The organism is Phyllobacterium zundukense, from assembly GCF_002764115.1.
In the GTDB taxonomy this organism is placed as follows: domain Bacteria; phylum Pseudomonadota; class Alphaproteobacteria; order Rhizobiales; family Rhizobiaceae; genus Phyllobacterium; species Phyllobacterium zundukense.
This window is the reverse complement of the sequence record NZ_CP017940.1, coordinates 532,501-589,665: the sequence shown is the minus strand read 5'-3', so window position 1 is coordinate 589,665 and position 57,165 is coordinate 532,501. Positions and strand designations below refer to the sequence as shown.

At 55.7% G+C, this 57,165-nt stretch carries 52 protein-coding genes, 4 tRNA genes and 2 rRNA genes; 26 read left to right on the top strand and 32 right to left on the bottom strand.

Going from position 1 to position 57,165, the window contains the following annotated elements:
- Positions 1-380: 380 nt before the first annotated feature.
- Positions 381-1,424, top strand: coding sequence for a threonine aldolase family protein (locus BLM14_RS02950; protein WP_099998015.1), 1,044 nt, complete (start codon positions 381-383; stop codon positions 1,422-1,424).
- A gap of 51 nt (positions 1,425-1,475) precedes the next feature.
- Here BLM14_RS02950 and BLM14_RS02945 read toward each other — a convergent pair whose 3' ends face one another.
- Positions 1,476-1,946, bottom strand: coding sequence for an Hsp20 family protein (locus tag BLM14_RS02945; RefSeq protein ID WP_099998014.1), 471 nt, complete (start codon positions 1,944-1,946; stop codon positions 1,476-1,478).
- A gap of 296 nt (positions 1,947-2,242) precedes the next feature.
- Here BLM14_RS02945 and BLM14_RS02940 point away from each other — a divergent pair, with 296 nt between their 5' ends.
- A complete protein-coding gene (locus tag BLM14_RS02940; protein ID WP_099998013.1) occupies positions 2,243-2,674 on the top strand; it encodes a hypothetical protein in 432 nt (143 codons plus the stop codon).
- Between the two features lie 207 nt (positions 2,675-2,881).
- Entirely contained in the window at positions 2,882-3,835 is a 954-nt protein-coding gene (locus BLM14_RS02935) for an alpha/beta fold hydrolase (RefSeq protein WP_099998012.1), read from the top strand.
- Between the two features lie 9 nt (positions 3,836-3,844).
- On the opposite strand, the gene hisN is transcribed toward BLM14_RS02935, so the two are convergent.
- A complete protein-coding gene (hisN, locus tag BLM14_RS02930; RefSeq protein WP_099998011.1) occupies positions 3,845-4,618 on the bottom strand; it encodes a histidinol-phosphatase in 774 nt (257 codons plus the stop codon).
- A 245-nt stretch (positions 4,619-4,863) separates the two neighbouring features.
- Positions 4,864-5,754, bottom strand: a complete 891-nt coding sequence (locus BLM14_RS02925; protein WP_099998010.1) for an N-formylglutamate amidohydrolase — start codon at positions 5,752-5,754, stop codon at positions 4,864-4,866.
- 293 nt (positions 5,755-6,047) lie between these two features.
- On the opposite strand from BLM14_RS02925, the gene cpdR reads away from it, so the two are divergent.
- The 9 genes from cpdR (at position 6,048) to BLM14_RS02865 (ending at position 12,796) form a co-directional block, all read left to right on the top strand.
- On the top strand, positions 6,048-6,410 hold the full coding sequence (gene cpdR, locus BLM14_RS02920; protein WP_008124673.1) for a cell cycle two-component system response regulator CpdR: 363 nt from the start codon (positions 6,048-6,050) through the stop codon (positions 6,408-6,410).
- 102 nt (positions 6,411-6,512) lie between these two features.
- A tRNA-Val gene (locus tag BLM14_RS02915) sits at positions 6,513-6,587 on the top strand.
- A 476-nt stretch (positions 6,588-7,063) separates the two neighbouring features.
- Positions 7,064-7,387 carry a hypothetical protein gene (locus BLM14_RS02905; protein WP_099998009.1) on the top strand — a complete coding sequence of 108 codons (324 nt, stop codon included), beginning with the start codon at positions 7,064-7,066 and terminating at the stop codon, positions 7,385-7,387.
- A 4-nt stretch (positions 7,388-7,391) separates the two neighbouring features.
- Complete coding sequence (locus BLM14_RS02900) at positions 7,392-7,715, top strand: hypothetical protein (RefSeq protein ID WP_099998008.1); 324 nt, start codon at positions 7,392-7,394, stop codon at positions 7,713-7,715.
- 56 nt (positions 7,716-7,771) lie between these two features.
- Positions 7,772-8,350 carry a hypothetical protein gene (locus BLM14_RS30845; RefSeq protein ID WP_133123983.1) on the top strand — a complete coding sequence of 193 codons (579 nt, stop codon included), beginning with the start codon at positions 7,772-7,774 and terminating at the stop codon, positions 8,348-8,350.
- Positions 8,351-8,680: 330 nt separating this feature from the next.
- Positions 8,681-9,271: a hypothetical protein gene (locus BLM14_RS02890; protein WP_099998006.1), complete on the top strand. Its 591-nt coding sequence runs from the start codon at positions 8,681-8,683 to the stop codon at positions 9,269-9,271.
- 12 nt (positions 9,272-9,283) lie between these two features.
- A complete protein-coding gene (locus BLM14_RS02885; RefSeq protein ID WP_237143444.1) occupies positions 9,284-10,108 on the top strand; it encodes a membrane-anchored protein in 825 nt (274 codons plus the stop codon).
- A 379-nt stretch (positions 10,109-10,487) separates the two neighbouring features.
- A complete protein-coding gene (locus tag BLM14_RS02875) occupies positions 10,488-11,711 on the top strand; it encodes a tyrosine-type recombinase/integrase (protein WP_108724321.1) in 1,224 nt (407 codons plus the stop codon).
- Between the two features lie 611 nt (positions 11,712-12,322).
- Positions 12,323-12,796: a MarR family winged helix-turn-helix transcriptional regulator gene (locus BLM14_RS02865; protein WP_237143443.1), complete on the top strand. Its 474-nt coding sequence runs from the start codon at positions 12,323-12,325 to the stop codon at positions 12,794-12,796.
- Positions 12,797-12,979: 183 nt separating this feature from the next.
- Here the strand turns inward: BLM14_RS02865 and BLM14_RS02860 are convergent, their stop codons facing one another.
- From BLM14_RS02860 to BLM14_RS02850, 3 genes are all read right to left on the bottom strand, one after another.
- Entirely contained in the window at positions 12,980-14,215 is a 1,236-nt protein-coding gene (locus BLM14_RS02860) for an epoxide hydrolase family protein (RefSeq protein ID WP_100000997.1), read from the bottom strand.
- Positions 14,216-14,593: 378 nt separating this feature from the next.
- Positions 14,594-15,673, bottom strand: a complete 1,080-nt coding sequence (locus BLM14_RS02855; protein WP_099998004.1) for a DUF3095 family protein — start codon at positions 15,671-15,673, stop codon at positions 14,594-14,596.
- Positions 15,674-15,809: 136 nt separating this feature from the next.
- Positions 15,810-16,205, bottom strand: a complete 396-nt coding sequence (locus BLM14_RS02850; protein WP_099998003.1) for an Ohr family peroxiredoxin — start codon at positions 16,203-16,205, stop codon at positions 15,810-15,812.
- A 454-nt stretch (positions 16,206-16,659) separates the two neighbouring features.
- Between BLM14_RS02850 and gnd the strand changes: the two genes are divergently transcribed.
- Complete coding sequence (gene gnd, locus BLM14_RS02845) at positions 16,660-17,688, top strand: phosphogluconate dehydrogenase (NAD(+)-dependent, decarboxylating) (protein ID WP_099998002.1); 1,029 nt, start codon at positions 16,660-16,662, stop codon at positions 17,686-17,688.
- A 58-nt stretch (positions 17,689-17,746) separates the two neighbouring features.
- On the opposite strand, the gene BLM14_RS02840 is transcribed toward gnd, so the two are convergent.
- Positions 17,747-18,751 carry an aldo/keto reductase gene (locus tag BLM14_RS02840; RefSeq protein ID WP_099998001.1) on the bottom strand — a complete coding sequence of 335 codons (1,005 nt, stop codon included), beginning with the start codon at positions 18,749-18,751 and terminating at the stop codon, positions 17,747-17,749.
- Between the two features lie 114 nt (positions 18,752-18,865).
- On the opposite strand from BLM14_RS02840, the gene BLM14_RS02835 reads away from it, so the two are divergent.
- The 3 genes from BLM14_RS02835 to BLM14_RS02825 all read left to right on the top strand — a co-directional run bounded on the left by BLM14_RS02835 (position 18,866) and on the right by BLM14_RS02825 (position 21,791).
- A complete protein-coding gene (locus tag BLM14_RS02835) occupies positions 18,866-19,828 on the top strand; it encodes a LysR family transcriptional regulator (protein ID WP_099998000.1) in 963 nt (320 codons plus the stop codon).
- Positions 19,829-19,903: 75 nt separating this feature from the next.
- Positions 19,904-21,193: an Hsp70 family protein gene (locus BLM14_RS02830; protein ID WP_099997999.1), complete on the top strand. Its 1,290-nt coding sequence runs from the start codon at positions 19,904-19,906 to the stop codon at positions 21,191-21,193.
- Positions 21,194-21,308: 115 nt separating this feature from the next.
- Positions 21,309-21,791 (top strand): MaoC family dehydratase, encoded by a 483-nt coding sequence (locus BLM14_RS02825; RefSeq protein ID WP_099997998.1) that lies wholly within the window; start codon positions 21,309-21,311, stop codon positions 21,789-21,791.
- A gap of 12 nt (positions 21,792-21,803) precedes the next feature.
- On the opposite strand, the gene BLM14_RS02820 is transcribed toward BLM14_RS02825, so the two are convergent.
- The 5 genes from BLM14_RS02820 to BLM14_RS02800 all read right to left on the bottom strand — a co-directional run bounded on the left by BLM14_RS02820 (position 21,804) and on the right by BLM14_RS02800 (position 28,559).
- Complete coding sequence (locus tag BLM14_RS02820; RefSeq protein WP_099997997.1) at positions 21,804-22,988, bottom strand: alpha/beta hydrolase; 1,185 nt, start codon at positions 22,986-22,988, stop codon at positions 21,804-21,806.
- Between the two features lie 419 nt (positions 22,989-23,407).
- On the bottom strand, positions 23,408-23,947 hold the full coding sequence (locus BLM14_RS02815; protein ID WP_099997996.1) for a sarcosine oxidase subunit gamma: 540 nt from the start codon (positions 23,945-23,947) through the stop codon (positions 23,408-23,410).
- Positions 23,940-26,915, bottom strand: a complete 2,976-nt coding sequence (locus tag BLM14_RS02810; RefSeq protein WP_162293131.1) for a sarcosine oxidase subunit alpha — start codon at positions 26,913-26,915, stop codon at positions 23,940-23,942. The genes BLM14_RS02815 and BLM14_RS02810 overlap by 8 nt, the downstream gene beginning before the upstream one ends.
- Before the next feature lie 4 nt (positions 26,916-26,919).
- On the bottom strand, positions 26,920-27,282 hold the full coding sequence (locus tag BLM14_RS02805; RefSeq protein ID WP_099997995.1) for a sarcosine oxidase subunit delta: 363 nt from the start codon (positions 27,280-27,282) through the stop codon (positions 26,920-26,922).
- A 23-nt stretch (positions 27,283-27,305) separates the two neighbouring features.
- Entirely contained in the window at positions 27,306-28,559 is a 1,254-nt protein-coding gene (locus BLM14_RS02800; protein ID WP_099997994.1) for a sarcosine oxidase subunit beta, read from the bottom strand.
- 394 nt (positions 28,560-28,953) lie between these two features.
- Here BLM14_RS02800 and rpsU point away from each other — a divergent pair, with 394 nt between their 5' ends.
- From rpsU to BLM14_RS02785, 3 genes are all read left to right on the top strand, one after another.
- A complete protein-coding gene (rpsU, locus tag BLM14_RS02795; RefSeq protein ID WP_099997993.1) occupies positions 28,954-29,205 on the top strand; it encodes a 30S ribosomal protein S21 in 252 nt (83 codons plus the stop codon).
- A gap of 147 nt (positions 29,206-29,352) precedes the next feature.
- Entirely contained in the window at positions 29,353-30,207 is an 855-nt protein-coding gene (locus BLM14_RS02790) for a tetratricopeptide repeat protein (protein ID WP_237143510.1), read from the top strand.
- 6 nt (positions 30,208-30,213) lie between these two features.
- The gene (locus BLM14_RS02785; protein ID WP_099997991.1) at positions 30,214-30,813 is read left to right on the top strand and encodes an NAD(P)H-dependent oxidoreductase; all 600 of its coding nucleotides are present in this window, start codon (positions 30,214-30,216) and stop codon (positions 30,811-30,813) included.
- 55 nt (positions 30,814-30,868) lie between these two features.
- Here BLM14_RS02785 and BLM14_RS02780 read toward each other — a convergent pair whose 3' ends face one another.
- The 8 genes from BLM14_RS02780 to BLM14_RS02745 form a co-directional block, all read right to left on the bottom strand.
- Positions 30,869-32,269 carry an NAD(P)(+) transhydrogenase (Re/Si-specific) subunit beta gene (locus BLM14_RS02780; protein WP_099997990.1) on the bottom strand — a complete coding sequence of 467 codons (1,401 nt, stop codon included), beginning with the start codon at positions 32,267-32,269 and terminating at the stop codon, positions 30,869-30,871.
- A 10-nt stretch (positions 32,270-32,279) separates the two neighbouring features.
- Positions 32,280-32,690, bottom strand: coding sequence for an NAD(P) transhydrogenase subunit alpha part 2 (locus BLM14_RS02775; protein ID WP_099997989.1), 411 nt, complete (start codon positions 32,688-32,690; stop codon positions 32,280-32,282).
- Positions 32,690-33,970: a Re/Si-specific NAD(P)(+) transhydrogenase subunit alpha gene (locus BLM14_RS02770; protein WP_100000995.1), complete on the bottom strand. Its 1,281-nt coding sequence runs from the start codon at positions 33,968-33,970 to the stop codon at positions 32,690-32,692. The genes BLM14_RS02775 and BLM14_RS02770 overlap by 1 nt, the downstream gene beginning before the upstream one ends.
- 152 nt (positions 33,971-34,122) lie before the next feature.
- Entirely contained in the window at positions 34,123-34,344 is a 222-nt protein-coding gene (locus tag BLM14_RS02765; RefSeq protein ID WP_099997988.1) for an aa3-type cytochrome c oxidase subunit IV, read from the bottom strand.
- Positions 34,345-34,489: 145 nt separating this feature from the next.
- On the bottom strand, positions 34,490-34,636 hold the full coding sequence (locus BLM14_RS02760) for a DUF3096 domain-containing protein (protein WP_099997987.1): 147 nt from the start codon (positions 34,634-34,636) through the stop codon (positions 34,490-34,492).
- A 94-nt stretch (positions 34,637-34,730) separates the two neighbouring features.
- Positions 34,731-37,037, bottom strand: coding sequence for a putative bifunctional diguanylate cyclase/phosphodiesterase (locus BLM14_RS02755; RefSeq protein WP_133123984.1), 2,307 nt, complete (start codon positions 37,035-37,037; stop codon positions 34,731-34,733).
- 223 nt (positions 37,038-37,260) lie between these two features.
- Complete coding sequence (locus BLM14_RS02750; protein WP_204251982.1) at positions 37,261-37,770, bottom strand: hypothetical protein; 510 nt, start codon at positions 37,768-37,770, stop codon at positions 37,261-37,263.
- On the bottom strand, positions 37,763-38,371 hold the full coding sequence (locus BLM14_RS02745) for a CGNR zinc finger domain-containing protein (protein WP_099997985.1): 609 nt from the start codon (positions 38,369-38,371) through the stop codon (positions 37,763-37,765). Before BLM14_RS02745 ends, BLM14_RS02750 begins: the two co-directional genes overlap by 8 nt.
- A gap of 63 nt (positions 38,372-38,434) precedes the next feature.
- Here BLM14_RS02745 and BLM14_RS02740 point away from each other — a divergent pair, with 63 nt between their 5' ends.
- Positions 38,435-39,334: a branched-chain amino acid ABC transporter permease gene (locus BLM14_RS02740; protein WP_099997984.1), complete on the top strand. Its 900-nt coding sequence runs from the start codon at positions 38,435-38,437 to the stop codon at positions 39,332-39,334.
- Between the two features lie 13 nt (positions 39,335-39,347).
- Here BLM14_RS02740 and BLM14_RS02735 read toward each other — a convergent pair whose 3' ends face one another.
- The gene (locus BLM14_RS02735) at positions 39,348-40,097 is read right to left on the bottom strand and encodes an SDR family NAD(P)-dependent oxidoreductase (RefSeq protein WP_099997983.1); all 750 of its coding nucleotides are present in this window, start codon (positions 40,095-40,097) and stop codon (positions 39,348-39,350) included.
- A 283-nt stretch (positions 40,098-40,380) separates the two neighbouring features.
- Between BLM14_RS02735 and BLM14_RS02730 the strand changes: the two genes are divergently transcribed.
- Both BLM14_RS02730 and BLM14_RS02725 read left to right on the top strand, forming a co-directional pair.
- Entirely contained in the window at positions 40,381-40,965 is a 585-nt protein-coding gene (locus tag BLM14_RS02730) for a TRAP transporter small permease subunit (protein ID WP_099997982.1), read from the top strand.
- Entirely contained in the window at positions 40,958-42,727 is a 1,770-nt protein-coding gene (locus BLM14_RS02725) for a TRAP transporter large permease (protein WP_099997981.1), read from the top strand. The genes BLM14_RS02730 and BLM14_RS02725 overlap by 8 nt, the downstream gene beginning before the upstream one ends.
- 71 nt (positions 42,728-42,798) lie before the next feature.
- On the opposite strand, the gene BLM14_RS02720 is transcribed toward BLM14_RS02725, so the two are convergent.
- On the bottom strand, positions 42,799-43,905 hold the full coding sequence (locus BLM14_RS02720) for a TRAP transporter substrate-binding protein (protein WP_099997980.1): 1,107 nt from the start codon (positions 43,903-43,905) through the stop codon (positions 42,799-42,801).
- A gap of 279 nt (positions 43,906-44,184) precedes the next feature.
- Between BLM14_RS02720 and BLM14_RS02715 the strand changes: the two genes are divergently transcribed.
- Complete coding sequence (locus BLM14_RS02715) at positions 44,185-44,955, top strand: gamma-glutamyl-gamma-aminobutyrate hydrolase family protein (protein ID WP_099997979.1); 771 nt, start codon at positions 44,185-44,187, stop codon at positions 44,953-44,955.
- Here the strand turns inward: BLM14_RS02715 and BLM14_RS02710 are convergent, their stop codons facing one another.
- From BLM14_RS02710 to BLM14_RS02695, 4 genes are all read right to left on the bottom strand, one after another.
- On the bottom strand, positions 44,956-45,405 hold the full coding sequence (locus BLM14_RS02710; RefSeq protein ID WP_099997978.1) for a hypothetical protein: 450 nt from the start codon (positions 45,403-45,405) through the stop codon (positions 44,956-44,958).
- Between the two features lie 114 nt (positions 45,406-45,519).
- Positions 45,520-46,539: a LacI family DNA-binding transcriptional regulator gene (locus BLM14_RS02705; RefSeq protein WP_099997977.1), complete on the bottom strand. Its 1,020-nt coding sequence runs from the start codon at positions 46,537-46,539 to the stop codon at positions 45,520-45,522.
- A 139-nt stretch (positions 46,540-46,678) separates the two neighbouring features.
- Positions 46,679-47,572 carry a DMT family transporter gene (locus BLM14_RS02700; RefSeq protein WP_100000994.1) on the bottom strand — a complete coding sequence of 298 codons (894 nt, stop codon included), beginning with the start codon at positions 47,570-47,572 and terminating at the stop codon, positions 46,679-46,681.
- A gap of 93 nt (positions 47,573-47,665) precedes the next feature.
- Positions 47,666-48,157: a MarR family winged helix-turn-helix transcriptional regulator gene (locus tag BLM14_RS02695; RefSeq protein WP_099997976.1), complete on the bottom strand. Its 492-nt coding sequence runs from the start codon at positions 48,155-48,157 to the stop codon at positions 47,666-47,668.
- 335 nt (positions 48,158-48,492) lie between these two features.
- On the opposite strand from BLM14_RS02695, the gene BLM14_RS02690 reads away from it, so the two are divergent.
- From BLM14_RS02690 to BLM14_RS02680, 3 genes are all read left to right on the top strand, one after another.
- Positions 48,493-49,242: a creatininase family protein gene (locus tag BLM14_RS02690; RefSeq protein ID WP_099997975.1), complete on the top strand. Its 750-nt coding sequence runs from the start codon at positions 48,493-48,495 to the stop codon at positions 49,240-49,242.
- Positions 49,243-49,364: 122 nt separating this feature from the next.
- A complete protein-coding gene (locus BLM14_RS02685; protein WP_418314217.1) occupies positions 49,365-50,453 on the top strand; it encodes a CobW family GTP-binding protein in 1,089 nt (362 codons plus the stop codon).
- The gene (locus tag BLM14_RS02680) at positions 50,453-51,427 is read left to right on the top strand and encodes a WD40 repeat domain-containing protein (protein WP_099997973.1); all 975 of its coding nucleotides are present in this window, start codon (positions 50,453-50,455) and stop codon (positions 51,425-51,427) included. Before BLM14_RS02685 ends, BLM14_RS02680 begins: the two co-directional genes overlap by 1 nt.
- A 41-nt stretch (positions 51,428-51,468) precedes the next feature.
- On the opposite strand, the gene BLM14_RS02675 is transcribed toward BLM14_RS02680, so the two are convergent.
- The 6 genes from BLM14_RS02675 to BLM14_RS02650 form a co-directional block, all read right to left on the bottom strand.
- Entirely contained in the window at positions 51,469-52,374 is a 906-nt protein-coding gene (locus BLM14_RS02675; RefSeq protein ID WP_099997972.1) for an HNH endonuclease, read from the bottom strand.
- 321 nt (positions 52,375-52,695) lie between these two features.
- A tRNA-Met gene (locus BLM14_RS02670) sits at positions 52,696-52,772 on the bottom strand.
- Positions 52,773-52,942: 170 nt separating this feature from the next.
- Positions 52,943-53,057: ribosomal RNA gene (gene rrf, locus BLM14_RS02665) — 5S ribosomal RNA — on the bottom strand.
- A 214-nt stretch (positions 53,058-53,271) separates the two neighbouring features.
- A 23S ribosomal RNA gene (locus BLM14_RS02660) occupies positions 53,272-56,303 on the bottom strand.
- Positions 56,304-56,745: 442 nt separating this feature from the next.
- Positions 56,746-56,821: transfer RNA gene (locus BLM14_RS02655), tRNA-Ala, on the bottom strand.
- A 113-nt stretch (positions 56,822-56,934) separates the two neighbouring features.
- A tRNA-Ile gene (locus BLM14_RS02650) sits at positions 56,935-57,011 on the bottom strand.
- Between the last annotated feature and the right edge of the window lie 154 nt (positions 57,012-57,165).

Here is a 57,165-nt window from a genome sequence, read left to right as displayed (position 1 = left end):
GGAATAGCATAATTCCAGTCCCGCTTTGGTGCGGCATATCTTCCGATTGCAGGCTGCGGTCACCATTATGAGGACGGAAGCAGGCTTGCTTACCATCCTCGTTTTCAGTTCGCGCAAATAGGACAGCAATGCTGTCTTATTGTCGTATGCCAGAATTATTCCAAACAAACAAGATGGAAAAGCAAAAAATATCAGCATTCGGCGAAATATCATTGCGCAAAACGCGCCAAAAGTATCCCGTTAGTTTCGAAACAGGAGGTTTCCGCTAAAAATCGAAGGAAAAACAGATGGTTCCACGTGGACAGGATTTGTCTCTCCCTTTTCACGTGGTGGCGAAAGGCGTATGCCTGTCCGCGTCAGTTCGAAATCCGAGGTCATTGATGCATTTTGCTTCCGATAATTGGGCCGGAGCCCATCCGAAAATTGCCGAAGGTTTGCATAAACACGCAGGCGGATTCGCAAGCGCCTATGGCACGGGTGCCCTGGATAAAGTGATCGAGCAGACGTTCAATGAGATTTTCGAGCGGGAGGTTGCGGTTTTTTTCGTCGCCACCGGGACGGCTGCCAATTCGCTGGCGCAGGCCAGCGTCGCGAAGCCGGGCGGTGTCACCTTCGCCCATCGCGAAGCACACACGATCGCGGACGAAGGCGGAGCGCCCGAATATCTGACTGGTGGTGCAAGGCTGCACCCAGTCGATGGATCGCTGGGATGCATCGAAATCGACAATCTGAGAAAAGCAATCGCTGGATACAACAATGTCCGCGCCGGCCAGCCAATGGCGGTTTCCATCACCCAGTTGACCGAGAGCGGTACGCTCTATGAGCTCAGCGACATCGCAGCCGTCTCCGCCGTGTGCCGTGAAAATGGATTGCCGCTGCACATGGATGGCGCGCGCTTCGCCAATGCACTGGTCTCGCTTGGGTGCTCTCCAGCGGATATGACTTGGCGGCAGGGCGTCGACATCCTTTCCTTCGGTGGCACGAAGAATGGCTGCTGGTGTGCCGAAGCCCTGGTGTTCATGGACCCGGCACGGGCCGCGTCCTTTCCCTTCATTCGTCAGCGGGCAGCGCAGCTCTTTTCAAAGTCACGCTTCATCGCCGCCCAATTCGAAGCCTATTTCGCGGGTGACCTCTGGCTCGATCTGGCACGGCATTCCAACGCCATGGCAAAGCGTCTCGCCGGACATATCGTTGCATCTAGCAAAGTTCGGCTCGGCTGGGAGCCACGCGGCAACGAGGTCTTTGCCATCATGGACAAACCGACTGCGGCACGATTGCGCGAGAGTGGGGCACTCTTCTATGACCAGAACCCGCCACATTCCGAAAGACATCTTATCGGTGAAAATGAAACGCTTGTCCGGCTGGTCACCAGTTTCGCCACATCGCCGGAAGAAATCGATCGCTTTGGCGACCTGATCGCATAAAAAAAAAGCGGCGCTTTCGCGCCGCTTTCTTACACTCGTACGACCAATGGTTTATTTCGCAGCTTTCGCTTCGATCTGCTTGGCTTCATTGTCCGACAAGGACGTCACAGCAATCTTGCGCGGCTTCATCTCTTCCGGAATTTCGCGTTTCAGATCGATGTGCAGCAGGCCGTTTTTCAGGCTCGCACCACTGACTTCAACGAAATCGGCGAGATGGAAACGGCGCTCGAAGGCACGCGAAGCAATCCCTCGGTAAAGCGTTTCGGCATTTTCATCGGACTTCTCGGTACCCTTCTCGCCAGTCACCTTGAGCTGGTTGCGATGGGCTTCGATCTGGATTTCATCCTCCGAGAACCCGGCGACGGCCATGGTGATACGATAGGTGCTCTCACCAGTCCGTTCGATATTGTAGGGCGGATAGGTCTGTGCACCTTCTGGCTGAGCCAGACTATCGAGAATCGTGAAAAGCCGGTCAAAGCCGACGGTTGAACGGTAGAGTGGGGAAAAATCAACGTGACGCATGGTTAAGCCCTCCTTCAGAGCGACAATGTTTGCGTGTTTTGGTTCCTGAACAGACTCCCGTACTGGCAAGTCTCGGTGAACCAGCGACCCCGATATGGCGGCCACAAGAGGTATTTGGTTAGGCCCAGCACCGTTTTCAAGGGTTTTTTGACGGCGGAAACTTTTGTGTGGACCAGGGTGTCGCAGCCCTGTCGATGAACGCAAAATGAACACCATCTTCGGAATACGTTCACCTCGATGCATTTATAACTGCACTCAAGGTTGGAAACGATCCGACATCACAGAGGATAAAGATAATGAAGAAAACCATTCTTGCACTTACCGCCACGGCGCTTCTCGTCACCGGCTTCGCTGCTTCGGCAATGGCTGACGGCCGCTACTACCGGGACGAATCGCCTGTTTATCTCGACAATCGTGGCGATGCTGATGGTTATCTGGTTCAGGATCGCCGTTATGACGGCTACCGCGATGACAGGCGCTATGACCGCCGCAATCGGTTCGGTCCCCGCGACGTCGCCCGCATGCTTGAACGCCGCGGATATCGCGTCCGTGATGTCAATTTCGAACGTGGCCGCTACTTCGTAAGGGCCGCACGCCGCGGCGCACCGGTTCTTGTCGTTGTCTCCCGTGGCGGCGAAATTCTCGAAACCCGCCGCATGGGTGGCGATCGTTATGGCGATCGACGTCAGGGTAGTGGTTTCAGCATCGAAATAAACCCGGCTTACTGAGTACTGAGTTAAAAAAGCCGAAATCGTTGCGGGTGTAACGTCCCTTCCACCCGGAACGTACTGACCGGAAGCTCCCGACAGAGTTTCCGGTCATTCTTTATCTTAGAACGGTTTGCGCTCTAATACTGGTTTGACCTTTGCACCGGTGCATTTTATCAGAAGATGGCGACAATGCACTGAAGCAAGCACGAGGACTGACCAGCCCAAATGATCCGCCCGCTTGTCGATACCGCGTCCAATCCCGTTCCGCATGGCACACGCGTTGATTCTCTCAATCTTTCGGACGGTAAAGAGCTGCGCTATGCGATTACGCCAGCAAGCACTCATCCTGTCCAGGGAACGGTTCTCATCCTGCATGGCCGCAATGAGTGCATCGAAAAATACTTCGAAACGGCTCGTGATATTGCTGCCCGCGGCTTTACGGTGGCGACATTTGATTGGCGCGGCCAAGGCGCATCCAGCCGCCTCTTGCGGGATCCCGCCAAGGGCTTCGTGAAAAGTTTTGACGACTATGCGGCGGATCTCGAACAGCTGTTCGAATCAGTTCTCCTGCCAGATTGTCGTGGTCCCTATTACATTCTGGCGCACTCAGCCGGCGCATTGACCGCGCTGCTGGCAGCGCCGGTCCTCTCCAACCGCGTCCGCCGGATGGTGCTGCTCGCGCCGCTGCTCGATATTAACGGCAGCCGTGCGAGGAAAATGGTAGCCAGCATCGCAGCCACCACATTGCGGTCAACCGGACTGGGCGGAACCTATATGCTGGGGGGGCCGCACGAGATAAAGCCCTTTGCCGTCAACGAAGTGACTTCGGATGCCGCGCGCTATCTGCGCAACTGCGAAATCCTCAAACAGGCGCCAGAGCTCGCCATCGGTGGACCGACGGCAAGCTGGATCGTGGCCGCAGCCAAGGCCATCAAGGAGGTCAACCGCCCGGAATTCATTGAAAAGATCCGGATTCCGATGCTGATCATCGCCGCCGGCGCTGACAGCGTGGTATCGACGCCCGCGATCGAACGCTATGCACTGCAATTGCGGAACACGACATTGCTGACAGTCGATGGTGCCAAGCATGAAATCCTCCAGGAAAAGGATTTCTACCGCGAGCAGTTCTTTGCAACCTTCGACGCCTTCATTCCAGGCACCGGAGGCGAATCGCTCTAGCATTTCAAGTCAGCGGTTGAGCAACTCCAGCGCTCGCGCATGCAGCTCTGGCGTGGCCGCTGCGATGATACTGCCCGCCTTTTCCGCCGGCCCGTCATCCCATGTTGTGATCACCCCGCCGGCCTTTTCAATAATCGGAACGAGCGCGACGATGTCATAAGGGTGGAGCCCCGTTTCGATAACCAGATCGACAAACCCGGCTGCCAGCATGGCGTAGGCGTAACAATCCGTGCCATAGCGCGCGAGCCGGACACTTTGTTCGACCCGGTCATAGGCGGCGCGCTTTTCATCTTTGAACAGCGCCGGCGTAGTCGTAAACAGGGTCGCTTCAGAAAGCTCGTGCGTCTTGCGTGTTTCGAGGCGGCGCGTACCGCCAGGCCCTTCATACCAGGAAGCTTCACCATCACACATGAAAAGCTCATTGGTAAATGGCTGCGCCATGAGCCCCGCTACGGCGTCGCCATCAATTGTCAGACCAGCCAGCGTACCCCAGACCGGGATGCCGGATATGAAAGCCCTGGTGCCGTCGATGGGATCGATGATCCAGACATGCGAGTGATCCAGGTTTTCTCCGCCGAACTCCTCGCCAAGAATGCCATGATCGGGAAAGGCCGCATTGATCAGTCTGCGAATCGCCTTTTCCGCCTCCCTGTCGGCCTCGGTCACCGGATCAAAACCGGTCTGATACTTGTTGTCGATCAGCGAAATATTGCGAAAACGCGACAGTGTTTGTTCAGCTGCAACGCCGGCAATCTGCTTCAAAAACGAAAGTTCTACGACCAAAATAGCTCCTTGCGATTAAAATATTCTCATTCATCTGCCTCGTCGGCTAATTTTTTGCATTTTTTTTAGGCACATAATAATTATGCACAAAAAACCACACAAAATCCTTGACATTTGTGCGACGCAGCATAGATTGGTACATGGACAGGGTGACCTGTCTATGCCCTCCTTGGGCGTTTCCTCCCTAGACTTGGGCCGCGCTTATGCGCGGTCTTTTTTTGTTCAAAGATGGTGCCCAGGGAAGACTATTCGGCCGCCAGCGGCGTATCAAGGAAATGAAAGTCCGGTAGCGAGACCAGATCCGCCAGGAACAGCCCGATATCACGCTGCAGCTGCTCGAAGCCAGGCTTCCTTTCATAGTTATGTTCATTGAGATATAGGCCGCGGTTCACTTCAATCTGCAGGGCGTGGAAGCATTTTAGCGGGCGCCCGTAATGCTCGGTGATATAACCGCCCGCGTAAGGTTTGTTGTGCGCAACCACATAGCCCATTTCCCTGAGGAGATGGATCGCCGCATTTGCAAGTTCCGGCGTACAGCTCGTGCCAAACCGGTCGCCGATAATGAAATCGGGGCGCATGCCGCTTTCAGGAAAGCGGATACCTGTCGGCATTGAATGGCAATCAACCAGCACGCCGTAGCCAAAGCGTTTCCGCGTGGCGACGAGAACGTCCCCGAGAACGGCGTGATAGGGCTTGTAGATATTGTTGATACGGCCCAGCGCTTCATCGAGATGCAGCTTCTGAGCATAGATTTCCTGCCCCTCCCCGACAAGGCGAGGGATCGTTCCAAGCCCGCCGGCGACACGTGCGGAATTTCCGTTGGCATAGGATGGCAAAGGCTCCAGGAACATTTTTGCATCGAGCTCATAGGGCTCGCGGTTCACATCGAGATAGGCCCGCGGGAAATGCGCAACCATCAAGGGCGCCCCAAGCATGACGGCCGCGGCAAACAATTGGTCAACGAAACAGTCTTCCGAGCGCCGGATCGTGTGCGGGTCAAGCTGTGATTGCTTGAGAAAGGCGGCCGGATAGGACTGACCGCTGTGCGGCGAATTGAAAACAAACGGAATGCGTTGATCGGCGGGTTGCCGCAGTTCATAAGGCAGGCTGTCAGGAAAATCGCGCTCGACGGTCATCATTCACTTCAAGGGTTCGCGGCAGGGACAGACGGACAGAAAGTTCTTCACACTCTAGTGCAACTTTCCCTCAGATGGAATTGATCAACCGCCATATGCAGCTAACTTTCTGATGTACACGATCTACTTCCAAAGAGCGTGATCATATGATCGACTGGCTACCTCGACATTTCGATCGTTCGCCCTTATTTTCGGGCAAATCATTCACGCGATCTTTACCAAAAAAGCGTTTTGTATTTAACGACAGGACGCTGGTTTGGGGATGATCGGCGCTAGATAATTCGGACGGGCTGATGAAGAGAATCCTTCTTGCAGAAGATGATAATGATATGCGGCGCTTTCTGGTCAAGGCACTGGAAAAGGCGGGGTACCACGTCACGCATTTCGACAACGGCGCCAGCGCCTATGACCGCTTGCGCGAAGAACCATTCTCGCTGCTTCTGACCGACATCGTGATGCCGGAAATGGATGGCATCGAGTTGGCGCGCCGCGCGTCGGAAATCGATCCTGATCTCAAGATCATGTTCATCACCGGCTTTGCCGCCGTGGCGTTGAATGCCGATTCGAAGGCACCGAAGGATGCGAAAGTGCTTTCCAAGCCTTTCCACCTGCGCGATCTCGTCAACGAAATCGAAAAAATGCTGGTGGCAGCCTAGAACGGCTGCGGCATTCTTTCGTTCTCCCATAGAAAGCCCGATAACTTCTTCTCAACGCTATTGACGGACACAATTCAATGTGGTGTATGCGCCCGGTCAGATGGGCGTGTAGCTCAGCGGGAGAGCACTACGTTGACATCGTAGGGGTCACAGGTTCAATCCCTGTCACGCCCACCATCTGAACCCTAGACACCGTAAGGGTTTTCTCAAAATCTCTGCTTCAAATACATAGTTCCCGCTAGGTTCAATGAACCTGAGGGGTGAAGAAGGCATGTCTGGAAGCTCTTGCGGCTTGAACCAGCGAGAACTTCGTAACGGTTTAAACAGGCGGTGAAGATGACTAAGGCCTTACGGATCACAAAAGCAGAGATTGCCAAAGCAGCCGCGATCGCCCGCGAGTATGGAGTGGCTATAAAGCTCAATACCGACGGTTCAATTTTGGTTTTCCCCGATTTCCACAGACCGACCGGGAGAGGTTGACGATAGCGAGGAAGCTGCTCTTGATCGCGAGTTGGAAGCTTTCAAGCTCAAGCACGGATATGCCTAATGATCGCAGTGGCACCTTTTCACGCCCTGTGGAAAGCGAACATCGAGACCGATGCGCAGTTGACGCGGTTGATCGGCTCTGCGAATTTGCCCTTGGGGGAAAAATCATGGCGATCGATTGGATTACAACGCTGCAGGAGCAAGCTGATTTTGCGACACAAATCGCAGAAGACGTGAACCAGACGCTCGATCTCCCCGATCTCACACCTGGCCAGGCATCCAGGCTTTATCGAACTGTTGAGCAAGGCGCTCAGACCTTCGATCGCATCATCGATGAAATGGAGCAGCACGATCTGGACGTAAGTCTTACTGCGGCAGCCGAGACGATCGCTGACGTGTGGACGAATCTTTCCGTGGCTACTGCGAACAAGGTTCGCGTTTTGCAGGGCTTGGCGCCCATCGAGTTTCCCCGCAGCAAAGACGAGGCGTAAGCGAATGGCCGCCCACCAGGCCGAACCATTCGATATCTACGTTCATTGGCTCCATGATGGCAAGCTCGGCTTTGGGGTGGTGCATTCGAGCGCAGTTTACGATGGAGTCGTGCCGGCGATAGGGGACATACTTGCGGTGAAATGGAACGATGATGGCGAGGACGATGTTCCGCCTCCCCATGATGCATGTCAGGTGGTGGAGCGCTACAACGTTGACAATGACCGGGGTATCTTCTGGCACATCGTCCTAAAGTCGGTCGAACTGCCGCCGGATCGTGCCGAGGCATTGGGCCTTGTACGGGAAGAAGGGTCTACGGCGTTGCGATAGCGTCTTGAGTGTGTAGACTAACGGCTCACCGAACTTTCCACACCCAATGGTATCAAATGACACACAAGAAAAACGTGTTTACTCGGCGCGAACTGCACGAGCTCGTTTGGTCGAAACCGCTTTCAGAGTTGGCACCTATTCTAGGCATTTCGGATCGTGGTTTAGCTAAGATATGCACGCGGCACCTGGTACCAAGCCCTCCCCGCGGCTACTGGGCGAAGCTAGAAGCTGGCCAGCCAGTTAAGATTACGCCACTTCGATCGGTCGGTCACAAACCTTTGGATCGAATTGAAATCATCTCAACATCAACGGATATTTCCGACGCTGCGAGGGCAACGATTCAAATGGAAGCGGCCGCACGGTTACAAGGTATCGACCAAGCAGTACTTCTCTCGCCAAACTCCACACAACCAAAGTTGAAGAGTGTCGGCAACACCATCGGAGCAAGTTTCATCCAGGGTCCAGTGGAAAGTGTTCACAAATCCTTACTTGCCACCGCCAAAGCGTTGCGCAAGGCCAAATCTGATGAATCAGGCGCAGTGCGAGCCACTAGCCTTGGTCAATGCGGGGTCATAGTTCACCAGGACCGGTCGAACGAGCAATCACTTTTCTCCACAATTTGGCAGTTCGACTAGATGAACGAAACCTGCCCATACGTCCAATGGGCGCAAGCATGCAGTAAAGGTCGGATCCGACGATGTGTCGTTCACGCTCTCTGAACGTACCCGGCGAGAGAAGCATGTGCCCACTGCCGAAGAGCGGGCGCTCTATGAGAAGCAGCAGGAAAAAAGGAACCGCGCAGCTGCTCGGCAGGATTGGGGCAGCTTATGGTCTCTCCCCCCATAAAGAGCCTTGAGAAGAAGATGATCGGATATACACCGGTGAGTTGGTATTAGGCATCGAAGGCCGATCATTTTGGTTTGCGAAAGACTTGGGCCGACGGAAAAACGCAAACAGTCGAAAGTATGATCGATAGCATTTTGGATGGTTTGTCGTTGATACTTTCCGGCGAAAAAGCAAGCCGTGAAAAAAGCGAAGAAGACGACCGCCAACGGAGGGATCTTGCGCGACGACGGCAACTGTTAAAGCTTAGACGCGAGCGGGAAGAAAAGCGGCTCGCCTACATGCAAGACCTTATGGACGCCGAACAGGAGGCGACATACATCCGCAACTGGCTCGCGTCTGTTCAAGAGCCCGATGCGTCGTCAGAATATGGACGCATGTTGGCATGGGCGAAAGACAAGCTGCATAACCTGGAAGCGGTCACTGACGCTGCAGTGGTTTGTGCCAAACTGCGGAAAGCGGAGTTGTTTCCGGAAGCCGACGATCTCCATGATCCACTTGGCGACCCTCCTGAAGGGGGTACTCTTATTGGTGATTGGATAGTAGGAACAATGATGACCGAATTTGCTGACTCGACCACACCGGAGCAAATGGCCAGACATTTTGATTGGTCACCTCGGAGAGTCAAAGCGTTGGCCAGTGCACCCGGTTCCGATCGTCTTATCCCCGAGGCATGGGAACAGTTATTGGCAGGATGCGTTGAACGTCCTTAGAGGAGGACGACCATGGTCCAACACAGACGGCTCAACGGATTGAAGCTCGCGTTTCGGAATTTGAAATACAACGTGTATCGCAGAAAACCCCCAACCTTACCGGCACCTCTTCATGGACCGGTATTGATTGTCGGATCTGCTCCGATAGCTAACAAGCCAGTCGGATTTGATGATCGCTTCAGCGTAATTACGATCAACGGTTCACAGATTGTGACCAAGAAATGGGGCATCGCTGTTCCGGATGTCACGTTTATCCAATCGCGGCAATTCGATGGAATGAATATGAATGCGCTTGAGGTCCGTCGCGTGCTCAAGGGAGAGCGGACACGGATGCTCTATGCCCTGCTTTGGCGGGAAGGTCTCGCCAAGTTGAATGAGAGGTTACAAAGCTTCGATTACCAATGTGACCGTGTCCATATCGTAAACCGGTATGAGCGCCTTGCGCTCACAAGAAACCTGGTCGGATCATGTGCAAATGAAATGGATGCCGAAACCAAAGTTTCAAATGGAATCATCGCCGTACTTTTTGCGATTCACAACCAAGCGACGGCAATTATCATTTCCGGTATCAATCCCGATTCAAGAGGTCATGTGTACAACGACGCCAACCTTGTCAGATTGCACGCCAAATTGGATCGGGAAATATTGGTTGACCTGCAGGAAAAAGGCTATCCACTGTACACCGCCGACCCGGAGGTTGCTAAATCAATCGGGTTGCCGCTTTGGGATGAACAGGCACTGGGAACATACAATTCACGCTACCCGTTGCATCATCCAAACCAATCGTCAGGGACCAGGTTTCTATCCGGTAAATCGGCCGGCGGAAGTGGCCTCTGAAACTGCAACGTCCCCTGCCCGATCGAAACCTGATATTATTGCCGCAAAGGAAGCGCCGCTTTTGCTCTGAATGTCGGAGGTGTGATGGTCAATCCTGCCGTCCTCATCGTGGTTGTCGCATTCAGCCGTGCTGATGACGGTAATCTTGTACCGGCATATGATCCGATGCAGTTCAATACCGAAGAAGATGCGACACGTATGGCCCGCTACCTAGCCGGAAATTGCGCTGGCGTCTTGGCATGGAGTCGTGATGCACGGCCTGAGACCGGGCGTATGGACCTCCGACGACTTTGTTTCAATCGGGCGACGTGCCGGAAATGGAATGACCGTGGAACTGTTCGAGGAAATGTAGAACGGCAGTCATCTGAGAGGGTGGTGAATGTACGTTTCGGTCGAGAAGAACTTTATCTTCGTCCACGTCGCCAAGACTGGTGGCCAGGCGTTGAAGCGGGCTTTGCGACCCTATGCCGTGCAGAAAGCCTCCGGCCAATGGCGGAGGCTCCTTTCGCATCTGCCGGTCCCAGAAGGCCCTGACATTCAGTTCGGCCCGCATGCCTCGATTCGCTGGGCAAAGCTAAAGCTGCCGCGCAACTTCTTCGACGGGGCCTTCAAATTCGGGCTGGTTCGCAACCCTTACGACCTCGCCGTCTCCCGATACGCTTTCGTTCGCGGCCAAGGCGACCACCACCGCCACGAGCACGCGCAGACGCAGAGTTTCCTCGATTTCCTTCGCCTGGAGCGCCGTCGAGCGTTGTGGCTCCCGCGCGATCAAAGCTCGATGTTGTGTGATTTCAGCGGTACCCTCGACAAGCAAGGCCGGGCTGTACTTGTAACTATGCTGCACACATGGAAGGCGCTTCAGGAGCGTTTCGGTACAAGGGATGGCGAAAGTATCACCAAAGAGGATTGTCGCGCTCACACAGCAGACAGGCGGCAAACTGGTATAGCTGATGGAACAATCCACACCGAACTAGGCCACCTTCGCACGGTGCTGGTTTGGGCGGAGAAGAATATGTTGATCGGCAAAGCTCCGGAGATCGAGCGGCCATCGAAGCCAGATCCAAAAGACCGCCACCTCACCCGAGAAGAAGCACAACGCATTCTCGAAGCGGCGAAGACCCCTCACCTGAAAACCGCAATCCACCTGATGCTTGGCACAGCAGCGCGGGTAACGGCTATTTTAGAATTGACATGGGATCGTGTGGATTTCGACAGACGTTTGATCTATCTGCGTGACCCTTCAGACAAGGTCAAGCGCAAGGGGCGTGCTATCGTGCCAATAAACGCGACGCTCCTCACGGCGCTCAGAGACGCCAAGGCAGGGGCTTTAACGGAATATGTGGTGGAATGGGCCGGGCAGCCGGTGAAGAGTCTCAAGCGCGGCATCGCGACCGCTGCAAACAATGCCGACGTCAAGGATGTATCCGCGCACGTATTCCGGCATACGGCTGCTGTGTGGATGGCTGAAGCTAGCGTGCCTATGGAAGAAATCAGCCAATATCTTGGACACAGCAATGTCGAGATCACGCGAAGGGTCTATGCCAGGTATTCTCCTGATCATCTTAGGAAAGCAGCTTCTGCCTCGAATTTGGCCTATACGTAGTTCCCTCTGGCACAGGTGAACCTGCAAGCAAGAACACAGGATGAACATGGCTCTGAAAACACCTTCTACGAAGCGCCCTCTTCCACATATTTCCTGATGTTCTGCGGCGAGCCAGTCGTTGACATCGTAGGGGTCACAGGTTCAATCCCTGTCACGCCCACCATCTGACCCTCAAAAATCATTCACTTAGCAACTCGATTTGGCCAACAATCAAGCGCAACTGCGAACTTGCACGCAAGAAGCGTGCGTTGGGCATGTTTTACAGCTGCGCGATAATATTTTCGGTCGCGTGCTTGCAGCCCGATAGGTACTCCGGATCGAAACTTCCGTAGGAATTTGCGGTCCGCTTCTCGTCGTGCCCGACCCATACGTCCCACTGCTCCTGCACCAGACAATTCAACGGGGGTAGAGACCACGCGCGGATTCGGGCAACAGATAAGCGCATCATGGCAAGGTTCTTTACCACAAATTGCCGTCATTGACTTGGAGGGCGCAATGAAGAGCGTTACGTTGATACCTTGCGATTTAATCGGATGCGATTTATATGTATTGCAGAGATTCCTTGAAAGGTTATGCCCATGCCCACCTCCCAAACTGCGAAGAGCCCGGATATGCCCACGCTCTCTTCCCCGCGGACCGACAGCAAGGGCCGAAAGCTTTCGAATTTTCTGTGCTTCGCGATCTACTCGGCAGACCTGGCCTTTGGTCGCGCGTACAAGCCAATCCTGGATGAGCTTGGCCTGACATACACCCAATATATCGCCATGGTGGCCCTCTCCGAGGAGGACGACCAGACCGTTGGGACGCTGGGCGAAAAGCTGTTTCTCGAATCCAACACGCTGACACCCATGCTCAAGAAGCTCGAGTCCCTAGGCTACGTCCGACGTCAACGCGATCCCGCCGACGAAAGGCAGGTCCGGGTGGGCTTGACTCCAGCCGGGCGCCGGCTTCTTGAAACGAATCCAGCCCTGTCGCTGGTCGACGCCACCGGGCTCGGAGAGGAATTTCCAGTAGTGCAGAAGTCCGTGGTGAGACTGCGCGACAACCTCCTGCGTGCCACCCGGGCTGAACCGGGGAAATCATGATTGTGCACCCAGCCATCCGAAGGTCCGCCGGTAAGGTAACGACGCGCCCATGATCGAGCTTCGGCGGCTGCTTTGCGCTGGCGCATGAAACCATGGCAAAGACCGCTGATAAACCCACCAGCAACGGGGCTTGCAAGAAAAGGCGCGCTGGTGAGTTCACATGCGGCAGCCAGGAGCCTATCGCTACTGGCGTAGCGGCCGGAATGCTGCCTTGAGGTCGGCAGAGATGAGCTCCGGCTGTTCCCACGCGGCGAAGTGCCCGCCTTTGTCGTGCTTGTTGTAAAAGATCAGTTTGGGATAGGCTTTGTCTAACCAACTCTTCGGGGCCGCATAGAGTTCGTCCGGAAAGACGCTCACGGCAACCGGGATGGTGACGTTCTTCGGCGCGAAAAAGGCGAACTTGTTCTCCCAATAGAGACGAGCCGAAGAAACCCCCGTATTCGTCAACCAGTAAAGCGTGATGTTGTCGAGGATTTCATCTCGCGTAAGGCCCTCTGGTTTACCGTCAAAGACACGTGCCATAAGCTCGTAACTGCGTATGTCGTGGTCGAGTATCCAGGCAGCGAGGCCCACTGGCGAGTCCGCGATCCCGTACAGCGTCTGCGGACGATTAGCCATCTCCTGGGCGTAGGCCAGGCCTTTTGTATAGAAGAAGGCGAGTTGATCGTAAGCATTCTTCTCTTCGGCCGAGAGGCCTTCCGGGGAAGGAGCCCCGGTGAAAGCCGCCTTGTCAATTTCGGGTGGAACAGCGGCGGGCATATTGGTGTGGATGCCGAGCAATCCAGGAGGCGCCTGTACACCCATCAGCTGGACGACGAGCGCACCCCAGTCGCCGCCCTGGGCGACGTAGCGGGTGTAACCAAGGCGCTTCATCAGTTCCACCCAGGCTTGGGCGATGCGCTCGGGCCCCCAGCCGGCGCTCGCCGGCTTTCCGGAAAAGCCGTAGCCCGGCATCGATGGAATAACGAGGTCGAACGAGTCTTCGGCCTTCCCGCCGTGCGCAGTTGGATCCGTCAGTGACCCGACGAGCTTGATCTCCTCAAGCACCGAGCCTGGCCAACCGTGCGAGACAATCATCGCAAGCGCATTGGGGTTCTTCGAGCGAACGTGGATGAAGTGAATGTCCAGGCCGTCGATGGTCGTCACGAACTGCGGCAAGGCGCTCAGCTGAGCTTCGACCTTACGCCAATCGTAGTCTGTCCCCCAATAGCGTGCGAGTTTTTGGATCATCGCGAGTTGAACGCCCTGCGAGGCATCCGCTTCCTGCTCGGGCCACCTCGTCGCGGCGATGCGTCGGCGGAGATCGTCGAGTTGCTCGTCCGGAACGTCTATTTTGAACGGGCGGATTTCGTCACCGGCGGCCGCCGCAGCCCGACTCTCAGGAATAAAGCTAGCGGCACCGGCCGCTGCAATTCCCATCGCGGCGGTGCTCAAGAACTGGCGCCGGTTCTGATTGATAACTTCGGAACCCGGTCGCGTTGGCGCTGAAGCCGCCGTTGGTAAAGCGAGTGAAGGGCCGCCCGTCAGCCAGGTGGAGCGCCGGTTTGGATTTTCATTATCTGCCATTGTAATGCTCCTGTTGGTCAGGCCAAAACAGAGAGACATGTTCCTGCAGGTGATGTGATATTGTTAAGCTGGTAGCATCTCGAATGCTCTTTGGATGTGGCCGTGCGACGCTGCACGCCGTGATGCTAGCAACAGGATTGAGCGGCGCGAGCGAGCAACGATAGTTCCGGATATGTGAGTGGGGCAAGTACGTAACGGTAACATCCGCTTATATTGCCTTGACGAATGTCTTCAATAAGCCAAAAGCGGTATTTCGAGCGCCGGACTGCCTCTATTGAACGATGACGCTTCAGGAAGTTCACTTGCCTCCAGCATCTCAGCGGCTTTGGCATACCCACCGCCCATTCCGTCCAGGAAATGCAAATGTGAATCCGGCCTTCCCGAAGGCACCAGACAGGTCATGAGCGCATGAGACTGTCGATGCAGTCCGAAGTTGATCTCGCCACGTGCCTTTGCCGCAACAAGCATGGCTTCAACTGTGTTGATTTGTTCACGTGTGCAGTCCAGCGTAAGACGCAAACCATCATCGTATTTGCGGAAATCCGAATTGGAGGCAACCTCCGACCAACTCTTCACATCTACATACTTTTCACCGTCTTTAGGAATGGCGATGCCCTTTGGAACTGGATGAGACTGACGTGGTCCGGCATCAAAGACGGCGAGCACACGCTTGGCCAACGCGGCAAAGATTTCGGGGCTCGTATTTTCATCAGGCTCGACCAGCAGCGATAGAATCTCGCCCTGCTGGCTGGGAAACGGGGTCCACTCACATGTAAGCCCGGTCAAGTCCGGCATCGCGGTATGCTTACCCGGCTTTACCAAGTACCGCCCCTTCTTGATCTGCTGCTCCGCCCATTTGAGTCCACCCCCGGCAAACATCGCATAGGTGACGTTTTCCGAGGCAGCGTACCGGGCAATTCTCACGTCGTATCCATTGGCACGTATTTCGCGCACGGACACCAGCCCAATTCGAAGAGCAAGATTAAGTTCGGTTCTTGCAAAGGTCGCGACCTGTCGCAACACCGAAGTCGCAGTCATGATGCCATGGGGCGGCAATGCAAATGCGGCCCCATCTCCGCGAAACACAAATGGGAAATCGAACGTACCCCAGGCATTGCCAAGAGCGGCGATTATGGACGCACCTGCATAGTTGACGTCTTCATAGCGCCCCGACTTGATCGCTGAAGTCGAGCTAACAACGTCCGTTACCCCGATGAGCCAATCATCGGGCAATGGCTCATACATGGCAGGGTCGAGCACAAGCGAAAACTCACTATATGCTTGACGGGGGTTTGTGTAGCTGTTGGCCATTGAGCGTTCTCCGGATCGGCGTACACCAGCAAATTTGGCTTCACGCCTTGCCAGTGGTGCGCGGGGTCTCCAATGCATCTCGTCCGAGGAGAGTTGGGTCTGCCCGTTCGGAACAGGCAGACCCAAGCGATCTCGCTCAGATGAGGTTGGTCACAACGTCAATGTTGCCGTGCGTGGCCTTGGAATATGGGCAGATGCCGTGTGCCGCATGGAGCAGTTCGCGCGCAATCTCGGGGTCGACGCCCGGCACGCTGACATTGAGGCGCGCGCGCAGGAAGTAGGAGCCGTCATCGACGTTCAGATCGATCTCGGCGTCGACCGCGAGACCCGCTGGAAGCTTGATGCTTCTCTGGCCGGCTGCGGCCTCGATCGCTCCCATGTAACAGGCCGACCAAGCGGCGCCGAAGAGGTTTTCGGCAGCCGGGTGCGGCTGCTTCAGCTTGAGCTCGAGCTGGCCGTCACTGCTGCGTGTTCCGCCATCGCGACCGTTCGTATTGTGAGTCTTACCGGTGAAAAGAACCTTCTCAGTCATAGCGAAATCCTTTCTGCTTGATTTCAATCGTGCCCGATTAATTCGGATGCGATCTAAATAGGGCATAAGGAATGCCTTGTCAATACCGTTGCGATTTAATCGTATGCGATTTATATTTATATCAGGTCACGTGGCACAATTCCCCAATACGCCATGGGTAGAATGGCCCGTACGATGGATCTACAATTCGGATTCCCGGGACAATGAGGGGCATCGAAAGACTGTCGGAAGCGTTATCCCGTATTCGTATCGCCAAGTTTCGCACCATTGTTCGAAAGCGACCATCGCCCACTTCAGCGCGGCAATCGCCGATCCGGATTCTAGATCGGGCATGGATTGCAGTATGGCTTACTTGTGCTCTCTATCAGGCAGTCCTGGCTTGGTTATTGGTCCTGTCCCCGATAACGTGCAGTTTCGAACAAAGATTCCAACCCCCTTCCCGAGGAGATTCGAGATGCAGCTTGGTATGATTGGATTGGGGCGCATGGGCAGCAATATGGCACAGCGCCTGATGACACATGGTCACGATTGTGTCGTGCATGACACCCGCGCCGAGAGCATGAACGCCCTGAAGCAACAGGGTGCCAAGGGAACGACATCCCTGGAAGAATTCGTGTCCTTGCTGGCAAAGCCCCGGGCGGTCTGGCTGATGCTGCCCGCCGCAGTCGTCGATATGGTTCTGGCCAAGCTGATCCCACTGCTCGACAAGGATGATATCGTCATCGACGGCGGCAATTCCTACTATCATGACGATATCAGGCGCAGTGGCGAGTTGAAATCACACGGCATTCATTATGTCGACGTCGGGACAAGTGGCGGTATTTTTGGTCTCGATCGCGGCTATTGCCTGATGATTGGCGGCGAAAAGGGAATCTTCCAACATCTCTCGCCAATCTTTGCCGCCCTTGCGCCAGGAAAAGGCAACATCCCCGTGACAGCCAGCCGAGCGGCAAAGGCCAGCGGCGACAGTACTGCCGATCAGGGCTATCTGCATTGCGGTCCGCATGGCGCCGGGCATTTCGTCAAGATGGTCCATAACGGTATCGAATACGGGCTGATGGCAGCCTACTCCGAGGGTCTGAATATCCTGCGCAATGCCGATATCGGCCTGCGCTCCCATGAAGCCGACGCGGAAACCACGCCGCTGCTGCATCCGGAACATTATCAGTATAATTTCGACCTGCCGGAGATCGCCGAGGTATGGCGCCGCGGCAGCGTGATCAGTTCATGGCTGCTCGACCTGACGGCCGACGCGCTCTATGAGGATCCCGCACTCGCGAGCTACGAAGGGCATGTCTCGGACTCCGGCGAAGGACGCTGGACGGTCATGGCAGCCATCGACGAGGCCGTGCCGACGCCTGTGCTCAGCGCCGCGCTGCAGGAACGCTTCAGTTCGCGCGGCAATGCCGAATTTGCCAACAAGATACTCTCCGCCATGCGAAGCGAATTTGGCGGGCATGTGGAAAAGAAGCCGCAGGGATAATGACGGTCTCAGATATTTCCCGGAGACAATTTTGCCTCCGGGTTTGATGGCCTGACGATCAATGCTGATGTCCGGCCTCGCTGTCGAGATGCGCCATCTGCGCTTCGGCATAGCGGGTACCCGATGCGGCGCCCTTGGGGACAGCCCTTTCGATGGCAGCCATATCGTCGGACGTCAGCGTGACGTCGAGTGCACCAAGCGCTTCGACCAGCCGGTCACGGCGGCGGGCACCGACCAGCGGAACGATGTCCTCGCCCTGTGCCGTAACCCAGGCGATGGCGATCTGCGCGACGGTAACACCCTTGGCTTGGGCAATTCTCTGCAAGGCCTCGACGAGGGCGAGGTTCCTGTCAAGATTTTCACCCTGGAAGCGCGGACTGTGCGCACGGTAATCACCGGGCCCGGCGCGGTCTTTCGTCCAGTGTCCGCTGATCAGGCCGCGTGAAAGCACGCCATAGGCAGTGATGCCGATGCCAAGCTCGCGGCAGGTTTCGAGAATGCCGTCTTCGATGCCGCGGGAAATCAGCGAATACTCTATCTGAAGGTCCACGATGGGATGAACGGCAACGGCCCGTCTGATGGTTTCCGAACCGACTTCCGACAGGCCGATATGCTTGACATAGCCAGCCTTGACCATGTCGGCGATTGCGCCAATGGTTTCTTCGATCGGCACATTGGGGTCGAGCCGAGCTGGACGGTATATGTCGATATAATCCACGCCGAGCCGCTTCAGCGAATAGGCAAGGAAATTCTTCGTGGCTTCAGGTCTCGCGTCAAAGCCGCTCCAGCCGCCGGCCGGATCGCGAAGCCCGCCGAATTTGACGCTGATGATGGCATCCTCACGCGTCTTGCCCTTTAGCGCCTCGGCGATCAGTAGCTCATTATGGCCGGAATCATAGAAATCACCGGTGTCGAGCAGCGTGACCCCCGCTTCGAGCGCGGCATGAATCGTGGCTATGCTTTCCGTCTGGTTGGAGGGGCCATAGATCGCCGACATGCCCATGCAGCCGAGCCCCAGTTCAGAAACGCGCGGTCCGGTAGCGCCTAATTGACGATATTGCATTCTCAAAGCTCCTTGGGCTTTCATTGGGAAGGCTTGTTCGAGACACAATATAAAAGAACTTTGTTTGTGCGATAATCAGCTCTATTGTGCACGGGTTGTTCGGAAATATGCACAATGATCGATCCAGACCTTTCAGACCTTGGCGCTTTGGTTGCTGTTGCACAGGCGCGCAACTTTCGCGCCGCAGCGGCGCTTCGCGGCGTCTCGGCTTCTTCGTTGAGTGAGGCCATTCGCCGGCTGGAAACCCGGGTTGGTGTTCGGCTGCTGAACCGGACTACACGCAGCGTCACGCCGACTGAAGCTGGAGTGCAGCTGCTCGAAAGGCTGACCCCGGCGCTCGGCGATATTGCCGGTGCGCTGGATGCGCTGAACCGTTTTCGCGACAGCCCAACAGGAACACTAAAGCTCAATGTGCCGACGATCGCCGCACAGAGGATTCTGTCGCCCATCATCAACCGGTTTCTTGCGGCACATCCCGGAATCACACTCGAGATTTCCGCCACGGATAGTTTCATCGATGTGCTTGCAGCGGGTTTCGATGCAGGCATTCGCTACGATGAAAGCATCGAGCGCGACATGATCGCCATCCCGATCGGACCGCGCACCCAGCGCTTCGTGGTCGGCGCAGCGCCATCCTATCTTGCCGAGCATGGGATACCCGAGCACCCGCATGATCTCGTCAATCATGCCTGCATTCGCCATCGTTTCGCCAGTGGCGTCATTCCGTCGTGGGAGTTCGAGCGCGACGGAAAGACGATCAAGATAACCCCTAAAGGACCATTGATTGCTTCCACCGCAGAACTTGGGGTTGGCGCAGCTGTCGCGGGCCTCGGACTGATTCACATATTCGAGGAATACTTGAGCGACGCGTTCCAAAGCGGCGATCTGGTCCCGGTTCTGACCGAGTGGTGGCAGAGCTTCACCGGACCTCGCCTTTATTATCCCAGCCGCACGCACATGCCGGTGCCGCTGCGGGCTTTCGTCGATTTCATCAAGAGCCCCGCAGAACGTGCCGCGCAGGAACACCTTACGCCCTTGCATCCATCGTCTCGCTGTGCCATGACGCGCCTCCCTTGACGAGGGCGAGCCTTGCGTCACCCGTGCAGGCAACAACTCGATCTCTGAAATTCACTGGATAGAAGGAGCGCTGCGATGGCTCAGGCGCTGGGTTTCGACTTTGGCACGACCAATACAGTCATGGCATTGGCCGATGGGGTAACGACGCACTCCATGGCCTTCACCAGCGCAGCCGGCACGGCCGATAGCATGCGCACCGCCCTGTCCTTCATGAAGGACCCGCTCGCCGGAGCCTCAGCCCTGAAGGTGGAGGCCGGACATGCGGCTATCCGCCAATTTATTGACCATCCTGGCGAGTGCCGTTTCCTGCAATCGATCAAGACGTTTGCCGCAAGCGCCCTCTTCCAGGGTACCTTGATCTTCGCCAAGCGGCAGACCTTCGAGGACCTGATGGAAATCTTCCTGCGGCGCATCCGGACCTATGCCGGCGATAGCTGGCCGTCAGACGTCAGCCGCATCGTCACTGGCCGCCCGGTACACTTCGCCGGTGCCAATCCTGATCCGGCACTGGCGACCGAACGCTACAATGAGGCACTAACGCGTTTCGGCTTTCCGGAAATCCATTTCGTCTATGAACCTGTCGCCGCTGCGTTCTATTTCGCCCAGAACCTCAAATCAGACGCCACAGTGCTCGTGGCCGACTTCGGCGGCGGAACGACCGACTATTCGATCATCCGCTTCGAAACCTCGGGCGGCAAGCTCCGCGCGACGCCCATCGGCCATTCCGGCGTTGGCGTTGCAGGCGACCATTTCGATTACCGCATGATCGACCAGATCGTGGCGCCGCAGATCGGCAAGGGCAGCTTCTTCAGGAGTTTCGACAAGACGCTGGAAGTTCCGGCTTCCTGGTATGCCAATTTCGGCCGCTGGAACCAGCTCTCCATCTTCAAGACCTCAAAGGAATTTACGGCACTGAAGAAGCTGGTGCGCGACAGCTTGGAGCCGGAGAAGCTGGAAATCTTCGTCGATCTGGTCGATCACGATGAGGGCTACCCGCTCTATCAGGCTGTCTCGGCAACGAAGATCGCGCTGTCATCTGCCGATGAAGCCGAGTTCAACTTTGCGCCGCTCGGGCGTGGCGGCCGCAAGACGATCCGCCGCGCAGAATTTGAAAGCTGGATCGAAGGCGATCTGGCACGGATCGAAGGCGCACTGGATGATGTGCTGCAAAAGACAGGCACCCTGCCCGGGCAGATCGACAAGATATTCCTGACCGGGGGCACCTCCTTCGTACCAGCCGTGCGGCGCATCTTCACCGAGCGCTTCGATCACGGCCGCATCGAAAGCGGCGGCGAACTGCTCTCCATCGCCCATGGTCTCGCGCTCATTGGCGAGCGCGACGACATTACCCAATGGACCGCGTGAGGATGTAAGGGAATTGGCAACGACACCCTGCCGTTGGCAAGGGATGACATTCGGGGCATAACCGGCTATCGAACAGCCGCAAGAGTTCGAAGAAGCATTCGGAAAGCTGAAGATCATGAAAGAAGCGATTACGCTCAAGCAATTGAAGACGGCGGTCGGCACCGAGATCGGCTGTTCGGAGTGGCGCGTCGTCAGCCAGGAGATGATCAACCAGTTTGCCGATGCCACCGACGACCATCAGTTCATCCACACGGATCCGGAACGCGCCGAGAAGGAAACGCCTTTTGGCGGTACCATTGCGCATGGCTTCCTGACCATCTCGCTCCTTTCGACCCTGGCCTATGAAGCGCTGCCGATGATCGAAGGCGCGACGATGGGCATCAATTACGGTTTCGACAAGGTGCGCTTCATGGCACCGGTCAAATCCGGCAAGCGTGTGCGCGCCCATTTCAAGCTGGTCGATGCCGATATCCGCCCTTCCGGCCGTGTTCTCAACAATTATGAAGTAACGCTCGAGATCGAAGGTTCGCTCAAGCCGGCGTTGGTTGCCAACTGGCTTACCATTGCAGTGCTGGAACATCCGCCCGAAATGGAATGAGCAGTGGCGGCGTCAGGCCGCTTGCACGACCCTGCCTGCCTCATCAAGCGGAGCGGCGCTGGTGTGGTAAGTGGTCACCAGATCCCTGAACGCAAACGGCCCCTGGACGAACATGCCCATATCGTACGGATTGCGTACTTGTGCGCCCTTGAGAAACAAAAGGTGCATCTTGAAAAAATTCTTCCTGGCGAGCGCATAGCGCTTCGCGCTGTGAATATGTTTGAAGCGAATCCGACGGATGATCAGCTTACCCCGCGGCTTGATACCAAGTGCCGCTGCCGGATCTGATTTATAGAAATGAACGATATCGGTAATCGTCTGGAATTCCGCCCAGAGAACCGGGCTTTCCTGGCATACAACCCGTACGTCCTCGCGCAATCCGGTGGCACGCGGATGAAAGGCTATCATCAACAGACAGGACCCTGCCGCCAGCAGTGACACCGGCTTGCGCCTGAGAAGTTCCGGATCGCTGCGCCAGACATCGGCAATGGCTTCCACCGCGGGAACCGTGCCAAGGCTGTGCCCGATGATGACGACCTCATCCGCATCGCTCGTCCGCAGTTTCTCCGCCAAATGATCCGCAAAGGCTTGCCGGCGCTGCAACAGGCTCGGATTGCGGCGGTGAATTCGGTCCGAGGCAGCCGCCCAGTCATCGAGCAGATAGGAGAAGAAGACTTTGTCGCCCGGCCAGCGAACGAGCAGGCGGCCGAGAGCCAACGCAAGCGGAACGGTCCAGAGAAGATGGAGGGCGCCATAACCTGCAAACAGCGGAAAGAGACCGACGCCAATTGTGACCAGTGAAATGAAACAGGCGAGAGCGAAGGGCCACATGAAGAAGATGCAAAAACGCCAGCTTGTGCGAAGATAACGCCAGAACGTGCCGGTCAGGAGGATATCGAGAAACGCCACCAGTCCCGTAGCAAACCGCGTGGCAACGTTCCGCGCTGCATAGGCGTCGAAAATATCGGCGCCACCATACTGGCAAAATGCCGTTTTTGTCTGCCAGTTGGCGCCGCTTGTCTCGATCTGCATGGTAGCGATGTTCGGCCCCTCTGGCACCATTGGCCCGGCGCGGGTTTTCGCATGCCACAGACTGTTGAAATCGGCGGAACTGTTCAGGTAGCGCCCGCGAACCGCATCGGGATGCAATCCCTCATAGCCGGTAAAGTTGATCACCAGGCGTTTTTTGACAGCCATTTAAGTCTCTATGTTCAGAAATGCACAGCACAATTGGTGCCGCTTCTTATCTCCCTCCTTGTGGAGGAGAAAGGGTTTTCTTGAATTTGGCCCTTGCTAGTTCCTTGGAAAATTCAAGAGAGGGATCGTTTCGAGACGGCAAGTCCCCATTCTTGCGATTTGTCACGGGCTTTCTGCTCCTGAAAATTCACCCCCACCCGCAGCTTCGCTGCGGGTGGGGGTGGAACAGCCATCTCGAAAATAATCCCGCCAACTTATCCAACACCCGCGGACCTCGTTTATTCTATCCCGGTCCTTTCCACGGGGAACTGCTTCCGGAGCCGTTCGAAGCGGGGAGAGGACCGGCGCCTCCGATGGCGGGTAACGGACAAGCCACACCCGGTTCTTTGAAACGTTAGAGCGCTAAATCGAAGCCTGTTCTAGACAGTGACGTCCCGTGCCGACTCTTGAAGAAAAGCGTAGGCATAAGTGGAGAACGACCGCCAGCATTCGACTCGGAAGCTGTTTTCGCCAGTGCGCCACAGGACGATCTCGATCTTGCCGAGAACGGTTCGGGACGCTGCCCCTACCGGAAAGGCTTTGAGCGACAGGTCCTGCGGGCATCCTCCATTGACAACCGCATCTGCACCCTTGCCGGAAATGATGATACCGACATTGCGATGCGAAATATCGACCGCCGAGTGCAGCACCTTTACCGCGGCAAGATCAGCGGTGAGGCTGCTATCCGCATTGTCGATGATCAGCCATTCGTCTGGACCGATCCACATGGCGGTGCGACTGCCATTCGTAACCGTTGATTTCGGCTTCACTGGCAGATTAAGCCCCAGAGCCTTGGAGAGCACGGAAATCGCATCAAGCCTGGCGCGGAGTGAAACGCGTGTCGCATTGTCGGCCAAGGCGACCGATACGGAACCTGCCTGCAGCGGATGCAACCGGGTTGCATGGGAAATCTCAACCATTCAAACGCTCTCCCTTTTCGTCGAAGAACACCGTTCCGGTTACTTCCACTTCGATCACTCCATTCGGCATCGGCACAAAGAGCGTCTCGCCAAGGCGTTTTGTTCCATCGATCACCAGCGCCATGGCGATGGAGCGGCCGCAATTTTCCGACCAGTAGGACGATGTCACGTGACCGATCATGGTCATCGGCACCGGCTGGTTCGGATTGGCAACGATCTGCGCACCCTCTTCCAGCACGACTTTCGGATCCACGGTCTTCAGGCCGACAAGCTGCTTGCGGCCATCTGCCACCAGATCGCGGCGTAAGAGACCGCGAATGCCGACATAGTCCGTCTTGTTCTTGCCGATGGCCCAGGTCAGTCCCGCATCCTGCGGCGTTACCGTGCCATCCGTGTCCTGACCGACGATGATGTAGCCCTTCTCGGCGCGCAGGACATGCATCGCTTCGGTACCATAGGGCGTCAGGCCAAGCGGCTTGCCGCTCGCGTACACGGCCTCCCAAACGGCTTGACCGTAATCGGCCGGCACGTTGATTTCGTAGCCCGCCTCGCCGGTAAACGACATCCGGAACAGCCGTGTCGGCACGCCGCAGATCTTGCCTTCCCGCACACTCATATGCGGCATGGCCTCGTTTGACATGTCGATGCCTTCGACCAGCGGCGCAATGATTTCGCGGGCCTTCGGACCCTGCACGGCAATCACCGCCCATTGTTCGGTCGTCGAGGTCAGCCAGACATTGAGATGCGGGAATTCGGTCTGGAGATAGTCTTCCATGTGATGCATGACGCGCGGCGCGCCGCCGGTCGTCGTCGTCACGTGGAAACGATCCTCGGCAAGCCTGCCGACGACACCGTCATCGTAGATGAACCCGTCTTCGCGCAGCATGATACCGTAACGGCAACGGCCGACGCCGAGCTTTTCCCAGGGGTTGGTATAGAGGAGCTCCAGGAACTTCGCCGCATCCGGCCCGACCACTTCGATCTTGCCGAGCGTTGACGCATCGAAAATACCGGCCTGATTGCGTACAGCGACGCATTCGCGGTTGACTGCCGCATGCATGTCTTCGCCCGCCTGCGGGTAGTACCATGCGCGTTTCCACTGCCCGACATCCTCGAAGGCCGCGCCCTGTGCCACATGCCAGGCATGCATTGGCGTGCGCCGCGTCGGATCGAAAAGGTCATGCCGCGCGTGGTTGACGATCGCGCCGAATGTGACCGGCGTGAACGGCGCGCGGAATGTCGTCAGGCCAACGGCCGGTATTGGCCGGTTCAGCGCTTCGGCGGCAATCGCAAGGCCATGCAGATTGGACGTCTTGCCCTGGTCTGTCGCCATACCGTTTGTCGTGAAGCGCTTGACGTGTTCGATCGAGTGCATGCCTTCACGTACGGCGAGCCGCACGTCCTTGGCCGTCACGTCATTCTGGAAATCGACAAAGGCCTTGACGGTCGTGTCCGCGCCGGCGCCGGGTGCCGAGCCGATCATGCCGCCGACCCAGTCCGTGCCGCCAGTCGCAGAAATGGATTTGGCTTTGCCGCCGGCCGCGAAAGCCTCATCCAGCGTTGCTTGCAGGCCATCTGTGCCGTTGCAACCCCCAATGGAAACGCAATCCTGCGCATAGGTGCCAGGCAGGAAACGTTCGTTTTCCGCATCCCACGCGACCTTGCCGCGTGATTGCGAAAACAGATGCACCGACGGCGTCCAGCCTCCGGACATGATCAGTGCATCAATGGCGACCTTGCGCTCATTGCCGCCCCGGCTTGGCTGGATCGACATCGAAGAAACGCGGCGTTTGCCGCCTGCACTATAGACAGCATGGCCAGTCAGAACCTCGATGCCAAGCGAGCGGGCTTCTTCGATGACCGGAGATGATGGATTGTCCCGCGTATCGACAATCACCGGCACATCAACACCGGCGCGCTTCAGATCGATCGCCGCGGCATAGGCGGAATCATTGGAGGTATAGACACCGACCTTCCGGCCAATCGCAACACCATACTGATTGAGGAACATGCGGGCGGCCGAAGCAAGCATGACGCCGGGGCGATCATTATTGGCAAAGACCATGTGCCGTTCGATAGCGCCGGTGGCGAGAACCACCTTTTTCGCCCGAACCTGCCAAAGCCGTTCGCGCGGCATGTCAGAGCCCGGATTGCTGAGATGGTCGCTGATACGCTCGACCAGACCAACGAAATTCTGCGCGTAGTAGCCAAAAGCGGTGGTTCTGCTCAGGACAGTAACGTTGTCCATCGACCGCAATTTCGCGATCGTCGCAGTTGCCCATTCATAGCCCGAAACGCCGTCAATAGTGACATCGCTTTCGTAGCGCAATGCGCCGCCGGCTTCAGATTGCTCGTCGCAAAGAATGACCTTGGCACCGGTCGATGCAGCGCTGAGCGCTGCGGCAAGACCTGCGGCGCCCGCGCCGACAATGAGCACATCGCAATGGGCGAAGCGGTTTGAATAGCGATCCGTGTCCGGCTCGCCAGGAACAACACCAAGACCTGCTGCAGCGCGGATCTTCGGCTCGTAGATCGTCTTCCAGGCAAATTTCGGCCACATGAACGTCTTGTAGTAGAAGCCTGCCGGCAGCATCGGCGAAAAGACATCATTGACGGCACCGATATCGAAGGTCAGCGATGGCCAGCGGTTCTGTGACTTGACCTTCAGCCCGTCATAGATTTCCTGCACGGTCGCACGCACATTTGGCTGCTTGCGCGACTTGTCGCGCTCGATATCGACCAGCGCATTCGGCTCTTCGCTGCCTGCCGACAGGATACCGCGCGGACGGTGATATTTGAACGAGCGCCCGACCAGGTGAATACCGTTGGCAAGCAGCGCCGAGGCCAGCGTGTCGCCCTCAAGGCCGGTCAGGTTCTGCCCGTCAAATGTGAAACGAACGGTTTTCGCCGGAGTCAATCGGCCTGCGCCAGCAATACGGTTGCTTCCGGAATGAATAGCAGTGCTCATGGGCTCACACCTCCGCTTTCTTGGCGCGGGGCGCGCGTTTCATTGCTGGCACTTCAAGCGGTTCTTGTGCAGTTGGCCGCGAGAGCATCTCCACGTTCGGGCGCGGCTCACCGGCTTTGTAGACCGTCAGGAACTTGTCCGAGACAGAATCGCGTACGGCGTTGAAGAACCGTCCGCAGCCATGAATATGCCGCCAGCGTTCGAATTGCAGCCCTTTCGGGTTCTGCCGGAAATAGAGATAGGCAGCGAAATCGTCGTCGGACTGTTCGACGATCGAGGCGGCACGCACAAGATGCGCTTCACCCGCATTGCGGAATTCCAGTTCCGGGCGCTCTTCTTCACAGTAAGGGCATTTGATGAGAAGCATCGTCTTCGTCTCGTTTCTTGAATTCAGTGCGCGACAGCCGCCGCAGCGGCTTCGTCGATCAGGCGGCCGGTGGTAAAGCGCTCGATGGTGAATGGCGCATTGATCCGGTGCGGTTCGTCGCGAGCAATCGTATGGGCAAATACATTGCCCGAGCCCGGCGTTGCCTTGAAACCGCCCGTTCCCCAGCCGCAATTGACATAGAGACCCGGCACAGGCGTCTTGGCCAGGATCGGCGAGCGGTCCGGCGTCACGTCGACGATACCGCCCCAGGAGCGCAGCATCTTCAATCGTGTCAGGACCGGGAACATCTCGCAGATCGCGTCGAGCGTATGATTGATGATGTGGAGGCCGCCGGTCTGCGAATAGGACGTGTACTGGTCGGTGCCAGCACCGATCACCATCTCACCCTTGTCGGACTGCGAGATATAGGCATGGACCGTGTTCGACATGATCACGCAGGGGATCAGCGGCTTGACCGGCTCCGAGACCAGTGCCTGCAGCGGATAGCTTTCGAGCGGCATGCGCACGCCGGCCATGTTCATGATGACCGACGTATGGCCGGCAGCGACGACGCCGACTTTCTTGGCGTTGATCGGGCCGCGATTGGTATCCACACCGATGACGGCGCCATTGGCAGCGCGGCGAATGCCCGTGACCTCGCAATTCTGAATGATATGCACGCCGCGATCGGCCGCAGCACGGGCATAGCCCCAGGCGACGGCATCGTGTCGGGCAGTGCCGCCGCGCCGTTGCAGGGCCGCACCGATGATCGGATAGCGGGCGTCTGCCGAGAGATTGATCGGCGGGCAGAATTCTTTTACCTGCTCGGGCGTCAGCCATTCATTGTCGATGCCATTCAGGCGGTTCGCATGGATGTGGCGCTTGAACACCTGAACGTCGTGAATATTATGCGCCAGCATCATCACGCCGCGCGCCGAATACATCACGTTGTAGTTGAGATCCTGGCTCAAGCCCTCCCAGAGCTTCACCGCATGTTCGTAGATGCCAGCAGATTCGTCATAGAGGTAGTTGGAGCGGATAATGGTGGTGTTGCGGCCGGTATTGCCGCCGCCGAGCCAGCCCTTTTCGAGCACAGCGACGTTGGTGATGCCGTGTTCCTTGGCGAGGTAATAGGCGGTCGCCAGGCCATGTCCACCTGCGCCGACAATGATGACATCATATTCCGATTTGGGTTCGGGTGATGCCCATTGCTGCTCCCAGCCTTTGTGAGCACGCAGGGCTTCGCGGGCCAGAGCAAACACCGAATATTTCCGCATTACCTATTCCTTTGCGAACCAGTTGGGCCTTCGCAGAGCGATTGTTCAGAGATTTTCACAAGACCCTGTTCAGAAATCGACATCGATTTTATGACCGGGAACCTTGCTTTTATGCATCAGTATCCCATCCGTCCAAAGGTCTTTTGCCATTTTGCGACGGAGATTGGCGCTCCGTGCCGGTTAATCTAAAAATTACCGGAGCAGCGATCTGCCTGCTGCAAGAATATCAGCCATTTTGCTCGCCAGTACCATGGACATTCGCTCAACTTTCTGATAATGGCCACGACAGTTTGCGATGGATGACCGTCGCGAAGTCTGGTTTGTTGACCCAACGTCAAGGATTTGGGTATCGGCAGCCGGGCTCAACGAAATTCTAAGAGATACAGGATAAAACGTGCAGGTACTCGTACGCGAAAACAATGTTGATCAGGCTCTCCGCGTTCTCAAGAAGAAGATGCAGCGCGAAGGCATGTTCCGCGAAATGAAGATGCATGATCATTATGAGAAGCCCTCGATCAAGCGCGCCCGCCAGAAGGCGGAAGCAATCAGCCGCGCCCGCAAGCTTGCCCGCAAGCAGGCTCAGCGCGAAGGCCTTCTGCCAATGCCGGCTCGCAAGGCTCCGGTCCGCGCCTCAGCGGCTCGTTGATCTGCATTTTATCGACGCCTTGACCCGAGTTCGGGGTGGAGTGGCTTGTGCCACACCGCCCTGTTTTCGTTTGGTGCCATCGGAACAATAGGGCTTGCAAAGCTCTTCGTTGTACGGGACACATGAACTATGACACATTCAGTTGAAATGGCCTCATATCGCGAACCTCGATCGACTTTAAAATCGGCTCGCTTTACAGGATTACTGATTGCATCCGTTCTTGCTTTGGCCGTCGCTGGATGCCAGAGCACCTCGACCACCGATATGACCGGTATCGACAAGGCACAAGGCTCGACCGAGAATATCAGTTCGCTCAACGAAGTCATTCGCAACAATCCCAAAGATCCAGAAGCCTACAATGTTCGTGGCTCCGCCTTTGGCCGTGCAGGTCGCAACAATGATGCGATCAAGGATTTCAACACTGCACTGCAGCTGAACCCGAATTTCTATCAGGCCTACGCCAATCGGGCGCTCGTCTATCGCAATATGGGCAACACTGCCCAGGCGGTCGCAGACTACAGCAAGGCCATACAGCTCAATCCGCAGTACGATGCCGCCTATATCGGCCGGGGTAATCTTTACCGTCAGGCAGGCCAGTTGGACCAGGCCATGAACGACTTCAACCAGGCCATCCAGCTCAACACCACCGACCCGCGCGCTTATCACAATCGCGGCCTGATCTATCAGGCGCGCAACCAGCACAAGCAGGCGATCGAGGATTTCTCGACAGCGATTTCGCTACAGCCGGATGCGGCCGAGCCCTATAACGGACGTGGCATTTCCTATGTTGCCCTCGGCGACGACGACAACGCCTTCGATGACTTCAACACAGCGATCAAACTGGACGGCACGATTGCCGAAGGCTGGGCCAACCAGGCGCTGATCTATGAACATCGTGGTGATAAAGCGCGTGCGGCAAAGTCCTATGCGAAGGCTGTGCAGCTTGATCCCAAATACAAACCAGCTCTCGATGGTCTCACCCGCACCCGCAAAACTTCTTGATGAGCCATGGGCAAGCGCTTTGTCGTTGTCCTGGCCCATCCTCTCAAGGATAGTCTTTGCGCGCATTTGACGGCGTTAACTGCTTCTTTGATCGGCGAGGCCGGGCACGATCTGCAAATCCTCGATCTATATGAGCGGGATTTCGATCCCCGCCTCTCATCAAACGAGCGGCGAAGCTATTATGCGACTGAACATGATTCCACTGCGATCGCCGAATACGCAGACCTACTTCAGACGGCAGATGTGCTCGTCCTCATTTTTCCCACATGGTGGTTCGGGCTTCCGGCGATACTCAAAGGCTGGATAGATCGGGTTTTTGCTCCGGGTATTGCCTACGACCATGCGCCGGATTTTGGCCGCATGGTCCCAAGACTTACCAAGCTGCAATCCTGCCTTGCTATCACGACGCTCGGCTCGCCCTGGTGGATAGACTGGCTCATCATGTTTCGACCGGTTCGCCGCATACTTTCACGCGCCATTATCGGCACGTGCGCCCCAACGGCCCGTTTTTCCATGCTTTCACTATACAATACGGAAAAGATTTCCATCGGCAGATTGGCGGCTTTTGAGAGAATGCTGACGCAGAAATTGCAAAAACTGATCTGAATAAAAAAGCCCGCCAGTTCTGGCGGGCTTTTTCTGGATTCTCATCGATTCGCGTCTAGTGGTCGAGCGCCTTGACGATGTTCTCCACCATCTTTTTGGCGTCGGCGAAGAGCATCATCGTATTGTCGCGGAAGAACAGTTCGTTCTCGACCCCGGCATAACCTGAGCCCATGCCGCGCTTGATGAAGAGCACCGTCCCGGCCTTGTCGACATCGAGAATGGGCATGCCGAAGATCGGTGATTTCGGATCTGTCTTTGCCGCTGGATTGGTCACGTCATTGGCGCCGATGACAAAGGCAACGTCTGCCTGGGCAAACTCCGAGTTGATGTCCTCGAGCTCGAACACCTCATCGTAAGGCACGTTGGCTTCAGCGAGAAGCACATTCATATGACCGGGCATGCGTCCGGCAACCGGATGGATGGCATATTTGATCTCAACGCCTTCCGCCTTCAGCTTGTCAGCCATTTCACGCAGGGCGTGCTGCGCCTGCGCCACGGCCATGCCGTAGCCCGGCACGATGATGACCTTCGATGCATTCTTCATGATGAAGGCTGCATCGTCGGCCGAGCCCTGCTTTACCGGGCGCTGCTCGACTTCGCCGGCGCCCGCAGTTGCCGTCTCGCCGCCAAAGCCGCCGAGAATAACCGAGATGAACGACCGGTTCATGCCCTTGCACATAATGTAGGACAGGATCGCACCCGAGGAGCCGACCAGCGCACCAGTGATGATCAGTGCCAGATTGCCCAACGTAAAGCCGATGCCCGCAGCCGCCCAGCCGGAATAGGAGTTCAGCATCGACACGACAACCGGCATATCGGCGCCGCCGATCGGAACGATGATCAGACCGCCCAGAACCAGCGACAGGATGACGATCAGCCAGAACACGACATGGCTTTCTGTCAGAACCAGCACAACCACCAGCACGATGATCGCAACCAGCAGGGCCGCATTGAGGAAATGACGGCCGGGAAGCATGATCGGCTTGCCGGACATGCGGCCGTCGAGCTTGAGGAAGGCGATGATCGAGCCGGTGAAGGTGATGGCACCAATGGCAACGCCAAGCGACATTTCAACCAGCGCCTGCCCGTGAATACTGCCGATTTCGCCAATCCCGAACGATTCCGGCGCGTAGATCGCAGCAGCCGCCACGAGGACCGCGGCCAGACCGACCAGCGAGTGGAAGGCGGCAACAAGCTGCGGCATGGCCGTCATGGCAATGCGTTTGGCGATATAGGCGCCCACGCTACCGCCGATGGCAAGGCCGATCACGATCATTCCCAAGCCCTTGAAGCTGGGTTCAGCCAGAGCAAGGGTCGTGACGATCGATATGCCCATGCCGATCATGCCGTAGAAGTTACCCTGACGGCTGGTCGTCGGGTGAGACAGGCCACGTAGCGCCAGAATGAACAGCACGCCGGAGACAAGATAAAGAAAAGTTGCGAAATTCACGCTCATGCTCATGGCCTCACTTTTCTTTCTTCTTGTACATGGCGAGCATGCGATGGGTGACGAGGAATCCGCCGAAGATATTAACGCTAACGAGAACGAGCGCGATGAAGCCAAAACCGGTGGCAGCGCCACTTGCCGAAAGGCCGACCGCCAGAAGCGCGCCGACAACGATGACCGACGAAATCGCATTGGTGACGGCCATGAGCGGTGTATGCAAAGCAGGTGTCACCGACCAAACGACATAATAACCGACGAAAATAGACAGAACGAAAATCGCAAGGCGGAAGACGAACGGATCGACCGCACCGCCCGTGACCGCATGGGCAGCGGCACCCGCTGCATCAGGCATGCTTTCAGCGGCCTGGCGAACCATCTCGGTCGCCTGGTTCAGTGTCTCAAGCGCCTTTTCGAGTGTAGCATCGGCCATCACGCCTCTCCTTCAGTCTTCTTGGGTGCAGCTTTGGGCGTCGTGGCCTTTTTGGGAGCCGCTTTCTTGGCCTCCGCCTTTACGGGCGCATCCTTTGCGGCCGGCGCTACCTTCTTGGCGGCAGGCTTCGCTGCAGGAGCAGCCACAGCAGCATTTGCAAAATTCGGATGAACTACCTTGCCGCCATGCGTCAGCACGGTTGCCTTGACCAGTTCGTCATCAAAATTGATCTTGACGCTCTTGCTGTCCTTGTCGACCAGCGTCTCGAAGAAGGCGACGAGGTTCTTTGCATAAAGCTGCGATGCCGTGGCAGCGATGCGGCCAGCAACATTCAGATGGCCAACGATCTTGATGCCATCGACTTCGACGATCTTTCCGGCGACTGCGCCTTCGACATTGCCGCCACGCTCGACCGCAAGATCAATGATCACAGAGCCAGGGCGCATACGCGAATACATCTCGCGGGTCACCAGTCTTGGTGCCGGTCGGCCTGGAATAAGGGCCGTAGTGATGACGATATCCTGCTTGGCGATATGGTCGTTGACCAGCGCTGCCTGCTTTGCCTGATATTCTTTCGACATTTCCTTGGCATAACCACCGGCGGTTTCAGCCGCCTTGAATTCCTCGTCCTCAACGGCAAGGAATTTGGCACCGAGCGAGGCGACTTGCTCTTTAACCGCGGGGCGCACGTCCGTCGCAGTAACAACGGCACCGAGACGGCGCGCCGTGGCGATAGCCTGCAGTCCGGCAACACCAACACCCATGATGAATACCTTGGCAGCTGGCACCGTACCTGCTGCGGTCATCATCATTGGCAGAGCGCGGTCATATTCCTCGGCAGCATCAACAACTGCCTGATAACCGGCAAGATTGGCCTGGCTGGAAAGAACGTCCATGACCTGCGCGCGGGTGATGCGCGGCATGAATTCCATGGTGAAGGCAGTCACGCCGGCATCCGCCAGTTCCTTGACGGCTGCATCATTGCCATAAGGGTCAAGCATGGCGATAATAACAGCGCCTTGCTTATAGGATTTGAGCTCCGCGGTGGCCGGACGGCGAACCTTCAGGACAACGTCCGCACCCTTGACATCGGCTGCCTTGCCAATGGTCGCACCTGCCGCCTCGAATTCGCGGTCCGGAATGCGCGAGGCCGTACCGGCTCCCGTTTCCACGATAACAGTAAAGCCAAGACCGATAAGCTTTTTGACTGTCTCCGCCGAACCGCCAACGCGCGGCTCGTTGGTATCAATCTCTTTCGGTATGAATAGTGTCTGAGCCAAGCTCTTCATCCCCCAAGCAAGTTATCAATACAAAGGCAGTGGCCCTGAAGCCAGCGCGCCTTTCCCGCTTATAACGATTGGCAACCCTGAGATGCGACCGGTTCGAATGAACCGCTTTTGATAGGGTATTCCACCCGGTTTATGTGGCTGATCTAGAGAAGGAACCAGGCAGCCAGGCAAATAACAATAAAGAGAACGATAGCAGAGAAGAACCCGCCGGCGAAAAAGCCGAATGCCATTGCAGCCACCAACGCCAAGCAGGAAATCACGCCCCATTTCGAGAGCGTAATAAACAGACTGTACGTGCTCTCATGTTCCTTGTAATCCATGGGAGCGCCCAATTCTGCAGGCGAAGTATCGTGATGTTCAGCCATCTTCAAAACCTCTTATAGTCGATGTTGTAATGGCAATAGCGAAAACGCCGCATCAGTGCAATGCGCAGATGGTCGCTCATAGGGACTCAATCGATATAATTCAAATAGACAGTTTCTACGAAACCAAGGATTGCTTCAGCGTCATTTAACTGAGCAGATTTGGGAAAAGCCCTACGACGCCGATGATGATCAGATAAAGCGCAACCACGTAATTCAGCAGTCGAGGAGCTATGAGGATGACGATGCCCGCTATCAAAGCGACGAGCGGAGCAATGGCGATCTGAGCAATCATGTTGACGTCCTTCTTCCTGAAGCCGAAACAGCAGCAATTTTCGTGAAGGGCAGAATAAGCCGCTGCCGATACTATTGCGAACTATCGAAGAAGATCAATGCAGTAACGAAGCATGGTCGCTTTTCACGGCCAGCAATCTCTGCTCCATAGGAATGTCCAGGAGCTTTACGATCTCGTCCGCGGACATGGCGGCTCCGTAGAGGTACCCCTGGACATATTCCGCGCCAATCCACTGGTTGATGAGGTCGGATTGTTCGCTTGTTTCAAGCCCTTCGATTGTCACGGACAATCCGAGTTCATGCGACATCTGCACGATACCGCGCAGGAGTTTCAGCGAACGGCCTTCCTTGACGATGTCTGCAATGAAGGATCGGTCGATCTTGACCTTCGTCACCGGGAGGTCCTTCAGATAGCTCAAGCTGGAGTACCCCGTTCCGAAATCATCGATGGCAACCTGTACGCCGTAATCCTTGAGTTCCGCAAGGACGCTGCCCGTCGTTTCGCGATCAGTAATAATCGCACCTTCCGTTACTTCCACTTCGAGCAAATGCGGCTCGATATCATGCTGCCGCAACGTGGAATGAATGATGTTCACCATATCCATGTTCTGCAGATCGTGCGACGACAGATTGACCGAAACAGCGATCCGGGATTCCCACCTGCTGCAGTCCTTGATCGCACGTTCAATCACGCTTCGGGTGAGCTCGGAAATAAGCCCCATTTCCTCCGCCATCGGGATGAATTCAGCCGGAGAAATCGCACCGAATTCGGGATGGTTCCATCGGGAAAGCGCTTCGCACGACGTCATGCGCAATGTGCGAACATTGACTATCGGTTGATAGGCAACCGACAGCGCACCATCCGCGATGGCCCTGCGCAGATCCGCCTTGAGCCGCTGCTTGCTCCGGAACGAGTGATCCATCGTATCGACGAAGACCGCCCATTTCTTCTGGGTTTCCTTTTTGGCAACATCAAGTGCCAGGTCAGCGTTCATATGCATGGCGGCAAGCTCAAACTTCGCCGCGTCTGCGATCGCGACACCCGAATGCACACCGATCAAAATCTCATGGCCAGATACAACGTACTGGCCGGCGATTGTTGCCATCACGCGCTCGACGCACAGCAGCGCTTCCTCGTGTGATGTTGCGGAAAACAGGAGGACGAACTCGTCGCTGCCAAAGCGCGAGATAACAGGGTGGTTGGCATCCACGGAAGCGAGGCGGTCGGCGAATGCGCGGAGCAACTCATCGCCAATACGATGACCGAACGTGTCATTCGTGCGTTTCAATCCATCGATGTCGACAACCATAAGGATGGTTTGCGCGCCAGGCTGAAGCGTATTTGGGTATGTGTTGGCAATTTCGGCGAACTGGCTGCGGTTGGGCAAACCCGTCAAACTGTCGTAGCGCGCCATCCTGTTGATTTGAGCTTCCGCATCAGCCCGGCGCGTGACATCCTGAATAACAAGAACAGTACCGTGTTGCGGATCAGGTGTCGCAGTAAATTCGTAATGCCGGTTCGCGGGTGAAACAAAGGTGTCGCGTTGTTTTGAGCCGTTCAGGAGGTCTCGGATCTTCACGCGCAGCGATCCCAGCGCGTCGTCAGTAAAGCCGCCCCCCAATTGAGCCAGACGCAGCAATGCTTCGAGCGAACGTCCCTGCAGCTGTTCCGGACGATCAAACCCCAGCATCTTCGCCGCTCGCATATTTGCGACTGTGATGGTTTGATTACTGTCGAACATCAGCAGGCCCTGAGGCATGCCGTTGAGGGCCGCATCGAAATTATTGGCTACAACACCAAGTTGCCTTTTGCCCAGCAGTGCATCGAAAAGTGACCGGCGCAGGTTCGAAGCGATACCGAGGTTGCTCCAGAAATACGGTATTATCAGCAGGGCGAGCAGCCAGTTATAGAAACCGCCGAGCAAGATAAATGTCACAAACAGCGGCGCAAGAATTCCGACCGACATACCCACTACGACTGTGGGCGAAACATAATTTCGCGTGACCAGCGCAACCATCGACGCGACGGCGATGATAACACTGGTGATCGCCGCCGATGAATCGGCCAATACATAAATACTGACAAAGCACAGCATCCCGAGCAAGACACAGGTGGTCAATGCACCGGACAGATAGCGCCATTCCCATTTCTTCAATGTCGCCGGGGTGGCCGTCGATAAATCCGCCTGCTCGAATGCAGTGGCATTCGCTATCCTGCAAAGGATGGTCAAAAAGAACGCAAGCGCAAAAGCCACATAGATCGGATGGCCAGTCTTGATATAGATCATCAAGGTCGCAATGATCTGCACGACAGACGTTCGCCAAACAGCGTTTTTGTTCGCATAGAGTGTGCGAAGCGATATGAGTTCGAGCGAGATGCTCTCGTTGCGTTCAGTTCTCATCAATATGACCGCGCCCAAGTGTATCCGCTGTGGATACGCTAAAGATTACTTTCACTAAACGCCAACGATAATGGAGCTAAAGATCGAACAACGATTAAGAATATTTATTCTTGTCTCGTGTCAAATCTAAGCCCCATAAATTGGGAATTAGAATTACTAATTCCTGAAAGAAACAAGAAATAGGAATCTTCGGCAATTCAACAGATATTTGGTATCAATTCCCTTAAGCCGGGCATGCGGCAGATGAATTTTCATCAGTTTCTTTGTCAGGATTGGGGTCATAGAATGGTCCGACAACCAACGGCTTGTCCGGCATCACCGACTGATCGACATCCGATATCATTTTCCGTTCGATGGTCTGCAGGAGTTTGCCGCTGGCGTCTTCAAGATGCATGCTGACTTTATACTCCCGGTTCGCCTTTACACATTTGATCGGCGGGCTTTCGACCGTGATCTTCTCCATCATTGGCCAGATCGTCTGCCGAACGATCAGCGGATCGCCACCTTCTGGATTTTCAAAAGTCGTCTCGAGCATCGCCCCGTCAGGCAACGGCCTGAGTTTGGCAAGCGTGAGGAGATATGTCGCCTGTGCAATCCGGTAATTGAAGACGAAAATCTTGCCGGAAACATTCAGGTAGTCGGCCTCGCCCGCATCGCGGCAGGCCACCAAGCCGAACGCTCCCGCGAGGACTATCAACAAGACGAGCGGGCGTAACGATCTTCCCCTAAACATGGCTAATCTCCGCCAGCCTTCCGTTTCGACTATAGTGCCGACGGGCCTTCGCCCGATTGCCGCATACACGCATGTCGCACCAGCGCCGGCTGCGGTTGCGGCTTTCATCAAAATAGAGCCAGTGGCAATTCGGGCATATCTTGATGCGCTCGAGCCGCGCAGGCTCAAACAGACGCATGCCGGAAAGGAACGCCGCTGCGGCCAGAGACAATTGGCGAGCCTTTTCGGATGACTGGGGGAGCATCAGTGACTGCTCCTCCGGGATGGAGCAGACAATCTCCGACCCAAGGCGCAAGAACGCAGACAAAGATTCTGGCTTCAGCCCTTCCCCATATGCGGCTGTCCGGAAGAGCCTGTTGATCGCTTCCCGAACGTCGATGAGTACCGCGATATCTCCCTGTGAGAGCGGGGAAAGAAACTGAATATCGCCCCATTCACCCTGCCGAAAATTTGCAGCCGCTATCGCGAAACGCGGCACTTCGGCCGGATCAGCAAAGCGATCTTGCGACCGGTCCGGCGCCTCGCGGAAAATGACGGTATTGGCCAGATCGAGGGCCAAAACACCACCGCTAAATCGATGAGCATTCCAGTCAAAGGTCATGCAAAAATTCTAACTAGTAAAAACAATAATGCAAGTTAGAATGAGTCAGATCCGAGAACGCAGATGGCATATTTTCTTCAGCTCCTTTTCAATGGGATTCACAATGCCGCGCTTTACGCGCTGCTTGCCTATGGATATGTGCTGATCCACGGCCTCACTCACCGTACCGATCTGTCTCTTGGCGCCATTTTTGCTTTTTCCGGGCAGACTTTCATTCTGGCGACCGCATTTGGATGGACCGTCCTGTGGATGACTCTCCCAGCCGCGCTGTCCTTTGGCTTATTGATTGCGATCGTCTATGTCGGCATTGGCGGTTACGCGATTGCCAAGCTCATCTATGGCCCACTTGAGGCCGGGAGTCGCAATACCGTTCTTGTCGCAACGCTCGGACTCAGCATCTTTCTGATGGAACTGTCGCGGATTGCCGCCAATACGAGAGACTATTGGCTGCCGCCGATGCTGGCCGCGCCCGTACAACTGCTCGGGCCACAGATCGATATCAGCCTGACACAATTGCAGGTCGTGAACATTCTTGTGGCATTCGCGATGATTGCACTCGGCGAGACGATCATGCTGCGGACTTCGGCAGGCCGCATCTGGCGTGCCGTGAGTGATGAGCCTGCAGCAACCGCCATGTGCGGCATCGATCCGAACCGGGTCCGGACACAGGCCATACTGGCCGGCTATGGCGTTTGCGCACTGGCTGGATTTCTCACAGCGCTTTACTACGGCAATGTCAGCTTCAACACCGGCATGATCTTCGGCTTGAAGATACTTTTCATCACGGCCGCAGGTGGATTTTCCCGTCCCCTGTATGCAGCGATCGGTGCGGCTATCATTGGAATGGTCGAATCACTGTGGGGTGGATACTTCTCGGTTCTATGGCGCGACGTCGCGGTGTTTTCGCTGCTCGTCTTTGTCCTCGCCACACGAATCAACCCGCAAGAGACAGAACGCATTTAGAGCAAAATTTGCTCTAGCCCTGAAGGCTGTGACCGCCGTCGATCGTAATGACCGTCCCGGTGATATAGCTGCTGGCATCGGACGCCAGCATCAATACGGCACCGTCAATGTCTTCCGGTTCCCCGAGGCGCCGCATCGGATTTCTACCTTTGAGAAATCCTTTGGCGGGCCCGTCCATGATTGTCTCGTTGAGCCGCGTCGGAAACCAGCCAGGAGCAATCGCATTGACCCGGATACTGTGGGGAGCCCATTCCAGCGCCAAAGAGCGTGTCATCTGCGATATTGCCGCCTTCGACATCGCATAGGCCGCTGATCCCTTGATCGGCGCGTCGGCGAGGATGCTGGACAAATTGATGATTGACCCACCGACATTCTTGGCGATCATTCGCTTGGCTGCCTCTTGAGCCATGAAAAATGCACCTTCGACATTCACCTCGAATATATGCCGCAACTGTTCGCGTGTCGTTGTTAGCGCCCGTTCCACGGTCGCCACCCCGGCATTGTTGAATAGGACGGTAATGGTTCCGAGTTGCTGCTCCGCTTCATCAAAGGCGCGCTCAATATCGGCAGCGACCGTCACATCGGCAAGGATGTTCATGACGTTTGACCGAATCTCATTTTCAGGAGTGGGGATGCGTGAAATTGAGACGACATTTGCACCATGCGCTGCCAGAACCTGCACCATTCTCAGGCCCAAACCCGATGACCCTCCGGTTACCGCGATGGTTTTTCCCGCAACAGAAATTGAAGTATCACCTGTCATTGAATCAAATACCGATAAGCAACATGCCCAATTGTTTTGTCACTGTTAGACTGCTCATGGCGCCATGACAACCGCCGATACTCTATCGCAGGCAAAAGTCTGCTGATGCGGAGAATGTGCTCGGTTATAGATGTAATCAATTCTGTTGATGGTTCCGGGCAGGGCTGGTACCAGTGCTGGGACATGTTCTTATAAGGCAAGGCTGAAAGAAGCTGACACCGCGAGATCAAAAAGCGGGAAGCTCAAAAAACTCAGGCTGTCAGAATCTATGGGGAGGTACCAAATGCCGGCTTTGCTCGCTCTGTCGAAAACGATTGATCGCATCAATGAATTTATCGGACGCTCTGTCGCCTGGCTGATCTTCCTGGCAGTTGTGGTCAGCGCAGGAAACGCAATCATCCGCAAGACGTTCAATATGTCTTCGAACTCCTGGCTGGAACTTCAGTGGTATCTTTTCGGCGGTGCCTTCATGCTGGCAGCCGCATATACATTGCAGCAAAACGAGCACATCCGCATTGACATCGTCTACGGCGCATTTTCCCGGCGTGTCCAGCACTGGATCGATCTTCTGGGACACATTTTCTTTCTGATGCCGTTTGTGATCCTGATGATTTTCTATTTCATCCCCTATGTCAGACTTTCCTTCAATAGTGGTGAGGTCTCGTCAAGCGCAGGCGGGCTTATTCTCTGGCCTGCCAAGTTGATCCTGCTTGTTGGCTTTCTGCTCCTCGGTATCCAGGGCGTTTCAGAAATCATCAAGAAGATCGCAGTGATGCGCGGGGACATGCCGGACCCCAACCCACCCATGTCTTTGGAAGAAATCGCGGAGCAGGAAGTGGCTGCCATAACGGAGGCGCGCAATGATTGAGTTTATTGCGCAGAACATGGCGCCCATCATGTTCGCATCGCTGATCATTTTCATGCTGATCGGCTATCCGGTGGCTTTTGCCCTTGCGGCTAATGGTTTGCTGTTCTTTTTCGTCGGTGTCGAGCTTGCTCCCTATTCCAATGGGAGCATCACGCTTTCCTGGCCCCTGCTCTATGCACTCCCCGAACGCTTCTGGGGCACGATGGCCAATGAAACATTGCTCGCCATCCCCTTCTTCACCTTTATGGGCATCATCCTCGAGCGATCCGGCATGGCCGAAGACCTGCTCGATACGATCGGCCAGCTCTTCGGCCCCATCCGGGGCGGTCTTGCCTATGCCGTCATTTTCGTTGGCGCCCTGCTTGCAGCCACCACCGGCGTCGTCGCTGCATCGGTAATTGCCATGGGACTGATATCCCTGCCCATCATGATGCGTTACGGCTATGACCGGCGCGTCGCATCAGGTGTTATTGCGGCCTCTGGAACCCTTGCACAGATTATCCCCCCTTCGCTGGTTTTGATCGTTCTGGCCGACCAGCTTGGGCGTTCCGTTGGCGACATGTATCACGGAGCACTTATTCCCGGCCTCGTGCTCACGGGGCTCTACATGCTCTATATTCTGTTCATGACGTTCTGGAGACGGGACTCCATGCCGGCGCTTCCTGTTGAAGCGCGGACCCTGGGTTCAGGCGTCACTTCGCTGTTCGTTGCACTCTTGATCGCCGGCGCCATTGCGTACGGCGCTCACCTGTGGCTCGCCACGTCTGCCGGAGCAGATGCCGATATCTGGGGTGCAACAATCGGCATTATCGTGATCTATGCTTTCGCGCTCGCCGACCGGTCGTTTGGACTCAATCTGATGTCTCGCCTTGCTCAACAGGTGATCATCGTTCTCATACCGCCGCTCGCCCTGATCTTCCTCGTCCTTGGTACAATCTTCCTCGGCATTGCTACGCCCACCGAAGGTGGTGCGATGGGCGCGGTTGGAGCATTGATCATGGCCGCATCGAAAGGCCGCCTCAATTTAGGCGTTGTCAGTCAGGCTCTGGCGTCCACGACACGGCTTTCATCCTTCGTGATGTTCATCCTGCTTGGCGCCCGCGTCTTCTCGCTGACATTCTATGGCGTGAACGGCCACGTATGGGTTGAGCACCTGCTCGTCTCCCTCCCGGGCGGCGAGGTTGGCTTTCTTATCGTCGTCAATATTCTCGTCTTCTTCCTGGCTTTCTTCCTCGACTTCTTCGAGCTCGCCTTCATCATCGTCCCTCTGCTCGCTCCTGCTGCAGACAAGCTGGGCATCGATCTGATCTGGTTCGGCGTGCTTCTCGGCATCAACATGCAGACGAGCTTCATGCATCCGCCATTCGGTTTCGCACTGTTCTATCTGCGTTCCGTCGCGGCGAAGGTGCCTTATCTCGACAAGATAACCGGCAAGAAGATCCAGCCCATCACAACCGGCCAGATCTATTGGGGTGCGGTGCCTTTCGTCGGCATCCAGATCCTGATGGTGGCATTGACGATCATGTTCCCGCAGATGGTCATGCACTATAAAGGCAGCGGTCCTGTCGTTGATCCAGCGACCATGAAGATCGAGATACCCGGCTTTGGTCAGGATAATGGTCTTGGAGGTGGATTGGGTGGAGGCCTCGGCGGCGGATCGGGCAATGATTTGAGCTCGCCTCCATTGGGCGGGGCACCAGCCAATCCATCGGCTCCGGCACAGCCGCCAGCGCCGGATCTGAGCCAGCCGCCGAAAATGTAGGGCGGAATGGACAACAAAAAACCCCGGACCTTGCGGTACCGGGGTTTTATTTTGCCAATCCGTGCGACAGCTTACAGCTTGCCGTTACGCTGCTGCACCATCATGAAGGTGTCGAACGAATATTCCGCAACTTGCGCATAGAGGAAATGCTCGTTGCGGAATGCCTTGATGGACTCCCAGATCTTCTTGAACGCCGGGTTGCTGGCTTCCATTTCCGCATAGACGCCATTGGCAGCTTCGAAGCAGGCGTTGAGGATTTCGGGGCTGAACGGCCGCAATTGCGCACCACCGGCAACAAGGCGCTTGATCGCTGCGGGATTCAACGAGTCATATTTCTGCAGCATGTCAGCATCGGTTGCTTGCGCAGCCGTACGGAACAGCGACTGATAAGCAGGCGGCAACGAGTCCCACTTTTCCTTGTTGACCATGAAGCTGACCGTCGGGCCACCTTCCCACCAACCGGGATAGTAATAGAAAGGAGCGACCTTCTGGAAGCCGAGCTTCTCATCGTCGTAAGGTCCAACCCATTCCGCCGCATCAATCGTGCCTTTTTCCAGCGAAGGATAGATATCGCCGCCAGCGATCTGCTGCGGGACGACGCCCAATTTCTCCAGAACCTTGCCGGCAAAGCCGCCGACACGCATCTTCAGCCCCTTGAGATCATCGACTGTCTTGATTTCCTTGCGGAACCAGCCACCCATCTGCACGCCGGTATTGCCACCCGGATAGGCTTGCAAACCTTGCTTGTTGAAGAACTCGTTCAAGAGGTCGATGCCGCCACCATGATACTGCCAAGCGTTCATGCCACGAGCGTTCAAGGCGAAAGGAACTGCTGCACCCAAGGCCCAGGTGGGGTCCTTGCCCCAATAATAATAGGCTACCGTATGGCAAAGCTCGACGGTACCTGCCGCAGTAGCATCTGCCGCCTGAAGCCCCGGCACAATTTCACCAGCCGCAAATGGCTGAATAGTAAAGTTGCCGTCCGTCGCTTCCTTCAAATATTTCGACAGGACTTCGGCACCGCCGTAAATCGTATCGAGCGATTTGGGAAACGACGATGCGCATCGCCATGTGACCTTGGGCAACGACTGCGCGATGGCCGGTGCTGCCAAAGTGGTTGCCGCAGCAGCGCCAACTCCGGCAAATCCTGCCTTCGTGATGAACGAACGACGATCCATTAATTCTCCTCCAAAAACCATTGAACTCAGACTCTTCGGCCCAGATCGCCGGACAATTCTGCCCTGCTCTCCCGATCTTGGTGATCACCATACACACTCGCTTATTCAAGTCCAGCACATGGAAACACAAAGAGGATTGGACGTTGGAGCATTTGAAATTGCTTAAAAATTGGTCGATTAAGCCACCCGTTATACCAATTATCCCGGTATTTCGGATACCATTGGAAACGCCCTCAAATTGCACTACATATGGAGAAGCTTTTTTTCTGGAGTAACCCCATGCGGCAGCCTCTCGTCGCCATAACATCTGATGTCCGCACGTTTGAAAACTACACGTGGCATGCAGCACCAGACCAGTATCTGGCAGCGGCCTATGACGCGGCTGGCGTCATCCCCCTGATCGTTCCTTCATTTGGCGACGGGCTCGATATTGACGCCATTCTTGATGGTGTTGATGGCGTTCTGGTCACAGGCTCCAAGTCGAATGTTCACCCGTCCCTCTATGGCGCTGAACCGAGCGAAGCGCATGAACCTTATGATTCGGCCCGGGATGCTACTTCACTGCCGCTCATCCGGCGTGCCATCGAGCGCGGCGTGCCACTTCTGGCCATCTGCCGCGGTATTCAGGAGCTTAATGTCGCTTTGGGCGGCACGCTGGCAACGGAAATCCAGGAGCTGGATGGACGTATGGATCATCGCGCCCCTCAATCTGACAAACAGGCTGAGCGATTCGCCATTCGCCATCCCATACGCATCAAGCCCGGATCCTGCCTGGCCCAGGTCATGCAGAGCGATTCCGTCCAGGTCAACTCCGTCCACCGTCAAGCAATTGATAAGCCAGCCCCACAGCTCGACATTGAAGCGGTAGCCGATGATGGCACGATTGAAGCAGTTTCGGTCAAGAATGCCCGCAGTTTCGCCGTCGGTGTCCAATGGCATCCGGAGTATTGGGTGAAGAGCGACAGTCCTTCGCGCAAGATCTTTGCTGCTTTCGGTGACGCAGCACGCGCTCACAAGGCAAGCCGCGAGCGGCTGCAGGCTGCCGAATAACTAAAAGAGGCTGACGCCTTCGGCTGACATCGACAGGATGACAGAGCGTGGTTCGACGCTGATGTAGGCGAGCCCGTCACCTGGGCTGAATTCCACTATTGTGCGGCCGAGATTGTCGGACAGATCAATCGTTCCATCCTCGTTATTGTGCCAGGTCCTGGCGTTCGCCAACGGTGGATAGAGGCCGGCGCAACTGCTATCCATGGTAAGTGCATCATGCCCCGGCAAGCCGTTTCCCGCCGGGAATGCCTTGCACTTCATCCCCCCACCTGGGCCACGAATCACAAATGTTGGCACATCCAGGCTGGTCTCAACAGTTGCAATGGAAGCTGTGGTGCCGACATCGATATCAGCCTCGCCGCTGGACGTATACGTCGCAAAATCCAGGAACATGGCAACAATTGCCGCTGTGCTCACAAGGCCGAGCCAGGCCGTGCCGGCCAGTTTCATGACGTACTCCGCTGGATTACTATCCGTGCAGAGCCTAGTGGTGCAGTATTAATGAAGCGTGAAATTCGCTTTTCACCCTCCCCGCACCCATCAGCGAGAAATGCAGGGCGACTCTTATCGTTCCTTGGGCTTTGAGGTGGATTGCCGGATTCTCAATTCCGGTTTGATCAGTTCCTGGCGGGCATGCGTATCGGCGCCATTCAGCTGATCGAGCAGAGCGCGTGCCGCACGCTGACCGACTTCCCGCTGGCCATTCCACACGGTGGTCAAGGCGGGCGTCGCAATGGCCGCCTCCTCGAGGTCGTCATAACCGGTGACGGAAATATCAACGCCAGCAACCAGCCCGGCGCGGGCAATACCGTTCATCATGCCGATTGCCGCGAGATCATTCCAGCAGACCGCCGCCGTCGGGTGGTCCTTCAATGCGAGAAACTGTGGTGCGGCGTCAAAACCGGCCTGTTTGGTTCGGGGGCCAGGAATGCGCCATTCCGGTTTAACCTCGAGACCCGCCTTCTGCATCGCGTGAAGATAGCCTTCGTAGCGATCGCGGCCAGTCGAGGTTTGATCCGTGCCACCGATCATCGCAATCCGGGTGTGCCCCAAAGAGATCAGATGATTGGTGGCAAGGCCGATGCCGTAAGCATCATCGCCGCGGAAAACCGGCACGTTTGCATCCTTGACGCTGCGCGCAATCAGAACGACAGGCAATCCGTTGTCTTCGGCCATGCGAATATCTTCCGCCGGCGTGCCTATGGCCGGCGACATGATCACACCGTCGCCACCCAATTGCAGCACGGTGTCGATGAATGTTCGCTGCTTGTCCAGTTGGTCGTAGTGATTGGATAGAATGAATGTCTGACCGGAACGGTCAAGCTCGCCCTCGATGGCGCGCAATATTTCGGCAAAGAACGGGTTCATGATGTCATGGACCACGACACCGACAATGCCTGAGCGCGAGGTGCGCAGGCTCGCCGCGCGTCGGTTGTAGATATAACCAATGGCCCGGGCGTGTTCCTTGATCTTCTCACGCGTCTGGTCGGCGACGAGCGGACTGTCGCGCAGTGCCAGTGATACGGTTGCAGTGGACACTTTCAGCGCGTCGGCAATTGTCGATAGTTTGATCTTTTGCGCCAAAAACCGCCTCCCGCAGTATCGTCCAACAAGCTACACACTCTTTACCCGGCGTTATGCCATTGCAGCCGAATAAATCAAAGTTCTTTCGTTATGGATGCGGTCAAACGATCATGGGCAATTCAGCTAGAACCGCAAAAAATCACTTCTGTGTCCGCAACTGACGTTCGCGGTGCACGATATAAAGACCGCTGCCAATGACGATCGCCGCACCGCAAAGCGTGTAGATATCCGGAAACTGGTCAAAGATGAAATACCCGAAGGCCAGCATCCAGATGATTTGCAGGAACGGATAGGGCGCCAATGCCGCTGTCGTTGCTCGCCTGTAAGCCAGAATGATCAGATAGTGGCCGAGCCCGCCAAAAAATCCAAGCATGAGCAAAAGGAAGATTTGAAGCGGCGTTTCAGGGATGACGGCCTGCGTTATTGCCGGTGACATAAGAATGGCCGGAGCGAGGGCGGAAAAGAAGATCAGGCTCTCCGGAGTTTCGGTGGCGGCCATTCGCCGTGTAAGCAGCACATAGAACGAATAGCTGAGCATGGAGGAAATCGAATAGGGCAACCCCGGATTGAACGAACCGAATCCCGGGCGGGCAATGATCAAAACGCCGATGAACGCCACAATAATGGCGGCCCAGCGTCGCCAGCCTGCCCACTCCCCAAGGAGCGGCCCTGCGAGCGCCGCGATCACCATGGGTGCAGCAAAGGCAATCGTGATCGTTTCACCAAGCTGCATTGTCTGCAGTGCGTAAAAGTTGAAATAGGTCGAGCCAAACAAACATAGTCCGCGAATGAATTGCAGGGGAATGCTGCGGACTTTGAAAATACCAGGATTGGACCACGGCCGAAAAAAGATCAGCACCAAAAGCGTGTGTTCAACAAACCGCATCCAGGAAATAAAGGCTGTCGGAATTCCCGACAGGACAAGATATTTGGCGCTTGAGTCGAGACAGGAAAACAGAAACCCTGTCGCAAACAGGTACAGAATCGCAGCTAAAGGTGCAGAGTCCGGTGAAGAGCGGGAAGTTGAAGACAACGGAAAGACCAATCAGGCGGGCAGCATTCGTCCGCATGATAGCAAGTTCAATCGTTTTGTAACCGCCGATTGCAAAATACTTTGGATGAACGATTACTCGTCATCGGTGTCATCATCTTCATGGTCGTCATCCGGGCTCGTCTGACGCAACAATTCCGCAGCGGAAAGATTGATCTCGAGCCGCGACAGCATTTTGACGAATACCTTGCGTTCTTTCTTGTCAAAGCCCTTCATCGCGTCTTTTTCAGTCTTGCGAATGGACTTCTCGATCGCTTTGATTGCCTCGGTTCCGGTTTCCGTCAGAAAAATGTGCGCCTGACGCTGATCCGTCGTCGAGCCTTCCTTCTTGACAAAACCTTGCGTCTGCAAACGCGAAATCGTCTTGGTAATTGTGGGAGGCCGCACGCCAAGACGCTTGGCGAGAACACTTGGTGAAAGGCCATCTTCATGCGCCAATTGCAGCATCACCGCGTCTTGTCCAGCATAGAACCCGTGCCCCAACAACCGCATCGCCAGCGCCGTCCTTGTCAGACGCGCAGTTGATTGCAGACGATGAAGAATGAGGGGCTTACGATCCTTGACCATTCAAACTCCTGCTCGCTTGGAAGCGTTGTCCGGTTGATGATAAGACGGCTAGCTCTGTTTGGTGGAATGAAATTAACAGACAAACTTTATGTACGCAGAATAGTTTTCATGGCGGTTACAGATTGGATCGAGCAAACGCACGACCAGGGTTGGTCCTTGCTCTCTTCGCCCCGATAAATCCGCGTTACAATGCTTATATGACATTCTGATGAAATTTGCCGACGAATTGCTGTGGAAGCACAAATATGCCTGTAAAAATGCGGTTCGAAGCACATATCCTCCTGTCACCCGCGCAGATATGATGGTCGAAGCTAACCCAAACAAATGAGCCGGACATGCCGCCAGTTTCAACCAGGACAATTGCCCTTTTGCCCCTCGGGGCGCATGAGCAGCATGGTCCGCATTTGCCCTTCGAAACCGATGCGCTGATCGCCGCGGGACTTGTCGCGCGGCTCAAGAACGCCCTGCCAGGCTCCCTTTCCATCGAATTCCTGCCAGTTGAGGCTGTAGGCTACTCCGTCGAGCATATGGATGTTGCGGGTACAAGAACGCTCGCCTTCGACGAAGCGATCCGCCGTTGGATAGGCATTGGCGAGAGTCTGTCCCAACGCGGCCTGTCCAAACTGGTGCTTCTGAACGCCCATGGCGGCAACGCGCCTTTGATGACAATAGTTGCCACTGAACTGCGCGTTCATTGCAATATGCTTGCAGTGGCAACGAGTTGGACACGATTTGGTTTGCCGGATGGTTTGATTTCGCCGGACGAGAAAGCTTTGGATATTCATGGTGGTTTCATCGAGACATCAGTGATGCTGGCATTGCATCCTGAACACGTCGATATGGAAAAAGCCGGAAACTTCAGTTCCAATCAGAGTCATTTCGCCGATAGCTACAAACATTTGCGCGCCTATGGCCCGCATGCCTTCGGGTGGAAAATGACCGACCTCAACAAGGAGGGCGTGGCCGGCGATGCGTCGCGAGCCACGGCACAAGCTGGTGAAAAGATCATTGCCCATACATTGAAGGGCATCGTCGAACTACTGGAAGACGTCGACAGATTCGATTCTTCCGTCTTCAAAGAGTAAGGCTCAATCAGATTGAAGCTGACATTCACGCATTTGAATGCCACTGGTGTGGCAATATGTAATCTTATCACCTATATCGTGAGTCAATCCATTCCAAGAGGCACACGATGAGTGAAGCTCCGATGACTTCTACTGCCGCGGCTGAGACCGTACGCCCAACCCAGATTCCCGTAACGGTGCTGACCGGTTATCTCGGTTCAGGAAAAACAACCCTGCTGAACCGTATCCTCAGCGAAGACCATGGCAAGCGCTATGCGGTCATTGTCAATGAGTTCGGCGAAATCGGCATCGACAATGATTTGATTGTCGAATCCGATGAAGAAATCTACGAGATGAACAATGGCTGCATATGCTGCACCGTGCGCGGTGACCTGATCCGCGTTGTGGAAGGCCTGATGCGCCGTCCTGGTCGCTTCGACGCCATTATCGTTGAAACGACTGGGCTTGCCGATCCGGTGCCGGTAGCACAGACGTTCTTCATGGATGACGATGTCCGGGCCAAGACAGCATTGGATGCTGTCATTGCCCTGGTCGATGCCAAGCATTTGCCGCTGCGCCTGAAGGACAGCCGCGAAGCAGAAGATCAGATCGCCTTTGCCGATGTCGTTCTGCTGAACAAGACAGATCTCGTATCGCCTGAAGAGCTCGCTGCCGTCGAGGCGACGGTACGCGCCATCAATCCGCATGCTGTCATTCACCGCACCGAACGCGCCGACATCGACCTGTCGCGCGTCCTCGACCGCGGCGCTTTTGATCTGAAGCGTGCATTGGAGAGCGATCCGCATTTCCTCGACCATGATCATCCTGATCATGCCTGTGGCCCGGATTGTGATCACAACCACGACCACCATGACCATGACCACCATCATCACGATCATGGCCACGACCACCATGATCACGCTTCGCCAATTCATGATGTGACGGTCCAATCGGTTTCACTTAGGACGGGCGAGCTCAATCCCGACAAGTTCTTTCCGTGGATCCAGAAGATCACACAGGAACAGGGCCCGAATATACTTCGCCTGAAGGGCATCCTTGCTTTCAAGGATGATCATGAGCGCTACGTGATCCAGGGCGTCCACATGATCATCGAGGGCGACCATCAACGTGCCTGGAAAGACGGCGAGAAGCATGAGAGCCGGCTCGTTTTCATTGGCCGCGAACTCGATCACGCTGCACTGACATCCGGTCTCGAAAGCTGCCTTGCCTAATGCCAACAATTGCCCCGCTCGATCTTTCCGGTCATTGCGTTGACGCGCGTTTTATCCGGGATGTTCCTTTCTTTGCGCTGGCCGATGGTACGATCCACCGCCTCGATAACGGCCATAAGGAAACGCAAGCCCATGATGGCCTTCTTTGTGCAGTTCCGTCCTTCGACGGTAAGTTGCTCCTTACGGGCGGCGAAGATGGCCGCATTTGTACGACTGGATTGAATGGTGAAGCCCAAGAACTGAACATACTGCCGCGCAAATGGATGACTGCTCTGGCTGCAGCGCCCAATGGCGCGATCGCCTTCGCATCAGGGCGTTCCGCCTGGGTGCGCTCACCAGATGGGTCGTTGAGGGAATTTCCGCATGAACGCAGCGTCGAAGGCGTCGCCTTTGCGCCCAAAGGGTTTCGGCTGGCGGTTGCGCGCTACAATGGCGTGACCTTGCATTGGCCGGCAACAAATGGCGCTCCGACAGAGCTCGAGTGGAAGGGCGCGCATGTCTCTGTAACATACTCACCCGATAACCGCTTCCTCGTTACTTCCATGCAGGAAAATGCCCTTCATGGCTGGCGTCTTGAAGACAATCGTCATATGCGCATGACCGGCTATCCCAACAAGGTGAAGAGCTGGTCCTGGAGCGTAAAGGGCAAGTGGCTTGCCACATCAGGCGCACCCGCGGCAATTATTTGGCCTTTTGCCGGGAAGGATGGGCCCATGGGGAAAGCTCCGCTGGAGCTTGGCACACGTGGCGACAGCCTTGTAAGCGCGGTAGCCTGCCATCCTGTCGAAGAGATAGTGGCGATCGGCTATTCCGATGGCATGATCCTTGTTGGCCGTTTCGGCGACCAGAAGGAAGTCCTGTTGCGTCGCCCCGGCAAAGGCGCCATTTCATCGATGAACTGGGACACAGCAGGACATCGTCTTGTCTTCGGGACCGAGGTGGGAGACTGCGGCGTAGTCGATATTGCGATGTGATGCCTTAATTGCAAAGAGAATGCGTTGCCTTCTTGCACGCCTCAATGCTTGAAGCAATTTTCTCGATGCCATCGCAAGAAATGCGGATGTGGCTTTTGAATGGACCGGCTTGGAACGATTGCTCGTCCGGTCTTGTTGAAAAGTAATTGGATGCCGTCTGGGTCGTTCGCCTGTCGCGAAATCAGAATTTTCAGATCATCGGAGAGGCTAATCAAACCCCGGTCGAACATCCAGTGCGCGGTTCCAGAAAGGGCCAACCCGTTGGTCAAGATATCGGGACCGTTGGCTTCGACTGGTCTGATATGCGCGGCATTAACCTCAGCTCGACCGCCACCGTTGATAAGCTTCAGTCCGGTAATCGCGCATCGCCTATCGTAGGCGTCCAAGACAAGCCGGCGAAAAATCCGATCGCGGACGATGCGAGACGTAAATTGAGTAACGCGATCACGTTCGTATTCGAAAATGAAAGGTGTCTGGGCTGCTTCCGCAAAGCCTGATATTGGCTCGAGGACTTCCGCCCCTCCGACGCGTGGCAGCTCAGGCTCAATTAAGCCGAGTAACACAATTCGATTGAAGTCGGTTGGGGAGATCGGCCTTACGGCCGATTGCGCTCGACCCGAGATACGCCCCTCGTGGTTGAGCACGCCGTGCTCAACCACACCTTCCCTTCCGCTGAAAGGGACAGGATTTATGAAGTCAAGATAGGTACCAGGCTCAATCAGAGCGATATGCATTCCAGGTGCATGGAGATCTTGAATGACCTGTCCGACCTTTGCTATGGCGAAGTAACCACGCGTCTCCGCAACCTTTCTAGGCTCATAATAGATGATCCAATCTCCCAGACAGGCGTGGACGCGGCCCAGATATTGGCTCGGGAACTGATAACGTTCGGCCGGGCTGTCATCATAGATCGAATCTGAGCGGTGAATGAAAATTCCGAATCCCATGTGCCTGCTATAGCATGCTCTCGGACATTGCTCGACACAGGTTTGGGTTGTTCACACTAGCCCCCATAAACGCCAAAAACTCCGCTTGAGGCGGGGTTTTTGGATAAGAAGCTGGCTTTGTCGGGCATTGAGTTTGGTTGCGGGGACAGGCCTTTGCCGGTTCGGGTCTTCAATCAGTCCACTGGACTGATTGACCGGCTTTGCCGGACGTCCCTCACCCTTCAGGTTATGGTGAGCTTGCGAACGACGAGCTACCATCGCCAGCGAAGATGAAGTCTTCGCGCCAGCGATAAGGCGTGTTTCTTATACGAGGGAAGGATTTGGTTGCGGGGACAGGATTTGAACCTGTGACCTTCAGGTTATGAGCCTGACGAGCTACCGGGCTGCTCCACCCCGCGCCACCATATCCGGCTGTTGACCGGGATTGTTTGCCGCTTTTGCTGTTTTGCGTAAGTTTGATCTTACATTGTTTGGGCTGCAAAAGCAAAAGGCCGCCCTGCGTTAAAAGCGGCGGCCTGTTGGATTGTTCTGTGTGTTTGTGAGCTTTGAATAACGTTGCGTTTGGCAGACCTGGCAGCGACCTACTCTCCCGCGTCTTGAGACGAAGTACCATTGGCGCTGGGGCGTTTCACGGCCGAGTTCGGAATGGGATCGGGTGCAGCCACCCCGCTGTAACCACCAGGTCAGCAAAGCGCAACGTTATGTGAGAAGCTGGAGTTTTTGTTTGTTTTGATTGGAGGTTGCTTGCGTTCCGGGCGTAAGCCCGCAAGGCCAAGCGGCCGTCGCGGCTTATGCCGCGCGCTGTCGCAGCGCCCGCACCAAAGGTGCGATACGGCGCGTGAGACAAATCCAATCGATCTGTCTCGCAAGCGAGACAGATGGATATAAGTAATGAGAATGATCAAGCCAATCGAGCTATTAGTACCGGTAAGCTTCATGCGTTGCCGCACTTCCACACCCGGCCTATCAACGTGGTGGTCTTCCACGGCTCTGATAGGGAATACTCGTTTTCAGGTGGGTTTCCCGCTTAGATGCCTTCAGCGGTTATCCCGTCCGTATATAGCTACCCTGCTATGCGGCTGGCGCCACAACAGGTCCACCAGAGATACGTCCATCCCGGTCCTCTCGTACTAGGGACAGATCCTGTCAATATTCCTACACCCACGGCAGATAGGGACCGAACTGTCTCACGACGTTCTGAACCCAACTCACGTACCGCTTTAAATGGCGAACAGCCATACCCTTGGGACCTGCTCCAGCCCCAGGATGCGATGAGTCGACATCGAGGTGCCAAACAACCCCGTCGATATGGACTCTTGGGGGTCATCAGCCTGTTATCCCCGGCGTACCTTTTATCCGTTGAGCGATGGCCCTTCCACGCGGGACCACCGGATCACTATGACCGACTTTCGTCTCTGCTCGACTTGTCAGTCTCGCAGTCAGGCGGGCTTATGCCATTGCACTCGACGACCGATTTCCGACCGGTCTGAGCCCACCATCGCGCGCCTCCGTTACTCTTTAGGAGGCGACCGCCCCAGTCAAACTACCCACCATACACTGTCCCGGATCCGGATAACGGACCGCGGTTAGACATCCATATAGGTAAGGGTGGTATTTCAAGGGTGACTCCACGAGAGCTGGCGCCCCCGCTTCAAAGTCTACCACCTATCCTACACATGCCGACACGAATGCCAGTGTAAAGCTATAGTAAAGGTGCACGGGGTCTTTCCGTCTAACCGCAGGAACCCCGCATCTTCACGGGGAATTCAATTTCACTGAGTCTGCGTTGGAGACAGCGGGGAAGTCGTTACGCCATTCGTGCAGGTCGGAACTTACCCGACAAGGAATTTCGCTACCTTAGGACCGTTATAGTTACGGCCGCCGTTTACTGGGGCTTCGATTCAAAGCTTGCACCTCTCCTCTTAACCTTCCAGCACCGGGCAGGCGTCAGACCCTATACGTCGTCTTGCGACTTCGCAGAGCCCTGTGTTTTTGGTAAACAGTCGCTACCCCCTGGTCTGTGCCACCCTCCTTGACTTGCGTCAAAAAGGGTCACGCTTCTTCCGAAGTTACGCGTGCAATTTGCCGAGTTCCTTCAACGCAGTTCTCTCAAGCGCCTTGGTATTCTCTACCAGTCCACCAGTGTCGGTTTAGGGTACGGTCTATACGCGGGAGCTATTTCCTGGAACCGCTTCGAAGCCCCTCCAATCCAATAAGGAGGAACAACACACGCGATCCGTCACTACCCGCAGGCCCACGAATATTAACGTGGTTCCCATCGACTACGCCTTTCGGCCTCGCCTTAGGGGCCGGCTAACCCTGCTCAGATTAACTTTAAGCAGGAACCCTTGGACTTTCGGCGAGGGAGTCTCTCACTCCCTTTATCGTTACTCATGTCAGCATTCTCACTTCTGATACCTCCAAAGGCCCTCACGGGTCCCTCTTCAACGGCTTACAGAACGCTCCGCTACCACTTGCTTATTGCTAAGCAAATCCACAGCTTCGGTGTATGGCTTGAGCCCCGGTACATTTTCGGCGCAAAGACCCTTATTTAGACCAGTGAGCTGTTACGCTTTCTTTAAATGATGGCTGCTTCTAAGCCAACATCCTGGTTGTTTTGGGATCCTCACATCCTTTCCCACTTAGCCATAACTTAGGGACCTTAGATGGTGGTCAGGGTTGTTGCCCTCTTCACGACGGACGTTAGCACCCGCCGTGTGTCTGCCGATTAGTACTCTTCGGTATTCGGAGTTTGGTTAGGTTTGGTAAATCGGTGAGATCCCCTAGCCCATCCAGTGCTCTACCCCCGAAGGTATTCGATCGACGCTCTACCTAAATAGATTTCGCGGAGAACCAGCTATCTCCAAGTTTGATTGGCCTTTCACCCCTAGCCACAAGTCATCCCAATCTATTGCAACAGATGCGGGTTCGGTCCTCCAGTAAGTGTTACCTTACCTTCAACCTGCTCATGGCTAGATCACTTGGTTTCGGGTCTAATGCGACGAACTGAACGCCCTGTTCAGACTCGCTTTCGCTGCGCCTACACCTACCGGTTTAAGCTTGCTCGTCACACTAAGTCGCTGACCCATTATACAAAAGGTACGCTGTCACCCAGAACAAATCTTGGGCTCCAACTGTTTGTAGGCATTCGGTTTCAGGATCTCTTTCACTCCCCTTGTCGGGGTGCTTTTCACCTTTCCCTCACGGTACTGGTTCGCTATCGGTCATGCACGAGTACTTAGGCTTGGAGAGTGGTCTCCCCATGTTCAGACAGGATTTCACGTGTCCCGCCCTACTCAAGGACTTTTGTTCGCATTACGTGTACGGGGCTGTCACCCACTTTAGCCACCCTTTCCAGAGTGTTCCACTTGTCTCACAAAAGCCACTGGCCTGGTCCGCGTTCGCTCGCCACTACTTACGGAGTCTCGTTTGATGTCCTTTCCTCCGGGTACTTAGATGTTTCAGTTCCCCGGGTTCGCTTCTAACCCCTATGTATTCGAAGGTCAGATACCTTATCTTGATATCTAGAAAGTTGAATTGTTCTGTATTGATCGCGCTCACGTGCCGTATCGTCCCTGCCGGGACGGGCACTGCGCGGGCGCGCCGGACGACCGGCGACGACCTAGCGGTCTGTATGGGCGACCCCTCTTGAGACGAAGTCTCAACAAAGGCCGACCGGCCGCCGCGGCTCGTGCCGCGCCCTCGCGGAGCACAGCCCCAAAGGGGCGTACGTGCGTGAGCGCGCATAAAACCGCGTGATCAATCTTCCAACAACTCAAATTTTCTAGATATCTAAGGTGGGTTTCCCCATTCGGAAATCGTCGGATCAAAGGGTATTCGCACCTCCCCGACGCTTATCGCAGCGTATCACGTCCTTCATCGCCTGTGCATGCCAAGGCATCCACCAAATGCCCTTAAGACACTTGATCATTCTCATTGCCAATATCCATCCTTGCCTTCACGAACATAAAGCCGCTGCGGGGGATACCAACAGACCAGCTCAACATTCAGCAACAATCGATTTGACAAAAAAGACCAGCTTCTCGAGATAAATCCGATGGCTCTGCGGTTAAGCGGCCAATCATCTGCATGAGGCTTTTGATGAGCACCCCATGCGACGTTACCTGGCGTTCACGGCCGCAAGGGCCTGCACTAAGCGCGCGGCAAGCCGCGACGACCTAGCGGTCTGTACTTGGCGTACAAACCTTTGAACATCCAGAATAACCCGGACATATCTTCTCTTCACAATTTCATACAGAACACGCAACCGTCAGGCCAAAGCCCAACAAGCCGCAAACTTGGTTCTTTAAATGATGTTTTTGATTTCGACTGGCAGTCCATCCAAAAGTCCTTGCCCATCTGACAAAACCTTGGTGGAGGCGGACGGGATCGAACCGACGACCCCCTGCTTGCAAAGCAGGTGCTCTCCCAGCTGAGCTACGCCCCCGTAAAGGTATTCGAAGCGAAGCTTCGCAAGGCCGACTGGCCGTCGCGGCTCATGCCGCGAGCCCCCGCGGAGCGCCGCCCAAGGGGCGGATCAAGCGAGAGCGGTAAGGAATATGGTGGGCCTGGGAGGACTTGAACCTCCGACCTCACGCTTATCAAGCGCGCGCTCTAACCAACTGAGCTACAAGCCCTGATTTGACAGATCAACCGTCAAACGCAGCGCGCTTACGCGTCGCAGCTCGTGCCGTGCGCCCGTCCTGAGACGGTAGGTCACCAAAAGAGGCCGACCGGCCGTCGCGGCTCGTGCCGCGCCCTCGCGGAGCACAGGTCCAAAGGACCGTACGT

Bases quoted from the DNA above. Each gene is read 5' to 3' on its own strand.
- BLM14_RS02950 (WP_099998015.1), top strand. From the start codon at position 381: ATGCATTTTGCTTCCGATAATTGGGCCGGAGCCCATCCGAAAATTGCC.
- BLM14_RS02945 (WP_099998014.1), bottom strand. From the start codon at position 1,946: ATGCGTCACGTTGATTTTTCCCCACTCTACCGTTCAACCGTCGGCTTT.
- BLM14_RS02940 (WP_099998013.1), top strand. From the start codon at position 2,243: ATGAAGAAAACCATTCTTGCACTTACCGCCACGGCGCTTCTCGTCACC.
- BLM14_RS02935 (WP_099998012.1), top strand. From the start codon at position 2,882: ATGATCCGCCCGCTTGTCGATACCGCGTCCAATCCCGTTCCGCATGGC.
- BLM14_RS02925 (WP_099998010.1), bottom strand. From the start codon at position 5,754: ATGACCGTCGAGCGCGATTTTCCTGACAGCCTGCCTTATGAACTGCGG.
- cpdR (WP_008124673.1), top strand. From the start codon at position 6,048: ATGAAGAGAATCCTTCTTGCAGAAGATGATAATGATATGCGGCGCTTT.
- BLM14_RS02905 (WP_099998009.1), top strand. From the start codon at position 7,064: ATGGCGATCGATTGGATTACAACGCTGCAGGAGCAAGCTGATTTTGCG.
- BLM14_RS02900 (WP_099998008.1), top strand. From the start codon at position 7,392: ATGGCCGCCCACCAGGCCGAACCATTCGATATCTACGTTCATTGGCTC.
- BLM14_RS30845 (WP_133123983.1), top strand. From the start codon at position 7,772: ATGACACACAAGAAAAACGTGTTTACTCGGCGCGAACTGCACGAGCTC.
- BLM14_RS02890 (WP_099998006.1), top strand. From the start codon at position 8,681: ATGATCGATAGCATTTTGGATGGTTTGTCGTTGATACTTTCCGGCGAA.
- BLM14_RS02885 (WP_237143444.1), top strand. From the start codon at position 9,284: ATGGTCCAACACAGACGGCTCAACGGATTGAAGCTCGCGTTTCGGAAT.
- BLM14_RS02875 (WP_108724321.1), top strand. From the start codon at position 10,488: ATGTACGTTTCGGTCGAGAAGAACTTTATCTTCGTCCACGTCGCCAAG.
- BLM14_RS02865 (WP_237143443.1), top strand. From the start codon at position 12,323: ATGCCCACGCTCTCTTCCCCGCGGACCGACAGCAAGGGCCGAAAGCTT.
- BLM14_RS02860 (WP_100000997.1), bottom strand. From the start codon at position 14,215: ATGGGAATTGCAGCGGCCGGTGCCGCTAGCTTTATTCCTGAGAGTCGG.
- BLM14_RS02855 (WP_099998004.1), bottom strand. From the start codon at position 15,673: ATGGCCAACAGCTACACAAACCCCCGTCAAGCATATAGTGAGTTTTCG.
- BLM14_RS02850 (WP_099998003.1), bottom strand. From the start codon at position 16,205: ATGACTGAGAAGGTTCTTTTCACCGGTAAGACTCACAATACGAACGGT.
- gnd (WP_099998002.1), top strand. From the start codon at position 16,660: ATGCAGCTTGGTATGATTGGATTGGGGCGCATGGGCAGCAATATGGCA.
- BLM14_RS02840 (WP_099998001.1), bottom strand. From the start codon at position 18,751: ATGCAATATCGTCAATTAGGCGCTACCGGACCGCGCGTTTCTGAACTG.
- BLM14_RS02835 (WP_099998000.1), top strand. From the start codon at position 18,866: ATGATCGATCCAGACCTTTCAGACCTTGGCGCTTTGGTTGCTGTTGCA.
- BLM14_RS02830 (WP_099997999.1), top strand. From the start codon at position 19,904: ATGGCTCAGGCGCTGGGTTTCGACTTTGGCACGACCAATACAGTCATG.
- BLM14_RS02825 (WP_099997998.1), top strand. From the start codon at position 21,309: ATGAAAGAAGCGATTACGCTCAAGCAATTGAAGACGGCGGTCGGCACC.
- BLM14_RS02820 (WP_099997997.1), bottom strand. From the start codon at position 22,988: ATGGCTGTCAAAAAACGCCTGGTGATCAACTTTACCGGCTATGAGGGA.
- BLM14_RS02815 (WP_099997996.1), bottom strand. From the start codon at position 23,947: ATGGTTGAGATTTCCCATGCAACCCGGTTGCATCCGCTGCAGGCAGGT.
- BLM14_RS02810 (WP_162293131.1), bottom strand. From the start codon at position 26,915: ATGAGCACTGCTATTCATTCCGGAAGCAACCGTATTGCTGGCGCAGGC.
- BLM14_RS02805 (WP_099997995.1), bottom strand. From the start codon at position 27,282: ATGCTTCTCATCAAATGCCCTTACTGTGAAGAAGAGCGCCCGGAACTG.
- BLM14_RS02800 (WP_099997994.1), bottom strand. From the start codon at position 28,559: ATGCGGAAATATTCGGTGTTTGCTCTGGCCCGCGAAGCCCTGCGTGCT.
- BLM14_RS02790 (WP_237143510.1), top strand. From the start codon at position 29,353: ATGGCCTCATATCGCGAACCTCGATCGACTTTAAAATCGGCTCGCTTT.
- BLM14_RS02785 (WP_099997991.1), top strand. From the start codon at position 30,214: ATGGGCAAGCGCTTTGTCGTTGTCCTGGCCCATCCTCTCAAGGATAGT.
- BLM14_RS02780 (WP_099997990.1), bottom strand. From the start codon at position 32,269: ATGAGCGTGAATTTCGCAACTTTTCTTTATCTTGTCTCCGGCGTGCTG.
- BLM14_RS02775 (WP_099997989.1), bottom strand. From the start codon at position 32,690: ATGGCCGATGCTACACTCGAAAAGGCGCTTGAGACACTGAACCAGGCG.
- BLM14_RS02765 (WP_099997988.1), bottom strand. From the start codon at position 34,344: ATGGCTGAACATCACGATACTTCGCCTGCAGAATTGGGCGCTCCCATG.
- BLM14_RS02760 (WP_099997987.1), bottom strand. From the start codon at position 34,636: ATGATTGCTCAGATCGCCATTGCTCCGCTCGTCGCTTTGATAGCGGGC.
- BLM14_RS02755 (WP_133123984.1), bottom strand. From the start codon at position 37,037: ATGAGAACTGAACGCAACGAGAGCATCTCGCTCGAACTCATATCGCTT.
- BLM14_RS02750 (WP_204251982.1), bottom strand. From the start codon at position 37,770: ATGTTTAGGGGAAGATCGTTACGCCCGCTCGTCTTGTTGATAGTCCTC.
- BLM14_RS02745 (WP_099997985.1), bottom strand. From the start codon at position 38,371: ATGACCTTTGACTGGAATGCTCATCGATTTAGCGGTGGTGTTTTGGCC.
- BLM14_RS02740 (WP_099997984.1), top strand. From the start codon at position 38,435: ATGGCATATTTTCTTCAGCTCCTTTTCAATGGGATTCACAATGCCGCG.
- BLM14_RS02735 (WP_099997983.1), bottom strand. From the start codon at position 40,097: ATGACAGGTGATACTTCAATTTCTGTTGCGGGAAAAACCATCGCGGTA.
- BLM14_RS02730 (WP_099997982.1), top strand. From the start codon at position 40,381: ATGCCGGCTTTGCTCGCTCTGTCGAAAACGATTGATCGCATCAATGAA.
- BLM14_RS02725 (WP_099997981.1), top strand. From the start codon at position 40,958: ATGATTGAGTTTATTGCGCAGAACATGGCGCCCATCATGTTCGCATCG.
- BLM14_RS02720 (WP_099997980.1), bottom strand. From the start codon at position 43,905: ATGGATCGTCGTTCGTTCATCACGAAGGCAGGATTTGCCGGAGTTGGC.
- BLM14_RS02715 (WP_099997979.1), top strand. From the start codon at position 44,185: ATGCGGCAGCCTCTCGTCGCCATAACATCTGATGTCCGCACGTTTGAA.
- BLM14_RS02710 (WP_099997978.1), bottom strand. From the start codon at position 45,405: ATGAAACTGGCCGGCACGGCCTGGCTCGGCCTTGTGAGCACAGCGGCA.
- BLM14_RS02695 (WP_099997976.1), bottom strand. From the start codon at position 48,157: ATGGTCAAGGATCGTAAGCCCCTCATTCTTCATCGTCTGCAATCAACT.
- BLM14_RS02690 (WP_099997975.1), top strand. From the start codon at position 48,493: ATGCCGCCAGTTTCAACCAGGACAATTGCCCTTTTGCCCCTCGGGGCG.
- BLM14_RS02685 (WP_418314217.1), top strand. From the start codon at position 49,365: ATGACTTCTACTGCCGCGGCTGAGACCGTACGCCCAACCCAGATTCCC.
- BLM14_RS02680 (WP_099997973.1), top strand. From the start codon at position 50,453: ATGCCAACAATTGCCCCGCTCGATCTTTCCGGTCATTGCGTTGACGCG.
- BLM14_RS02675 (WP_099997972.1), bottom strand. From the start codon at position 52,374: ATGGGATTCGGAATTTTCATTCACCGCTCAGATTCGATCTATGATGAC.